The following is a 57,671-nucleotide window of genomic DNA, read 5'->3' on the forward strand; positions in this document are numbered from 1 at the left end:
TTCGGCCAGCCGTTTTTCGACGAGTTCAAGCGCACCCGCGGCGTCGACGTCGCGTTTCATCTTTCGGCGGGCAGCGACTTCAAGCTGTTCGGCGGCACACTGGACGGCCGGAGCTTCTTCTATCCGGCCGACTATGGCGGCGCCCGCGACGGCGGCTTCATTATCCATCAGGGCAAGCTCGGCACCATGCCGGTTGCAGCGTTGCTCGGTCCGATCAAGGATTTTTCCGGCAACTCGATCGGCGCCGTCGAAATCGTGATGGACAACAGCGAGTATGTGACCTCGCTCGATCGCGCGCGCCAGCTCGCCATCGGCATGGCGCTGCTCGGCATCGCCATCGCGGCGGCCGCCGGATTGCTGATCGCCCGCGGCATCTCCCGCCCCATTCTGGCGATCACGGCGGCGATGCGCGATCTCGCGCATGGCAAGCTGGAATTCGAATTGCCGGTCCATCAGCGCCAGGACGAAGTCGGCGAAATGGCGCGGGCCGTGGCGGTGTTCAAGGACAATGCCGTCCGCATGCAACGGATGCAGGCGGATCAGGCGGAAGCCAAGGCCCAATCCGAGCAGGAAAAACGCCGCGCCTTCGCGGCACTGGCCGACAGTTTCGAGGCCAGCGTCCGCGGCGTGGTCGAGCGCGTGTCCGCGGCCGCAACCGAGATGCAGGCGACGGCGCAGTCGATGTCCTCCATCGTCGAGCAATCGCGGCAGCAGACGCTCACGGTTTCCACCGCATCCGCACAGGCTTCCGACAACGTCCAGACCGTTGCTGCGGCGGCCGAAGAATTGTCGTCGTCGATGGGCGAAATCGGCCGGCGGCTGACGCATGCCTCCACTGTCGTCGGCAAGGCCGCGAACGACGGCCAGCAGTCGAACAGCCGCGTCCAGAGCCTCGCCGCCGCTGCGCAAAAAATCGGCGAGGTGGTGTCGCTGATCAACCAGATCGCCAGCCAGACCAACCTGCTCGCGCTGAATGCGACCATCGAGGCTGCGCGCGCCGGCGAGTCCGGCCGCGGCTTTGCGGTCGTCGCCAGCGAAGTGAAGACGCTGGCGACGCAGACGGCCAAGGCGACCGAAGAAATCCGCGCCCAGATCGCGGCGGTTCAAAGCGAAACCACCGCCGCCGTCGAGGGCATCCAGTCGATCTGCACGACGATCCAGGAGGTCGACGAAATTTCCGCGGCGATTGCCGCAGCCGTAGGCCAGCAGGACTCGGCGACGCAGGAAATCGCGCGCAATGTGCAGCAGGCGGCCTCGCGAACCGGCGAGGTTTCGCGCAATATTTCCGGCGTGACGACAGGCATTGGCGCCACCGGCGATGCCGCGCAGGAAGTGCTCTCATCGGCGGGCGAACTGGCCCAGCAATCGAGCAAGCTACGCAGCGAGGTCGACCGCTTCCTCGCCCATATCAGGGCGGCGTGAGGCGAGCACTGATCGGCAATAGACGTGCTCTATCGTCGTCCCTGCGAACGCAGGAACCCATAACCACCAGCGTTTGTCGCGTGGGAAGTCCCGACCGCCGCGTCCTACCGATGGATCACGCGGTATGGGTCCCTGCGTTCGCAGGGACGACGTGAGAGCTAGGCCCGCAGCATCACGCCGATCGCGCCATTGACGATCGCCTCCAGTTCCGCGCGCGGCGTCTGGGCGCGGGCGCGGATGGCGATGGAGTGGATGGTGGCGGAGGCGAGCTGCGCCAGCACGGCGGGATCCGCGCTTTCAGGCAATTCACCTTTCTCCTTGGCGAGGCGGAAGCAGGCGGCAAAGGCCTTGTCCATTTCGGCGAAGCCTTCCAGGACTATGGTGCGGATATCGGGATCGGCGACCGCCTCGGAGGCCGCCGTCATCACCGTGAAGCACCCGCGCGGGCCGGATTCGCCGGACAGGTAGATGTCGAGCGCCACCGCATAGATGCGTTCCAGACGCTTTCGGATCGGCAGTTCGCCGCGGAAAATATCAGCCATCGCGGCGCGCGCGTCCTCGCGATAGCGCCGGTAGCTCTTGATATAGAGCTCGCGCTTGTCGCCGAACGCGCCATAGAGGCTCGGCCGGTTCATGCCGGTGGCGACGGAGAGATCGTCCAGCGACGTCGCCGCGAATCCGTCCTTGCGAAACAGATCAAGCGCCTTGCCGAGCGCGACGTCGGGCTGATAGGCGCGCGGCCGGCCGCGACGCTTGGGCGGCGCGGGGGCGTCGATCTTTGCCGCGGGCGGCCTTTTACTTTTTTGTACCATTTCGCAAGAAATTCCTTGACCCGGTTTATATTATGCGGAACAGTATAAAAATCAATCCCGCCCCGCCTGAGCGCCGGCCTGATTGATCAACCGCCAAGGAGGCAACCCATGGATCTCTATTTCTCACCGCTCGCCTGCTCGCTGGCGACCAGAATCGCGCTGTACGAAGCCGGCGCGGACGCCAACTATCTCGAGGTCGATCCCAAGACCAAGGTGGTGCAGAAGGACGGCTCCGATTTCCGCGCCATCAACCCGCTCGGGCTGGTGCCGACGCTGCGCACCGACGACGGGACGGTGCTGACCGAGAACGCGGCGATCCTGCAATATGTCGCCGACCGCTTTCCAAACGCCGGCATCTCGGCCAACTCGACTGAGGAGCGCAGCCGCCTGCATCAATGGCTCTGCTTCATCGGCACCGAACTGCACAAGGCTCTGTTCGTGCCGCTGCTCGACAAGACGGCGCCGCAGGACGCGAAGACCTATGCACTAACCAAGAACCTGTCGCGGCTCGACTATCTCGAAAACTACCTGAAGGGCCGTGAATTCCTGCTCGATCACTTCAGCGTGGCCGATGCCTATCTCGTCACCATCGTCAACTGGACGATGGCGACGCCGCCGGTCGAACTGGCGAAATGGCCCAACGTGAAGGCCTATTATGAGCGCCTGCGCGCCCGCCCCAGCATCGCGAAGGCGGTCGCCGAGGAGTTCGAGCTGTACAAGGCCGAACTCGCCCGCCACAAGGCGGCGGCGTAAGGCGTTATCTCTCAGCACGTCGTCCCCGCGAACGCGGGGACCCATACCGCGTGATTTCTCTATTTGGCAAAATGGCGGACACCTTCCGTAGCAACAACGGCCGGTGGTTATGGGTCCCTGCTTTCGCATGCTTTCGCAGGGACGACGTCGTTCTAACAGCAACCTCACTCTGACGGCGCCAGCAATCGCGCCGTCAGATCGTTCAGCGCGCGGCGAAAGATTCCGGCATCGTTGCGCGCCCGCGCCAGCACCAGCGCGCCCTGAATGGTCAGTAGCGCGTCCTCGGCACGCCGCTGCGCCTGGCCCTTGCTCAATCCGGATCGCCGCAAAAGCTGCGCCAGCGCAACCTGCCAGCGCGCAAAATAATTATCGACGCTGGCGGCAAACGTGTCGCGCGCCGCCCCGAGCGCGACCAGACCGACCAGGCAGACGCGATCGCCGGAATGAAAATACTGGTCGATGCCCGCGATCATCGCAGCGATCGCGCGCGCGGGATCGGTAGCCTCGCGCAACGGCGCATAGATATTGAGTTCGAACCAGCCGTCGATATCCGCCAGCACCTCGGCGGCCATCTGTTCTTTCCCGCCGGGGAACAAATGATAGAGGCTACCCTTGCCGAGCCCGGTGGCCTCCGTGATCAGCGTCAGCGAGGCCCCCTCATAGCCATGCGCGCGAAACACCTCGCCGAGCGCCCGCAACACGTCCTTGCGCTCGACACCTTTCTTCAACATCGCGTCACAGCGGGTTCTCGCTTAAGCCCGCAACATCGGCCGGGCGCGGTCCCGGGGCCGGCCAGTGAAAGCGCCGTTCGCTCTCCTTGATGGCGATATCGTTGATGCTGGCCTCGCGCCGCCGCATCAGGCCATGCTCGTCGAACTCCCATTGCTCGTTGCCGTAGGAGCGATGCCACTGCCCGGCATCGTCGTGCCATTCATACTGGAAGCGCACGGCGATGCGGTTTTGATCGAACGCCCAGAGATCCTTGATCAGGCGATAGTCGTACTCGCTAGCCCATTTGCGGGTGAGGAAGGCTACGATCGCATCGCGTCCTTGGAAGAATTCGGAGCGATTGCGCCAGCGGCTGTCCTCGGTATAGGCGAGCGACACCCGCACCGGATCGCGCGAGTTCCAGGCGTCTTCCGCCATGCGCGCCTTCTGGGCGGCGGTTTCGCGGGTGAAGGGCGGCAGCGGCGGACGCGACATGAGATTTCTCCGGATGGGCGATCTCCGAAGATTGTACCGATCGGTACAGAGAGTCAATCCGCAAGATTTAGTCGGGGGCCAGATCGGCCTTCATCAACAGCCGCAGCGATTTCGGGATCGGCTTCGCCCGCCCCTCGCTGATAAAGGCGACGCGGACCTCGGCCTTGACCAGCACCTCGTCGGCGCGCCGCACCTCCTGCGCCAGCGTGATGGAAGCGCCCTTCACCGCGACCGGCCACGTCACCACGTCGAGCACGTCGTCCATCCGCGCCGGCCGAAAAAAATCGAGCTGCATCGAGCGCACCACGAAGGCAAAGCCCGGCGTCTCCTCCTGCGCCTGTTCGAACAGTGCCTGCTGCGATGCGCCCATCAGCCGCAAATGATTGGTGCGCCCACGCTCCATGAAGCGCAGGTAGTTGGCGTGATAGACGATGCCGGAAAAATCGGTGTCCTCGTAATAAACGCGGACCTGCATGTGATGGCGACCGTCGCGGATCTCGCCGTCGAGGGAGAAGGTCATTCGAACTGTCAATCCTTGTGAGCGACTAGAAACGGCGGCGCGGCGGGGCTTGTGCGCCTGGATCCGTGCCTCCCATTTCCGCAAGTCTACGACCGGCTTCGCGCTCAACGAAGGCCGTCAATGCCGCCCGCACGACAGCGGATTCGTCCGTAACGCCGGCGAAACGCTGCGCATTTGCAAACAATTGATCGTCGATTGAAACTGTGATTCTCATCTCGGCCACCGCGGTCGTCGAGGAATATAGCTCGACATCATGCGGACGGCTACGCCATTGCCGGCCGGTTTGCCCCCAGCGTCACCAGTACGATTTCCGGTGGCACCCCAAGCCGGAACGGCATGATGCTGCAGCCCAGGCCGCCGGAGACCACGACGTCGCAGTTCATTTTGATATGGCCATAGGCGAGCTGCTGCCCGGACGGCGAGATCGGCGACCAGCCCAGCATCCGCACCTGGCCGCCATGGGTATGCCCGGAGAGCTGCAGCGCGACGCGCGAGGGTACGCGCCTCGCTATGTCGGGTTCATGCGCCATCAGAACGACGGGGGCATCGTCGGTGATCTTCGCCAGCGTCGCGCCGAGATCGTCGACGCCGATCCGCCTGAGCGGCCTGAAACGGCGCGCCGGCATATAGGCGAGCTGGTCGCCGAGACCGGCCAGCCAGAACGAATGGCCGTCCTTATGGAGCTTCTTCGCGTCGTTTTCGTAAACCGGGATGCCGACAGCCTCCAGTGCGCGGCCTGCGCTCGGCAATCCCAGCCCTTCGCGCTGCACGGTCTTGTCTTCCCACCAGTCGTGATTGCCGAGCACCGCGTGCACGCCGAGCGGCGCCTTCAGGCCGGCGAGCACCTGCGCCCAATCGGCATCGGGAATGAAGCGGGTCACCTTGCGATGACCGGCCACGTAGTCTCCGAGCATGACGACGATGTCGGGCTTGAGCGCATTGGTGCGTTCGACAATCTCCTGGATATGATCGAGCGACATCCAGGGATCGCAGGCGTGGAGGTCGGCGATGGCCGCGATCCTGAGCTTGAGACCTGTCGGCCATTGCGGCGGAGAAAGGTTGTACCGCACGACGCGAAGCCGGACGACCGGCGCACCGAACCCGTAAGCGGTGGTCGAGACGCCCAGCGCGCCCAGACCACCCATGCTTTTCAGAAAATGACGGCGTGTTAACATCTGTTCCAATCGTGATGCATCGCAAACATGGTGGCGGATTGAGCCTGAATTGCGGTGCGTTTGTGCAGAACGTCAGCATACCTCCAGCAGCTTCTTACCAGCGGTTCTGCCCGTCGAGCCCATGTTCGATTACGCCGCGGCAAGCAGGCCCCGACGCTCACGCGCGGCAGGCATTTTGCCCTTAGTGCATCGCCGCAATGATCGGGTTCGAAGCGATCAATCGTCGCTGTCGCCGTTGCCGAACAATCCGAACTGCGCGGGATCGCGCGCCGGTTCGGCGAGGCCGAGATGGCGAAAGGCGTGCGAGGTCAGGAGCCTGCCCCGTGGGGTGCGCTGCAAATAGCCGCACTGGATCAGGAACGGCTCGATGATGTCCTCGATGGCGTCGCGCGGCTCCGACAGCGCCGCCGCCATGGTCTCGACGCCGACCGGGCCGCCGCCGTAGTTCAGCGCGATGGTCGTGAGATAGCGCCGGTCCATGGCGTCCAGGCCGGCGGCATCGACCTCCAGCGCGCTCAGCGCGTGGTCGGCGATGGCGCGGTCGACGGAGCTTGCATCCGCCGCCGAAGCAAAATCCCGCACGCGGCGCAACAGGCGGCCGGCGATACGCGGCGTGCCGCGAGCGCGGCGCGCGATCTCGTTGGCGCCATCGGGCGTCATGCCGATATTGAGCACGCGGGCGCCACGGGTGACGATCCTCTCCAGCTCTTCCTCGGTGTAGAAATTCAGCCGCACCGGAATGCCAAAACGATCGCGCAGCGGATTGGTCAGGAGGCCCGCGCGCGTGGTGGCGCCGACGAGCGTGAACTTTGCGAGGTCGATCTTGACCGAGCGCGCCGCAGGGCCCTCGCCGATGATCAGGTCGAGCTGAAAATCCTCCATCGCGGGATAGAGCACTTCCTCCACCGCCGGGCTGAGACGATGGATTTCGTCGATGAACAGGACATCGCGCTCTTCGAGATTGGTGAGCAGCGCGGCGAGATCGCCGGCTTTCGCGATGACGGGGCCTGAGGTGGCGCGAAAGCCGACGCCGAGTTCGCGCGCGACGATCTGCGCCAGCGTGGTCTTGCCAAGACCGGGGGGACCGACGAACAGCACGTGATCCAGCGCCTCGCCCCGCTTGCGCGCGGCCTCGATGAAGATCGAGAGATTCTTGCGCGCCTGCGCCTGCCCGACGAACTCGGACAGCAATTGCGGACGCAGCGCGGTGTCGCCGACATCGTCGGAGCGGCGCTCGGGCGTGACGATGCGGGAGGGCGTGTTCACTCGCTGCCCCGCTTGTACTTGTTGGGCAGCAGTTCGCCGATGGTCACGACTTTCGGCCCACGGCCGCTGTCGGGGACGATGACCCGCGCGTTGGCGTCGTAGTCGTGGATCAGTTCGCGACAGATGCCGCAGGGCGAGACCACCGCGATCTTGCCGGGCTCACCGGGCTTGGGGTGACGCACGGCGACGATGGTTTCGATGCCGTGGTCGCCGTTTTCGGTGATGGCGCGGCCGATGGCGATCGCTTCGGCGCAGACCGCGATCCGGCCGATATAGGCGTCGATATTCACCCCGGTGACGATACGACCGTCGCGGGTGCGCATGGCGGCGCCGACCTCCTGCCAGTCGTCGCGATAGCGCTGGCTGATGGCTTCGGTGGCGACGGCGATCAGCTCTTCGTCCTTGTTGCTCAGCATGGTGGAGAATGCGTTCCTTGGTCAGTCGGTGGCCGGCCGATACCAGTCTATTTCGACAACTCCTTCAGGCCTAGCCGGATCAGTTGCGCGGTCTCGGTATTCTCGCCGGCTCAGCGCTGTGTCGCCGACATCGTCGAAACGGCGCTCGGGGCCAACGATGCGGGAGGGCGGGTTCATGACGTCCTCGCGAGCTGCCGCGTTAAACGCCAGCAAATGATCGATGCAATCAGCGACGCGAAAAGCAGGAGTTCAAGACTGCTCATGGTCTTATCTGCGAGCTCCCGCAAGTAGAAAGGATTCACAATGACCATTTCGATCAGGACTGCAGCAAGCGCAGCTGCCGCTATTGGCACCAATATTGAATAGTGACGAAAGCTCAGGGCTGCGACTGCATGCATAATTCCCGCCAGCAGTGCTGACGGCACGCACAACAAATAAGCGTAAATCACCGCCGCGGCGAGCCAGCCAAGCATCGCCGGTCCGCTGTCAAACTTGACCCACCACACTACGATGCCACAAATCGGCGGCCAAATGAGCACGAAGATCGCAACAATAAAAATAAAGCGCCAAAGCGCTGACAGCGAGCCATCTTTGCCGAGAAAGAACGCCGTTCCGCTCACTTCGCGAGTTCCTTCAGCCCTAACCGAATAAGCTGCGCCGTCTCCGCATTCTCACCCGCGCTGCGCGAGGCGGCGGCGATGGCGGCAGCGGCCTGCGGCTGGCCGTAACCGAGATTGACCAGCGCGGAGATCGCATCGGTAACCGGGCGCGGCGCGCGGTGATCGTCCACTGCCCCGGCAAGATGCACCACCGCCGGATCGACGTTGGCGAACGCCGGCGCCTTGTCTTTCAATTCAGAGACGATGCGTTCGGCGACTTTCGGGCCGACGCCGGGCGTGCGCGATACCGCCGACTTGTCGCGCAGCGCAATCGCATTGGCGAGTTCGGCGGGCGGCAGCGTCGAGAGCACGGCGAGCGCGACCTTGGCGCCGACGCCCTGCACGGTCTGCAGCAGGCGAAACCATTCGCGCTCGGTATCGGTGCGGAAGCCGAACAGCTTTATTTGATCCTCGCGCACGTAAGTCTCGATCGAGAGCACGGCGGCCTCGCCCCGCGACGGCAGCGCCTGCAGCGTACGCGAGGAGCAATGCACCTGATAGCCGACGCCGCCGACGTCGAGGATCACGTAGTCCTCGCCGTAGGAATCGATCAGACCTTTGAGCTTGCCGATCATAGGCTCGCCACTTTCAGCCGCAGCGCTGCGCCCTGGCGGTGATGGGCGTGGGTAATCGCAATCGCCAGCGCGTCGGCAGCGTCGGCGGATTTCGGCTCGGCTTTCGGCAGCAATATTTTCAGCATCACCGCGATCTGGTTCTTGTCGGCGTGGCCGGCGCCGACCACCGTCTTCTTGACCTGGTTGGGCGCGTATTCCGCAACCGAAATGCCGAACATCGCCGGCGCGAGCATGGCGACGCCGCGGGCCTGGCCGAGCTTCAGCGTGGCGACGCCGTCCTTGTTCACAAAGGTCTGTTCGACCGCGGCCTCCACCGGCCTGAAACCGCCGAGGACTGCGGCGAGTCCTTCATGGATCGCCAGGAGGCGGTTGGCCAGCGGCAGACCGTCCGGCGGTTCCACCGAGCCGCAGCCGATGAAGACGAGCCGGTTGCCCTCGGTCTCGATCACGCCCCAGCCGGTGCGGCGCAGGCCGGGGTCGATGCCGATGATCCGGACGGGTTGGCGAATCGGTGGGGATGTCATGCCGTAGTGATAACGCCAGAGCCGGATGAACGAAACATAAAGAGAACGGAAATCCCCTGCCGAGGTGGTCGTATCCGCAGCCGGCGGCGCATCCCGCTGGCTTGTCGTCGTCCCTGCGGAAAGCAGGGACGACGAATTACCCGCCCATCTTCGCCATCAGCGCGTCGGAAATCTCGAAATTGGCGTAGACGTTCTGGACGTCGTCGTGCTCGTTGAGGAGGTCCATCAGCTTCAGCAGCTTCTCGCCGGTCTCGTCATCGACCGCGATGGTGTTCTGCGGCTTCCAGGTCAGCGCCGCCTTGCGGGCTTCGCCGAACTTCGATTCCAGCGCTTTCGCGACCTCGCGAAAGGTTTCCTGCGATGCGTAGATCTCGTGGCCGGTCTCGCTGGACACGACGTCGTCGGCGCCGGCTTCGATCGCGGCTTCCAGCATGGCGTCGTCGGAGGCTTTGCCGGCGTCATATTCGATGATGCCGGTGCGGTCGAACATGAAAGCGACCGAGCCGGTTTCGCCGAGATTGCCGCCGGACTTGGCGAAGAAGGAACGGATGTCGGAGGCGGCGCGGTTGCGGTTGTCGGTCAGCGCCTCGACGATCACGGCGACGCCGCCGGGGCCGTAGCCCTCGTAGCGGATTTCGTCATAGCTCTCACTTTCACCGCCGGTCGCCTTCTTGATGGCGCGCTCGATATTGTCCTTCGGCATGTTCTCCTGGCGCGCCGCGATCACGGCCGCGCGCAACCGCGGATTCATGGCCGGGTCCGGGGTTCCGAGCTTGGCCGCGACCGTGATTTCACGCGCCAGCTTGCCGAACAGCTTGGACTTCTGGGCATCCTGCTTGCCCTTGCGGTGCATGATGTTCTTGAATTGGGAATGGCCGGCCATGCGAGGTCTCTTGGGATTCGTCCGCGGGGAATGGGATGAAAGCGCGGCCTTATAGGCCGGCAATCGGCTGAAATCAAAGATTTGCAGGCCCTTCAGGTACGCGAATACTGCCGCATGCCGGAATATGAGGCAGTTGTTAACCACGACTTCATGCTCGGATGAGAGGATTTCGCACCCGTCCTCAACTTTTAAGAGACCCCATGGCGTTCGGTTTGTTTGCAAAGCGCGTGGCGGAGCCGGCTGCAGCGGTCGCGGAACCCAAGGTTCCGGCCGCTACCCCCATGGCCGCTAGCACCGAGGACGATTCGGCCAAGGCCATCCTTGAACTGCTCGAACTCGAGCTTGGCGCGATGATCCGCCAGCTCGAGCGTGCGGCCAATTCGGTCGCCGGGGGAGCCGACGCGACCGCCGCGACGCTCTCCACCATCCGCCAGCGCACCAATGCCCTGACCGGCCGCACCAGCGAAGCCCAGGGCACGGCGACGACCTTTTCGTTAGCTGCCGACAAGTTCACCCAGTCGGCGCAGGGCATCGGTTCCCAGGTGCGCGATGCCGGCAAGCTCGCCGATCAGGCCAGCGACGCCGCCCGCGAAGCCAGCACCAATGTCGACCGCCTGCGGGAATCATCGGCGGCGATCGGCAACGTCGTCAACCTGATCGCGCAGATTGCGCGGCAGACCACGCTGCTGGCGCTCAACTCCACCATCGAGGCCGCGCGCGCCGGCGAGGCCGGGCGCGGCTTTGCCGTGGTCGCCACCGAGGTGAAGGCGCTCGCGGTGCAGACCCAGAACGCGACTGAAGAGATCACCAGGAAGATCGAGGCGCTGCAGCGTGACGCCGCGGGCTCGGTCGACGCCGTTCACCGCATCACGCAGGCGATCGAGGCGATCCGCCCGGTGTTTGACAACGTCAACGGCGCGGTTGCCGAACAGAACGCGACCACCGGCGAGATGGCCGACAATGCCGCTTCCGCGTCCAGATTCATCGCCTCGGTCGGCGACAGCGCCACCGAAATCGATCATGCGACCAAGGAAGCCGAGGCCCATGGCGAAAGCGTCGCCAAGGCCGGACGGGCCGTCACCGCGTTCGCGCAGAAGCTCAAGGCGCGTTGCGCGGTGCTGCTGCGGCAAGGAGAAAAAGAAGGCGGGAGCACCGAGCGGCGCGAGCAACAAAAGCTGCCCTGCAGCCTCAAGATCGACATCACGACGCCGCGCGGGGTGATATCGGCGCCGGTCTACGAGATTGCGATGGACGGCATCCTGATCAGCGGGGCTGACGCCGAAAGGCTGGCACAAGGCCAGAGTTTTGATGCGACGCTGCAGGACGTCGGCACCTGCCGCATTCGCATCGGCGAGCGCTCGAAGGCCGGCACGCAGGCCCGGTTCGAGCGGGCGAATGCCGCGCTGACCGAGAAGATCGAAGACAAGATGTGGTCGATCCAGGACGACAATACCGAGGCAGTCACCCGTGCGATGGAAGCCGGCGCGGCGCTAAAGAAGATTTTCGAGAACGGCATCGACAGCGGCGCGATCTCGATCGAGGACATGTTCGACACCAATTATGTCGAGATACCGGGCAGCAATCCGGTCCAGTACCGCACCAAAATCCTGGACTGGGCCGACCGCGCCTTGCCGCCGTTCCAGGAAGCGTTCCTCGCCAAGGACAAGCGGATGGCGTTCTGCGCCATGATCGACACCAACGGCTATTTGCCTGTTCATAACAAGATCTATTCGCATCCGCAGCGGCCGGGCGACGTCACCTGGAACACCGCCAACAGCCGCAACCGCCGCATCTTCAACGATCCGGCCGGGCTTGCCGCCGGGCGCAATCAGCGCGCCTATCTGATCCAGAGCTACGCCCGCGACATGGGCAACGGCAACACCGTGATGATGCGCGAGATCGACGTGCCGATCCGCGTCAAAGGCCGCCACTGGGGCGGCTTCCGCACCGCCTACCGGCTGTAGCCGCGATCACCTGGCGGACACATATCGGCAATCGGTTGCGGGCAACGACGCCGAAGGCTGCCCAGAAAGTGCGCCGTGAAGCGGATGAGCCTATCGCGCTTTCGCTCTGAACCTTCCTTGTTCGAACACGTTATAGGTAGGCTTGAAATCGCGGCTGACGGGGTCCCTCAGCGCGAAAGGTCAAGCAGGCTGGATCATCCTGCGCCCATCATCTCGCGCACCAGCAAAGGCAGGTGGAGATCAACATGGCGCACTCTGGCACAGCAAGGCGGGTAACGCGGACTGCCACGGTGCCGGAGAAGATTCCGATCCGGCTGACCGTCAATGGCAGTCAGATGGAACTCTCGGTCGCGCCGTGGACGACGCTATTGGATGCGTTGCGCGACCATCTCGACGTGACCGGCACCAAGAAGGGCTGCGACCACGGACAATGCGGCGCGTGCACCGTTCTCGTTGACGGACGGCGGATCAATTCCTGCCTGACGCTGGCGGTGATGAAGGAAGGCGCCGAAATAACCACCATCGAGGGCCTTGCGCGCAACGGTGAGCTACATCCGCTGCAGCAAGCCTTCATCGACCACGATGCGTTTCAGTGCGGCTACTGCACTTCGGGACAGATCTGTTCGGCCGCCGGGCTGATCGCCGAAGGCAGGGCAAAAACGGCCGACGAGATTCGCGAACTGATGAGCGGCAACATCTGCCGTTGCGGCGCCTATCCGAACATCGTGGCGGCGATCCTGCAGGCGATGGAGCGATCATGACCCCATTTCAATACGCGCGCGCCAACGACGTCGGCGATGCCATCAAGCAGATCGCCACTGATCCTTCCGCGAGATTCATTGCGGGCGGCACCAATCTGATCGACCTGATCAAATACGACATCGAGGGCCCGACCCGGCTGATCGACATCTCGCATCTCCCGCTCAGGAGCATCGAGCAAACTTCCGCCGGCGGCCTTCTTATCGGGGCAATGGTGCCGAACACCGACCTCGCCTACCATCCGATGATCGAACAGCGTTATCCGCTGCTCGCGCGCGCGATACTATCAGGCGCGTCGCAGCAGTTGCGCAACATGGCCTCGACCGGCGGCAACCTGCTGCAGCGGACGCGCTGCTTCTATTTCTACGACGCGGCGACCCCGTGCAACAAACGCGTGCCGGGCAGCGGCTGCTCGGCGATCGACGGAGTCAACCGCATCAATGCGATCCTCGGCACCAGCGAAGCCTGCATCGCTACCCATCCTTCCGACATGTGCGTGGCGCTCGCAGCGCTCGAAGCCACGGTGCATGTCGCAGGCCCGGCCGGGGCGCGCACCATCGCGTTTGCAGATTTCCATCGGTTGCCCGGCAACACGCCGCAGCGTGACACCAATCTGGAGCCCGATGAGATCATCACCGCCATCGAGCTTCCGCCAAAGGGTTTTAGCGCGAACTATTCCTACCTGAAGATCCGCGATCGTCTGTCCTATGCGTTCGCACTGGTATCGGTCGCAGCCGCGCTCGAACTCGACGGCGACACGATCAAGGAGGCCCGCGTGGCGCTCGGCGGCGTTGCGCACAAGCCATGGCGCAGTTCCGCCGCCGAAGCGGCCCTGCTCGGACAACGCGCCGGCGCGGCCGCATTTGCCCAAGCCGCGGATTGGCTGCTGCACGGCGCCAAAGGCTACGGACACAACAACTTCAAGATTGGCCTTGCGCGGCGCGCCATCATGCGGACGCTCGGTCAGGCCGCGCGCGGCACGCCGCAGTCGTTATCCGACAAGAAAATACGGTGAGCGCCATGGCATCCTATATCGGATCAGCGACATCCCGTGTCGACGGCAGGGCCAAAGTCACCGGCGAAGCCAGATATGCCGGTGAGTTCAACGTCCCTGGCCTCGTCCATGGCTATGTCGTCGAGTCGACCATTGCGAAGGGGCGGATCCTGCGCATCGACACCAGCGCGGCGCTGGGCGTTGACGGCGTGATCGACGTGCTCACCCACCAGAACCGTCCGCCGATGGCCGACAGGGACGACGCCTACAAGGACGAAGTGGCGCCGGAAAAAGGTTCGCCCTATCGTCCCCTCTATGACGACAGGATCCATTTCAGCGGACAGCCGCTCGCGCTGGTGCTGGCCGAGGATTGGGAAACCGCGCGTGTCGCCGCTTCGCTGGTGCGGGTCGAATACCGCAAAGAGTCCCACGTGACCGATTTGCATGCGGACCGCGGCAATGCCTTTGCCATCGACAAGCCGGAGAAGCCGCGCGGCGATGCCGAAAAAGCATTTGCGTCCGCCGCCGTGCGCCACGTGGCCGAATATTTCATTCCGACCGAGCACCACAATCCCATGGAATTGTTCGCCTCGACCGCGATGTGGGACGATGGCCAGCTCACAGTGTACGACAAGACGCAGGGCGTGCAGAACGTGCAGCAATATCTCTGCGGCGTGTTCAAGATGAAGCCTGACGAGGTTCGCGTCATGTCGCCCTATATGGGCGGCGGCTTCGGCGCCGGCCTGCGCCCACAATATCAGGTCGTGCTGGCGGTATTGGGGGCGCGCGCGCTCAAGCGCCCGGTGCGCGTCATGCTGACCCGCGCGCAGATGTATGCGCTCGGCCACCGGCCGGCGACCATCGAACGCCTTGCGCTCGGCGCCAATGGCGGCGGCACGCTCGACGCGATGAGCCATGAGGCCATCGCCGTGACCTCGCAGTTCGAGGAATTCGCGCGCAACGATACCGGCTGGGGCAATCTGCTTTACAAAAGTCCCAATGCGAAGTTCGAGCACAAGCTTATCAAGCTCGACGTGCCGACTTCCTGCGACATGCGGGCGCCTGGGGCTGCGACCGGCGTCTATGCGCTGGAATGCGCCATGGATGAACTCGCCGTCGCGCTCAAGACCGATCCGGTGCAGTTGCGGCTGCAATGTTATTCCGACCGTGACCAGGGCGGGGATATTCCCTATACCAGCAAGCAATTGCGCGAATGCTACCTGCAGGGCGCGGCGGCATTCGGCTGGGACCAGCGCAAAGCTGAACCGCGCTCAATGCGGGACGGCAGCGAACTGGTCGGTTGGGGCATGGCGTCAGGCGTATGGGAAGCGCTGCAGATGCCGGCCACGGTCCGCATCGTGTTGACAGCCAACGGGCACGCGGAAGTGGCGACCGCGGCATCCGATATCGGCACCGGGACTTACACGATCATGGCGCAGGTCGCGGCCGACATGCTCGGCCTGCCGATCGACAATATCAGCGTCAAACTCGGTGATTCGACGCTGCCGCAATGTCCGCTGGAGGGCGGTTCATGGATCGCGTCCTCGGTGTGCAATGCCATCGCAAATACCGCGCATGCGATTCGCGGCGACCTGCTGAAGTTTGCCAAGGCGATGAAGGATTCGCCGCTGGCGGGCGCCGGCGTGGACGACGTCGCGCTGGTGGACGGCAAGATCGTCAGCAAGCGTGATGCGAGCCGCGCGGTCTCGATCGCAAGCGCCATGCAGTCCGACAATGCCGATCGCATCACGCGCGAGGAAACCAACAAGGTGGCCGAAGACAAGTCTCACGCGCGCAACGTCCACTCCGCGATCTTCGCGGAGGTCAAGGTGGACGAAGAACTCGGCGTTATCCGCGTGACCCGCGTGGTCAATGCGGTGGCTGCCGGCCGCATCCTCAACCTCAAGACCGCCCACAGCCAGGTCATGGGCGGCGTGGTCTGGGGCATCGGCATGGCGCTGCACGAGGAAACGCTGTTCGACCATCGCTTCGGGCGCGTCATGAACGCCAATATTGCCGAATACCACGTGCCCGTGAATGCCGACATACACGACATCAACGTCATCTTCGTCGAGGAGCCGGACGAGATCGTCAACCCGCTCGGCATCAAGGGCCTCGGCGAAATCGGCATTGTCGGTGTAGCGGCGGCGATCGCCAACGCGGTCTATCACGCGACGGGAAAGCGCGTGCGCGACCTGCCGATTACGCTGGACAAGGTGGTTCAGTTTAATTGAGAGACCTTCTCAGACCCAAAACCTCGGTACGGCCGGCTCCAGCCTTCCACCAATCCGTACCGGCGCGACGCGCAGCGCGAGACCGGTGGCGTCATCGGTCTCGACCGCAACGCCGCTGAGCGTCGCAATGCCAGCCGCCGGTTCGAAGCGGCCCGACGGAATGCCGGTCGTGAAGCGGCGCAGCGGCTCTTCCTTTTGCATGCCGATGATGGAATCATAGTCGCCGGTCATGCCGGCATCGGTCATGTAGGCGGTGCCGCCGATGAGGATCTGATGATCGGCGGTCGGCACATGGGTGTGGGTCCCGACGACGAGGCTGGCGCGGCCGTCGCAGAAGAAGCCGATGCCTTGTTTCTCGCTCGACGCCTCGCCGTGGAAATCGACCACGATCGCATCCGCCGCCTCGCGCAGCGGACAGGCATCGAGTTCGCGGTTGAGCACGGCGAAGGGGTCGTCGAACGGCGTCATGAAGACGCGGCCGATGGCGTTGACGACAAGCGCGCGCTTGCCGTTCTTGGTATCGACCAGCGCAGCGCCTCGGCCCGGCGTACCCTTCGGAAAATTGGCGGGGCGGACCAGCTTCGGCGCGCGCTCGATGAACACCAGCGCCTCGCGCTGGTCCCAGGCGTGATTGCCGAGCGTGATGGCATCTGCACCCGCATCGAGGAATTCCTGATAGATCACCTCGGTGATGCCAAAACCGCCGGCGGAATTCTCGCCATTGACGACGACGAGATCGAGAGCCCAGTCACGGACCATGCCGGGCAGATATTCCGCGATCGCGGTGCGGCCTGCCCGGCCGACCACGTCGCCCACGAAAAGAATACGCAAAGTTCAGCTCCGGAAATCGAACACTTTCTTTTCCGTTAGCACATAATCCAGCGCCACGTCGTGCGGCAGCGCGGGAACGGCTTTTATTTCCTGCAGCGAGAAGGCGCTGCCGACGGCCGTGATGGCCTTCACTTTACGCAAATGGGCGAGCGTGAAGTCGTAATGGCCGGCGCCATAACCGATGCGGTGGCCCTCGCGGTCGAACGCCGCCAGCGGGATCAACATGACATCGGGAATGAGTTCTTCCGCCGCCGGCGACGGCTCGAGGATACCTAGCGGCCCCATCATCAGCCGGTCGTCGGGCGACCAGGCGCGGAACGCCAGCGATTTTCCGCGCGACAGAACCGCCGGCAGTGCCAGCTTCGCACCCTGCTCGGCGAGCTTGCGCATCAACGGCGCCGGATCGATCTCGCTGCGGATCGGCGAATAGCCTGACACCACCATGCCCGGCGGAATCGAAAACGGCAGGCCGCGCTGTGCCATGGCCTGCGCCGCGGCGGCGCGCTGTTCGTCGCTCAACGCGTCGCGCCTGGCCAGCGCGGCGGTGCGGAGGTCGGCTTTCGACAGGGTTGCGGTCATGCGGGATCTTGTTCTGCCGTCGTCAGCAAGCACAGGATTTGGACGCAATCGTAGCCCCGGATGGAGCGCAGCGAAATCCGGGGCCGTGTCGCAATCGAACAGCTTGTCCCGGATTGCTCTTCGCTCCATCCGGCTACGCTGGGCACGCCGCGCAGGCGGCAATGCACCGAAGAACTTTGGAAACACCCCACCAACGAATCAAAGTGCGAAGCCGCGAACGCCGTTGAAGCACTCGATCCCGGAGTTCCCTACGAAAGTAGGTGGGCACCATATGTCCGGATCCACGGACCCGGCCAGGGACAGTTCCCTAAAGGATCGATAAGGCCCCGGGGATATATGGCTCCTGACGCACGACGCAGCTTCGCAAGGCACAATGTAGGGGCTACGAACCGAATCCGCCAGCGCTAACGTTCGCCTCTTCACCCGATCGCGACGCCGCTGCCGATGGTGCGGTTCAGCATCTGCGTGGTCTTTTCGATGCGGTCGGCCGCGGCGTTGAGTGCGTTGGCGACCGCGACCTGGGTGGCCTTGGCGCGGTCGGCGGCGGCGACGCGAACGTTGCGCAGGGTTTCGAGTTCGCCCTCCAGCGCGCGGATGCGCGCGTTGGAGTCGAGCAATTCATCGCACACGGTGAGCGCGGCCATCACCGTCAGCCGCGCATCGCCGATTTCGCCGAACTTGCCGCGCAATTCTCCGACCCGCGTTTCAAGGCTCTCGGCGAGCTTTAAGAGCCGCACTTCCTGCCCTTCCTCGCAGGCCATGCGGTACTGCCGGCCATTGATGGTGACGTTGATGTGGCTCATTCATCCTCTCCGGCATCGAGCACCGCGCGGATGGTGCCGATCGCGACATCCAGTTTTTCAGCGATCTCGCGGTTGGTGCGCTCCAGCCGCCGCGTCTTCACCAGCGAGCCGTCGAGCTCGTCGGCGAGCCGCGAGCGATCGGCGCCGAGCGCCTGGATCCGGCTCGCCAGTTCGTTCTCGTCGCGGTCGGCGTCGCGCCGCCGCTCGGCCGCGGCCTCGAGCGCATCGAGCGCCATCATCAGGCGCCGCGTCGCGACCTCGATATCGGCATAGACCGGCTCGGCATTGCCGGCCCCGTTAGCGTTACGATCGCCCATGAGAGACAGCGCGCACCTTCGCGTAGGCCCGCCGCACGGCAGCAAAATCCGCGGTTCGGCAAGCGGTTAGAGCACGAAATTTACGTGGCAAGCGAGGGAAGCGCAACGCCGACGCGAAGCTATGCACTGCTAAGCAACTTTTCGGACCGGAAGCGCGTTTCCCCGCCTTGGACTCCCGGGGATTGTGGTGCTATCCAGCCCCGACTTTCCCTTAAGCCACGCCCGTATTGCGGCCTCGCCCGGTACGTACCCACAACGAAGCACCTCATTTCAGGCGGATTTTCATCATGACGCAAGTCGATCATACCCGTATGGCCAATGCGATTCGCGGGCTTGCCATGGATGCCGTCGAAAAGGCGAAATCCGGCCATCCCGGCTTGCCGATGGGCACCGCCGACATCGCGACCGTGCTGTTCACACAGTTCCTCAAATTCGACGCGACAGCTCCGGCCTGGCCGGACCGCGACCGTTTCGTGCTCTCGGCCGGCCACGGCTCGATGCTGCTCTATGCCTTGCTGTACCTCACCGGCAACAAGGACATGACGCTCGACCAGATCAAGAATTTCCGTCAGCTCGGCTCCAAGACGCCGGGCCATCCGGAGAACTTCGAGACCAGCGGCGTCGAGACTACCACCGGCCCGCTCGGCCAGGGCATCGCCGCATCGGTCGGCATGGCGCTGGCGGAGAAGATGCTGGCCGCCGAGTTCGGCAAGAAGGTGGTCGGGCATCACACGTACGTGCTCGCCTCCGACGGCGACCTGATGGAAGGCGTATCGCAGGAAGCGATCGCGATGGCCGGCCACTGGAAGCTGAACAAGCTGATCGTGCTGTATGACGACAACGGCATTTCGATCGATGGCCCGACCTCGCTCGCCGATTCGGTCGACCAGGTGAAGCGATTCAAGTCCGCGGGCTGGGCGGCCGAGCTGATCGACGGCCAGGATCCGAAGGCGATTGCAGCCGCGATTGCCCGCGCGCAAAAATCCAACAAGCCCTCGCTGATCGCCTGCAAGACCACCATCGGCTACGGCGCGCCGACGCGGGCCGGCACGGCGAAGGCCCATGGCGAGGCGCTCGGCGCCGACGAACTCAAGGGCGCCAAGGAAAAGCTCGGCATCTCGCTCGAAGCCTTCTCGGTGCCTGACGATGTGCTGAAGGCGTGGCGTGCCGCAGGCAGCCGTGGCGCTGCCGCGCGCCAGGAGTGGGAAAGCCTTTTCGCCGAACTCGGCCCCCGCAAGCGCGCCGAGTTCGAGCGGCGGATGCGGCACGAACGGCCCGCCGCGCTTTCGAAGGCGCTGCGCGCCCACAAGAAGGCGCTGCTGGAATCGCCGCAGAATGTGGCCACGCGGAAATCGTCCGAATCCGCCATCGAGGCGATCGCGGCAGCGATGCCGATGGAATTCCTCGCCGGCTCCGCCGACCTCACCGGCTCCAACAACAACAAGGCCAAATCAGCAGTGGCGTTCTCGGCCAAGACGCCGAAGGGCCGCTTCATCCATTACGGCATCCGCGAGCACGGCATGGCGGCGGCCATGAACGGCATCTTCCTGCATGGCGGTTTTGCGCCGAACGGCGCGACGTTCCTGGTGTTCACCGACTACGCGCGGCCGGCGATGCGGCTCGCCGCGCTGATGGGCGCCGGCGTCGTCTATGTGATGACCCATGATTCGATCGGGCTTGGCGAAGACGGCCCGACACACCAGCCGGTCGAACATCTCGCGGCGCTGCGCGCGATTCCCAACATGCGCGTGTTTCGGCCCTGCGACGCCGTCGAGGTAGCCGAATGCTGGGAACTGGCGCTCAATCGGATCGACGGTCCGACGGTGCTGGCACTGACCCGCCAGAACCTGCCGCAACTCCGCACCTCAGCCCCGAACGACAATCCGTGCGCGCATGGCGCCTATGAGCTGGTCGCGGCACAGGGCGACGCCAAAGTATCGCTGTTCGCCTCGGGCTCGGAGGTCGAGGTCGCGGTGGCGGCCCAGAAGCAACTGGCGGAACGCGGCATCGCGTCGCGGGTGGTCTCGGTGCCCTCGCTCGAACTGCTGCTGGACCAACCGGCGGACCGGCAGAAGGCGATCATCGGCAATGCGCCGATCAGACTGGCCATCGAGGCCGGGGTACGCTGGGGCTGGGACGCCGTGATCGGCCAGGACGGTGAATTCATCGGGATGCACGGTTTCGGTGCCAGCGCGCCGGCCAAGGACCTTTTCAAGCACTTCGGAATTACCGCCGAGGCTGCGGTTAACGCTGTGCTGAAGCGGTTGGGGTGACGGTTGAGGTTCGGGGAAAAAAGGACTACCTAGACCCCATCTTGACCGTTCCCGCCCGGCCGAACCGGGCGTTCCGCCGTAAGCACCTCCGTGGAACGTCTCCGCGGGGCCGGCACCGGCTATTAGAGGAGAAACGAGCATGGCAATCCGCGTCGGGATCAACGGATTTGGCCGCATCGGCCGCAATATCTTGCGCGCCATCGCCGAATCCGGCCGCAACGATATCGAGGTGGTCGGGATCAACGATCTCGGCCCGGTCGAGACCAATGCCCACCTGCTGCGCTTCGATTCCGTGCATGGCCGCTTCCCCGGCACGGTGACCGTCGATGGCGACTCACTCAGCCTCGGCAATGGCAAGATCAAGGTCTCCGCCGAGCGCGATCCCTCCAAGCTGCCCTGGAAGGCCCTCGGCGTCGATATCGCGCTGGAATGCACCGGCATCTTCACCGCCAAGGACAAGGCTTCCGCGCATCTGACCGCCGGCGCCAAGCGCGTGCTGGTCTCGGCGCCCGCCGACAACGCCGACGCCACCATCGTGTTCGGCGTCAACCATGACACCCTGACCAAGGATCACCTGATCGTTTCCAACGGCTCCTGCACCACCAACTGCCTCGCGCCCGTTGCCAAGGTGCTGAATGACACGGTGGGCATCGAGACCGGCTTCATGACCACGATCCACGCCTATACCGGCGACCAGCCCACCCTCGACACGCTGCACAAGGATCTCTACCGCGGCCGCGCGGCGGCGATGTCGATGATCCCGACCTCCACGGGTGCTGCCAAGGCGATCGGCCTCGTGCTGCCGGAACTAAAGGGCAAGCTCGACGGCGTCGCGATCCGCGTGCCGACCCCGAACGTCTCGGTCGTCGATCTCAAGATCGTCGCCAAGCGCGAGACCGACGTCAAGGAAATCAACGCGGCGATGAAGCGCGCCTCCGAGCAGCAGCTCAAGGGCATCCTCGGCTACACCACAGCGCCCAACGTCTCGATCGACTTCAACCACGATCCGCACTCGTCGACGTTCCACGAGGACCAGACCAAGGTGCAGAACGGCACGCTGGTGCGCGTGATGTCCTGGTACGACAATGAATGGGGTTTCTCCAACCGCATGGCCGACACCGCCGTCGCGATGGGGAAGCTGCTGTAAGTCATTTTTCGGAATGCCGTGCCGGGCATTCTTGTCTTGTTGAACCGTCATTCCGGGATGGTCCGAAGGACCAGACCCGGAATCTCGAGATTCCCCGATGTGCAATCGCACATCGTAGTTCGATGCTTCGCATCGCCCCGGAATGACCGCCGAGAGTCCGAGTCCGCCAATGCCGAAAACATTCCGCACCCTCGATGACGTCGACGTAAAGGGCAAGCGCGTGCTGCTGCGCGTTGACCTCAACGTGCCGATGGAGAACGGCCGCGTTTCCGACGCGACACGGCTCGAGCGTGTCGTACCGACCATCAGCGAAATTTCCGACAAGGGCGGCAAGGTCGTCCTGCTCGCCCATTTCGGAAGGCCGAAGGGACGCGACGACAAGGATTCGCTCAAACCCGTCGCGGCGGCGCTCGGGCGGGTCATCAAGAAACCGGTCGCCTTCGCCGAGGACTGCATCGGGGAAGCCGCGGCCAAGGCCGTGGCTGCGATGAAGGACGGCGACATTCTCTGCCTGGAGAACACCCGCTTCCATAAAGAGGAAGAGAAGAACGATCCGGCGTTTGTAGCCGAACTGGCCAAGCTCGGCGACATCTGGGTCAACGACGCCTTCTCGGCCGCGCACCGCGCGCATGCCTCGACCGAAGGCCTCGGCCACAAGCTGCCCGCCTATGCCGGCCGCACCATGCAGGCCGAGCTCGACGCGCTTGGCAAGGCGCTGGAAGCACCGACCAAGCCTGTGATCGCGATCATCGGTGGTGCCAAGGTATCGACCAAGATCGATCTTTTGGAAAACCTCGTGACAAAAGTCGACGCGCTGGTCATCGGCGGCGGCATGGCCAACACCTTCCTGCAGGCGCAGGGCGTCGGCGTCGGCAAGTCGCTGGCGGAGAAGGATCTCGCGGCGACCGCGCTGCGCATCATCGAAAAGGCCAGTGCCGCGAACTGCGCCATCATCCTGCCGGTCGACGCCGTGGTCGCCTATCACTTTGCCGCCAACTCGCCGTCGCATGCCTATGGGCTCGACGCCATTCCACCCGACGGCATGATCCTCGACGTCGGGCCGCAATCGACCGCGCGGATTCACGCCGCGATCGACGACGCCAAGACGCTGGTCTGGAACGGCCCGCTCGGCGCGTTCGAATTGACGCCGTTCGACCGTGGCACCATGGTGGCGGCGAGGCATGCGGCAGAGCGGACCAAGGCGAAGAAACTGATCTCTGTCGCCGGCGGCGGCGACACCGTCGCCGCGCTGAACCAAGCCGGCGTATCAGGCGATTTTTCCTATGTGTCGACTGCGGGCGGCGCGTTTCTCGAATGGATGGAAGGCAAACCGCTGCCCGGCGTGGAAGTTCTGAAACTGCGTTAGACGACGACTTAATGGAGCGCCAAAGGCGCGCGGCAAATACAGGAGAATTTGAATGGCTCGCATTACCTTGCGCCAACTGCTCGATCATGCGGCAGAGCACGATTACGGGGTGCCGGCGTTCAACATCAACAACATGGAGCAGGCGCTGGCCATCATGGAGGCCGCCTCCTCGCTCGACGCCCCCGTCATCATCCAGGCCTCTCGCGGCGCGCGCTCCTATGCCAATGACGTCATGCTCAGGCACATGATGGACGCCGTCACCGAAATCTATCCCCAGATCCCGGTCTGCGTGCATCTCGACCACGGCAACGAACCTGCCACCTGCATGACCGCGATCCAGGCCGGCTTCACCTCCGTGATGATGGACGGCTCGCTGAAGGCCGACGGCAAGACCCCCGGCGACTGGGATTACAATGTCGGCGTGACCAAGACCGTCACCGACATGGCCCATCTCGGCGGCATCTCCGTGGAAGGCGAGCTCGGCGTGCTCGGTTCGCTCGAGACCGGCATGGGCGACAAGGAAGACGGGCATGGCGCCGAAGGAAAACTCTCTCACGACCAACTGCTGACCAATCCTGACGAAGCCGTGAAGTTCGTGAAAGAGACAAAAGTCGACGCGCTGGCGATCGCAATGGGCACCTCGCACGGCGCCTACAAGTTCACGCGCAAGCCGGACGGCGACATCCTCGCCATGAACGTGATCGAGGAGATCCACCGCAAGCTGCCGAACACGCATCTGGTGATGCACGGCTCGTCCTCGGTGCCGCAGGACCTGCAGGAGATCATCAACGCCAATGGCGGCAAGATGAAGCCGACCTGGGGCGTGCCGGTGTCCGAAATTCAGCGCGGCATCAAGAACGGCGTGCGCAAGATCAACATCGACACCGACAACCGCATGGCGATGACCGGGCAGATCCGCAAAGTCTTCAAAGACAATCCGGAAGAGTTCGATCCGCGCAAATACCTCAAGCCCGCGATGGAAGCGATGGCCAAGCTGTGCAAGCAGCGGCTGCAGGAATTCAATACCGCAGGCCAGGCCAGCAAGATCAAGAAGGTGCTGACGACGGCCGAAATGGCCAGGCGCTATACCAGGGGTGAACTGGACCCCAAGGTCGCCTGACAAGGTCGCCTGACAAAGATCGCCTGAGCAGGCCGCCGCCTCGCAAACACCCCCGGTGCGACGAACGTTTTCTAGGCAATTGCCCGAGAACCGCCTATTTTGGTGCGCAAGGGCATGATGTTTTCGGAGAACGTTCCCATGAATCTTGCTGACCTCAATAAGGTTGCCCTCGCCATGGTCACCCCGGGCAAGGGCATTCTCGCCGCCGACGAATCCTCGGGCACGATCAAGAAGCGTTTTGACGCCATCAAGGTCGAATCGACCGAGGAGAACCGCCGCGACTATCGCGAGATGCTGTTCCGTTCCACCGAGGCGATGAGCAAGTACGTCTCGGGGGTGATCCTTTACGACGAGACGATCTGGCAGAACGCCAAGGACGGCACGCCGCTGGTCAAGCTGATCGAGCAGTCCGGCGCGATCCCCGGCATCAAGGTCGATGAGGGGACGCAGGCGCTGCCGCAGTGTCCGGGCGAACTGGTCACCATCGGCCTCGACAAGCTCGCCGAGCGCCTGAAGAAATATTACGAACGCGGCGCGCGCTTTGCGAAGTGGCGCGCGGTGATCGACATTGGCGCGGGAATTCCATCGATGACCGCGATCAACGTCAACGCGCATGCGTTGGCGCGCTATGCGGCGTTGTGCCAGGCCGCGCAGATCGTTCCCATTGTGGAGCCGGAAGTGCTGATGGACGGCGATCACGACATCGACCGCTGCTATGACGTGACCCAGCGTGTGCTGAACAAGACGTTCCAGGAATTGCGGGTCCAGCGCGTCGAACTCGAAGGCATGGTACTGAAACCCAATATGGCTATTTCAGGCAAGAAGTGCGCGAAGCAGGCTCCCATCGAGGAAGTCGCCGAAAAAACCGTGCGGCTGTTGAAGGCGTGTGTTCCCGCCGCTGTCCCCGGCATCGCCTTCCTTTCCGGCGGGCAATCCGACGAGGAGGCGACCGCGCATCTGAACGCCATGAACCGGATCAGCGGCCTGCCCTGGAAGCTGACATTCTCTTATGGCCGCGCGCTGCAGGCGGCGCCGCAAAAGGCATGGTCGGGTAAGGCCGAGAATATCGCTGCGGGCCAGCGCGCCTTCACGCACCGTGCGCGGATGAACGCGCTGGCAAGCAAGGGCGAGTGGGACACCGGCCTGGAAAAGAAGGTCGCCTAGACTTGGCCAATAAACACTTGGCCAATAAACCCGTTCCGCCGCGCCCGGCGCCGCGCCTCTATCTTGCGACGCCCGAGGTGGACGATCCGTCGCAGCTCGCAAGCCAGCTTCCGGAGCTATTGGCCGCGGCCGATGTCGCGGCGGTGCTGCTGCGGCTGAAGCCGACCGACCAGCGCACCATGATTTCGCGCGTGAAAGCGCTGGCGCCCGCAATCCAGAACGCCGGCGCGGCGCTGCTGCTCGACGGCCACGTCGAACTGGTGGCGCGCGCGGGCGCCGATGGCGCGCATCTGAACGGCCTCGCCGCGCTGGAAGATGCCGTGCCGTCGTTGAAGCCGGACCGCATTGCCGGCGTCGGCGGCCTTGCCACGCGGCACGATTCGATGGCCGCGGGTGAGCTCGGCGCCGATTACGTGCTGTTCGGCGAACCCGACGCCAACGGCCAACGGCCCTCGGTTGAAGCGATTGCCGAGCGCCTGCAGTGGTGGGATGAACTGTTCGAACCGCCTTGCATCGGCTTTGCCGCCTCGCGCGAGGAGGCTGCCGAATTCGCGGCCGCCGGCGCAGATTTCGTTCTGGTCGGCGATTTCATCTGGACTGATCCGCGCGGCGCAAAGGCGGCGCTGATCGATGCCGGACAGGCGCTCGCGCAAGCGCACCAGGCAGCGTTCGGAAAAGCCAAGGCTGGTACTGATAAGGCTGGCACGGATAAGGCGGGGCACGGATAACGCCGGACAATGAAACTCCTGCGTCCCATATCGCTGCTTGCGAGCCTCCTGATGACGATGACCGGCGCCACCGCGCAGATCTCGCTGACGCCGCCGGCCGCGCAGCCGCCGGCCGCGAGTCCTCCGGCCGCGAAAAAGGAGGCGCCCAAACCAAAGGCGCCGACGGCAGCGAAAAAGTCCGCTGCGACACCGACACCGACGCCGGCCCCGTCGGCGCCGCCCAAGCCGGTGGTAACGACCAAGCCCGCGGCAACGCCGACACCCTCCCCTTCGCCGACGCCCGCTTTCGAGGATCCGAACGTCGACCTCGTCTACGGCGCCTATCAGCGCGGCCTCTACAAGACGGCCTTCGACCTAGCGACCACGCGCGCGCAATATAACGGCGACGCCAAGGCGATGACGATGCTGGGCGAGCTCTATGCCAACGGGCTCGGCATCAAGCGCAACTATGCGAAGGCCGCCGAGTGGTACCAGCGCGCGGCGGACGCCGGCGACCGCGAGGGCATGTTCGCGCTTGCCATGATGCGGCTGGCGGGCCGCGGCGGCCCCACCAATCGCGAGCAGGCGGTCAAGCTGCTGGCCTCTGCGGCCAAGCTCGGTAACCCCAAGGCGGCCTACAATCTGGCGCTGCTCTATCTCGACGGCAACACGCTGCCGCAGGACGTCCGGCGCGCCGCCGAGCTGCTGCGCGCCGCGGCCGACGCCGGCAACCCGGAAGCGCAATACGCGCTCGCGACCTTCTACAAGGAAGGCACCGGCGTGCCGAAGGACGTCGACAAGGCGGTGCGGCTGCTGCAGGCGGCTTCGCTGGCCGACAATGTCGATGCCGAGGTCGAGTATGCGATTGCGCTGTTCAACGGCACCGGAACGCCGAAGAACCAGGCCGCGGCGGTCGCGCTGTTGCGCAAGGCGGCGAGGCAGAACTCGCCGATCGCGCAGAACCGCCTCGCCCGCGTGCTCGTGAGCGGACTGGGGGTGCCGGTGGACAAGATCGAAGGCCTGAAGTGGCACCTTGTCGCCAAGACCGCCGGCAAGGGCGACCCCGAGCTGGACGAGCGGCTTTCGGAGCTCAGCCCCGAGGATCGCGCCAAGGTTCAGGAGGCGGCGCAGAAATGGACCGGTACCGCCGGCAAATCACGCCTTGACGGCGGCACATCAGCAGGGCACCCAGTCCCTAAGCCCTGACGGCACTGGGCCGTTCCCTCTCACGTCATAAGCTCACATCATGCTCTATTCCGCTCTTATCAACGTCATGGTGAAAGCCGCGCGCCGTGCCGGCCGCAGCCTCAAGCGCGACCTCGGCGAGATCGAGCATCTGCAGGTGTCGCTGAAGGGGCCGGCGAACTTCGTCACCAAGGCCGACAAGCGCGCCGAGGAAATGCTGTACGAGGACCTCGCCAAGGCGCGGCCGGGCTACGGCTTCATCGGCGAGGAAGGCGGCAGCCGCGAAGGCGCCGACAAGACCCACACCTGGGTCGTCGATCCCTTGGACGGCACCACCAACTTCCTGCACGGCATCCCGCAATTTGCGATATCGATCGGCCTGCGGCGCGAAGACACCATCATTGCCGGCGTGATCTACAATCCCGCCAATGACGAGCTCTACATCGCCGAACGCGGCAAGGGCGCGTTCCTCAACGACCAGCGGCTGCGCGTCGCCGGCCGCCGCAGGCTCGATGAGTGCGTGGTCGCCTGCGGCCTGCCGCATATCGGCCGCGGCGACCACCAACTGGCACTGAACGAAATGGCCGCGCTGCAGAACAAGGTGGCCGGCTTCCGCCGCTTCGGCGCCGCCTCGCTCGACCTCGCTTTTGTCGCCGCCGGCCGCCTCGACGGCTACTGGGAACGCAATCTCTCGCCTTGGGACATCGCGGCCGGGCAGATCATGGTGCGGGAAGCCGGCGGGACGGTGACGGGCATCGAGGGCAAGGATGATGCGCTGAAGACCGGGCACGTGGTGTGCGGGAATGAGTTCGTGCACGGGGAACTGGTGAAGATGCTGGGGCCGCTGGGGAAGTAGCGCGACGGTTCCAAGCCACGCGCCATCGCCTCATCCGCGATCGGGTGATGCCGCCCTCCGGAGGCGGCGGAAGGACACGCAGGAGCCTCGGCGCTCCCAGCCAAAATATTGAAAACAACCCCATGCACAGTAGCCGGCACTCGTCGAGTGCTGAAGTCGACATTTGACACGTCGCGCAAATCAGCGAGACAAGACCATCATCCACCGAACGTAGCGATTGTAACAAGTCGTGCGGGGACCATCGGTCGCCGGCAGGTCGCGCCATGGCGCACCTGAACGCAGGACCCAAACGATGCCATCGAGCACGCGGCGGTCATCTACCCGCCGAACGCCGCGCGGCTTGTTCGGCAACATCGGCTTAATGGCGGCCACTCATGTTCGCTGAATTCGCAGCGCATGATTCAAGGCTCCGGTTTCGAAGCTTGAATGACGTCCAGGGGAGCGCCATCAATCCGCACCGGGACGTCTTTCCATGACGCACGAGATCGTGTACTCTTTGAATAGCTGTCGTCGCAGGCGGGAAATGCCGAATTCCTCGCGAGACTGAACGGACAGCAGTCGTGCCATCGGCCAGCATTGCACTCGAATAACCGACTTCCTTTTTCGCCGGTCCTTCAGCATTCGCATTCTGACGCGGGTGCGCGTAAGCGCGCCCGGATGCCATTTGAATCCTGAAAAGGGGAAAAACGCAGGCCCCAGAGCGTGCCTGCGAGGGAGGAGAATCTCCATGGCTGACCACCCCACCATTTCGATTGAATCTGACCTGGCATCGCCGACCCTGCCGACCACCGCGGTCACTCGCCGCTCGCTGCTCGGCGGGGCCGGCATCGCGGTTGGCGCTGCTGTGCTTGCGTCTCCACCGAGCATGCCCGGAATCGCCCCGGCCGCGGCGCAGCCTGTGAGCGCGGATCTGAGACCGCACGACGCGGCGTTCAAGCGCCGCGCCTTCGAAGTCCGACAAGTCTGCGCGAGCAATAACGAGAAAATCCCCATCGCGCCCCACCCGACGAATGGCGATGAGGCGCGCTACACCAACAAGATCGGTTCCGATTCACGGGGCCTGCCGCACGACAAACGCGGCGAAGTGGAACAAGCGGCATGGCAGGCGCTCTATACCGCTTGCCAGTCGGGCGATCCCGCTGATTTCGAGAAAATCCCGCTCGGCGGCATTCGCAAACTGGTCAATCCCGTAGGCACACAAGCCGTCAGTCTCAGCGGCATGAACCCTACTCAGATTGCGATACCTGCGGCACCGGCCCTTGCAAGTGCGGAGCGGGGCGGCGAGGCGGTCGAGGTATATTGGCAATCGCTGCTTCGTGATGTTCCGCTTACCGAGTTGCGCGACGACACCTCCAATCGCGACGTGCTTGCAGCAACGGAGGAACTCAACAAGCTTGCCGATTTCCGGGGGCCGAAGTCTGGCGGGCGGGTCACGCCCGGTACGCTGTTCCGTGCCAATGCGCTTTATTTCGACCCAACTGACCCGAAGGGCCGCTCCGTCACGCCTCCAGGCGTTTTGGACGGCCCGCTGATCTCGCAATTCCTGCTCCGGGACGTGCCCTATGCCGCACAGTGGATCAGTGCTCAAATTCGCACGACGTTGCCCGCCAACGAATTCCTGACCGAATACGAGGAGTGGCTGGCGATCCAGAACGGTGCCGCCCCGAAACGCCGGTTGCAGTTCGACGCGACACCGCGATACATAACGACAGGAAGAGATCTCGCGGAGTATATCCACGCTGGTCCTGCACTTGGGTGGGCGGCGGCACTGATCCTTGCAACCCCCGGCGGTGGAGCGGATCAACGGTACTCCGGGATGTATCCACCGGCTGAGCCTGTGTCCTATCCATCGAACCCGTATCGGAAATCGAAAACCCAAAGCCCTGCCGGTGCCACCTTCGGGTTGCCCTATGTGCAGGCATTGCTCGCCACGGGGATCAGTAACTCCGTCCGCGCGGCCTACTGGCAGAAGTATATGGTGCACCGGACCGTACGACCGGAAGCCTACGGCGCTCTGGCGCACCATCGCCTCGCCAATGGCGTGAGCGACTACCCGTTGCATGATAACTTCCTGACATCGGAAGCCCTCGATCGCAGTAAAGCCAAATATGGCACCTATCTTTTGTCACAAACCTATCCGGAGGCCGCGCCCCTTCACTCCACCTATCCCGGCGGTGCCACGAGCGTTGGCGCCGTCACGGCTACCATATTGAAGGCGTTTTTCGACGAGAGCCGCGTCATCGCCAATCCGGTACAGCCCGATCCGGCTGACCCGACGAGGCTCGTGCCCTATAGCGGCCCGCCGCTCACGGTTGGTGGAGAGTTGAACAAGCTCGCGGTGAATTTCGGTTTCGGACGGAATTGGGCGGGCATCCACTGGCGTTCCGACGCTTCCGCGTCAATGGCGATCGGCGAGGAAGTTGCTATCGGCATGCTGCGGGACGAGCGCACCACCCTTCGCGAACCCTTCGACGGCTTCTCCCTCACGCGCTTCGACGGCAGCCGCGTGACAATCTGACAGCGGCCGGGGCGACGCCCCTGCCGTGGGGCGCCGGCCCGGTCCTGCGCAGAGGGTTGCGAACCCCTCATCTAAAGACAGGACGCCCCGTTGCGCTACCGTGTTGGCTGTGCCGGCCGCCGCAGCGAGCTACCGCGCGAGCGGTTTAGTCCCGTGACCCAACTCGAACATTGGCCCTAGCCCAAGGGCAACGCCCTATGCTTTGATACGTCCGACGGGTCTACCGATCTCGGGAGGCCGTTTTGACCGACAATCGCGTTGAACGACGGCTTGCAGCTATCCTTGCGGCTGATGTGGCTGGATATAGTCGCCTGACCGGCTTGGACGAGGAAGGGACACACGTCCGGCTGAGGGAGCGTTTGCGTGGGCTCGCTGATCCCAAGGTCAGCGAGCATCGTGGCAAGGTCGTCAAGCATACGGGCGATGGCGTGCTCGCTGAGTTCGGCAGTGTCGTAGATGCGGTGCGTTGCGCCATCGAGATCCAGCGCGGTATGGCTGAGCAAAATGCTACGATGCCGCAGGTCAAGCAGATCGAATTTCGCATCGGCATCCACGTCGGTGACATCATCGTCGACGACAACGATATCTTTGGCGACGGCGTCAACATCGCCGCTCGCCTTGAGGGGATTGCGGAGCCGGGTGGCGTTTGCATCTCCGACGACGCACAACGTCAGGTCCGCGGGAAGGTCGATTTCGCCTTTGAGGACATGGGTCCGCAGAACCTGAAGAATATTGTTGAACCGATGCGAGCATGGCGGTTGAGGATGAACGCGAGCGGTTCTGCCGCAGCGCCGATAGAGCCGCCTGTCGAGAGCACGCAAGCTCTGGCGCTCCCCGACAAGCCGTCTATCGCCGTGCTTCCGTTCGAGAACATGTCCGGCGATCCCGAGCAGGAGTATTTTGCGGACGGGATGGTTGAGGAAATCATTACGGCGCTCTCGCGGTTCAAATGGTTATTCGTGATCGCTCGCAATTCGAGCTTTACGTTCAAAGGCAAAGCCGTCGATATAAAGGAGGTCGGACGCAGGCTCGGCGTGCGCTACGTCCTTGAGGGGTCTGTGCGCAAGGCGGCGGGCAAAGTTCGCATCACGGGGCAGTTGATTGATGCGGTGACGGGCGCGCACATTTGGGCGGACAGGTTCGAGCGTGACCTGATGGACGTTTTCGCGCTCCAGGACGAAGTCACGGTCGCCGTTGTCTCAGCCATTCAGCCAAAATTGCTTCAAACAGAAATTGCAACGGCGACGCGGCGGCGACCGGAGAGCCTCACCGCCTATGATTTTTATCTCCGAGCTATGCCACAGTACTACCTGACGACCCGCGAAGGGGACGCCGAGGCGATCAGATTGGCGCATCGCGCTTTGGAGCTGGACCCTCGGTTCGGTTTTGTCGCGGCTCTAGCAGGTGTCTGTCACATGCAAAGGGTCCTTTGGGGCTATTCCACCGATCCTCAATTCGACAGGAAGGAAGCAGTTCGGCTTTCTCGCTTGGCGTTGAGCGTCGACGATGGTGATCCGGACACGCTAGCATGGGTTGGCCTAATCTCGGCGTTCATGGTTGGCGATAGCGAAAGTGAGATCGAAATGGCGGACCGGGCCGTCGCGCTCAACCCAAATTCATTTCGTGCATGGGCCTGCAGAGGCCAAGTCTATAGAATTGCGGGGCTGCCGGAGGAAGCGGTCCGGAGCTTTGAACGTGCCATTCGGATGAGCCCAATTGACCCGGCGCTAAACCGAGCTCTTGCTGGGATGGGGATGGCCCTTATCGAGCTTCGTCGCTTTGACGAGGCCATCGTCGCAGGGAAGAGAGCCCAGCGCCACAACCCCTCCTTTCCGGCAGCTTACAGCTGTCTCGCGTCCGCTTTCGCCCACCTCGGACGTGATGCGGAGGCACGTGAGGCGGCGGCGCGGGTGCTTGAGTTCGATCCCGCCTTTACGATATCGGTATGGATCGCCCGTGGTGGGCAATCAAACTCGAAGCTGATGATTGAGGGCCTTCGGAAAGCGAGGTTGCCCGAATGAACCCGGGTACGACGCCGAAGACGGGATAACCGGAATGACCGCTTCTTTGGGCACCTTTGAGACATGCCCGCCTATCCTGAGAATGTCCGTTCACCGGGGTACACCGGAAGTCGCCGTGGTGCGACCAAACCGCCGCGCTGGCACTTTTCTGACCTGCCGCTCATGCTCCGCGATGTCCGTTGATTGAGAGACAGATCGGACATCAGGCTGCGGCCTTCCACGAAAGTGCTGACCGACACCAATGAGCGTGGCACAACGCCATCGCGCACAGGGCGGCGGAACACGTGGAAAAGACGTTGCCGCCGCAATTCGGAATCCCTGCTCTGTGTTAACAGCCGGAACGGAGGACGGACCGATCGGATTCGTCTGGGGGCAGAAGCGATCTCGATGCTGATGATGAAGGAACGGCGCCCCGCAATCCGGACGCTGCGCGGGTGGGCCATCGCGGTGCTACGGGCCGGTGCCATCCGCGAGTGCGACGAGCACGGCTAGGATGTAGCACCGCGCCGATCCGCACGCCCGCGCGCATCACCGCCACTAACCGAGTTTGGGAGAGGAAGTCTACGGTCGATCCTAATGAGCCGGAATCGCACGTCATTCATTACGACTTGGTACTTCCTAGCCTCCGATTTCATCGCTGAGCACGGGGCCAAACAGCTCCCACCTTTCCCCCTTGAACCGTCTGAACTGCACTTGCTTGATCGGAGCGAAATCAGTCGGGCTGGTGTTGATCGTGATGCCCGGCAGCAGGTTATCGGTTCTGAAGTTCTTTAGATTCGCTGCCTGCTTCATCACGTTCTCGCGGGTGAGTTCGTCGCCGCACTGCTTCAATACCTGAACCAAAGTCTGGGCATTGTTATATCCCGTGACCACGAAGTTGTCGGCCCGATTGCCTTCGGGAAAATACTTCGCCAAGAATTCGTCAAAAGCCTTCATTCCCGGATGATCACTCCATTGCGGATCCATCGGATCCATCAAGTAAGCCACCGAAATGATATCCTGCGCGTTCTCTAATCCGGCCGGCCTGATTACGGCGCCAATCGAGGTGGCGACGATATTGAGAAAGTGCATCGGCTTCCAGCCGATCTCGCCCGCCTTCTTGATGGCCTGCGCCGCGAACTTCGGCGTGGTGATGTTAACGAACACGTCGGCATTGATAGATTTCATCTTGACGACATGCGTATCGATGGTCGGCTCGGCGACCTCGTAAGCGTCCTCCGCTATGATCATCGACGCGGCCTTGTCGCCCAGCCCGTCCTTTAGGCCTTTGAGGTAGTCCTTTCCGTAATCGTCGTTCTGATAAAGAATACCGATTCTGGCGTTCGGTTTTTCCTTGAGGATGTACTTCGCGTAGATCCGCGCCTCGTTCTGATAATTGGGCTGCCAGCCCATGGTCCACGGATAGGTTTTCGGATCATTCCATTTGGTCGCACCCGTCGCGACGAACAACTGTGGCACCTTCTTGGTGTTCATGTATCTCTGAATGGCGGTGTTAGACGGCGTGCCGAGCGGGCCGAAGACCAGAAGCACCTCGTCGCTCTCGACCAGCTTGCGCGCCTGCTCAACCGTTTTCGGCGGGCTGTAGGCGTCGTCATAGGAGATGAAGTTGATCTTCCGCCCATTGATACCGCCCCCGGCATTGATTTTGCGGAAGTAGGCCGCTTCGGTTCTGCCGATTACCCCATAGGCCGACGCGGGTCCGCTGTACGGCATGATGTTGCCGATCTTTATTTCGGTGTCGGTTGCGCCGACATCATATTTCTTCTGAGACAGCGCACCACCTCCACTGGCAGCGAGCATAATGACGGCGGCAGAAAACGCCGCCAATCGTCGTGCGACGAAGGACATGTTCGTTTCTCCCGAACGATATCAATGAATGGATCTGGTTGTTAGGTGACCTCTTCGGGCCTCACTTCAGATAGTGAACACCTTGCATTCAGTTTTGTCGATTCACCTCACTGGAGTCGCTTCATTCGTCAGTGCGGTTGACCCATTCTCTCCAGGGGGCAGCGCCGCTCGGCAAACCCGTGATCCAAGAATAAGGTCCGACCGGGGAAGAGCGAAAATGATCGGACTCGGTTCGAAACGTCGCAGATGACCCAACTCGGACTTGACAGGCTTCCTTACACATCTGCGCCGTCGATCTCAGATATTTGCATCCGCCCATGTGAGCCGGTTCACATCCACCGCGCACGTTTGGTCCCACCGTCAGTTGGGGCACTTTCAACGTGTGCCTCGGGGGGAAATTGCACACACTAGGAGGGAATGCCATGAGATCAAATTACAAAATCGCAGTGGCAGTGACCGCAGGTGTCGCGATTGGCGCTCTCGCGGTTCAAGGTCTTCACGCTCAAGCAAAGCCACCGGTCTATTTCGTGGCAGAAATCGACGTGACCAACCCGGACGCGTATGCAAAGGAGTACGCTCCGAAGGCTCAGGCCATCATCAAGGCATCCGGCGGTCGCTTCTTGGCTATCGGCGGATCCGCCGCAACTACAGGAACAGTGACAGCATTTGATGGGGACGCGCCGAAGCGCGTGGTCGTTCAGGTCTGGGATAGTATGGAGAAAATTCGGGCCTGGCGGGCCAATCCAGAATATGTCGAGCTTCGCAAGGTTGGCGAAAAATACGCGAGGTTCCGCTCGTTTGCTGTTGATGGTCTGCAATAGTAGCTTGAATACCTGAGTCAGAGGCCGCCTTTTGCTGGCGGCCTCTTCACGATCTTGTTTTAACCGATCGAGCCGGCGAACGATCCCCATCGTTCGCGGACGTTGGAAAGGGGCTCGGTTCGATCATCGACGGGCCGGGGAGCAGGTGATGCTTCGTCTCACAGTGGGGCAACGGGGCATCGGTTTGACGCAGTGCATGAGTCCTAGTCTGGCACATAGCGTCGTTTCGCTGCGCGGATTCTGGCGCGGCGTCAGCCCGGCAAATTTATGGACTGGATGGATCGGCCGCCGCCCGCGCCAAGGCTTCTCGACGGCCCGAGACCGCAAGTCCCGGCGAAGCCCTGGCGTCGCGGGATCACGGAGCGTGACGGGGTCACGGAGCATGACAACGCCTACTACTTCACTGGCGCCGGCGGGCCGACCACCTCGGCTCCCGCGGTCGCCTCCACCTTCTCCCGGTCCCCCGCCAGCACGCGCTGCACTGAGACGAAGAACACCGGCACCATCAACAGCGCCAGGATCACCACCGCGATCATGCCGCCCATGACGCTGGTGCCGAGCGCCTGCTGGCTCGCGCCGCCGGCGCCCTTCGCGATAACCATCGGCAGCACGCCGCAGACGAAGGCTAGGCCCGTCATCAGGATCGGGCGGAAGCGAAGCGAGCAGGCTTCGATCGTTGCCTCGACCAGCGGCTTGCCTTGCGCGCGCAGATCCTTGGCGAACTCGATGATGAGGATGGCGTCCTTTGCCGCAAGGCCAATGATAGTGATCAAGCCGACGGTGAAATAGACGTCGTTCGGCAGGCCGCGCGTGGTCGCTGCGATCACTGCGCCGCAGATGCCGAGCGGCACCGTCAGCAGCACCGCCAGCGGAATGGTCCAGCTCTCATAGAGCGCAGCGAGCAGGAGGAACACCACCAGCACCGAGAGGCCGAGCAGGAACGGCGCCTGCGAACCCGACAGCTTCTCCTGTAGCGACTGCCCGGTCCATTCGAAACCGAAGCCGCGCGGCAGCTTGTTCGCCAGTCGCTCCATCTCGGCGATGGCGTCGCCGGAGGTGAAGCCGGGCTTTGCTTCGCCGGAGATACGCACGGCGGGATAGTAGTTGAAGCCCGCAATCTGGGTCGGCCCCCTCGACCACTGCACCGTGGCGAAAGCAGAGAACGGCACGAGCTGCCCGCGGCTATTCTTGACGTTGTAATTGAGAATGTCGTCGGCGTTCATGCGGCTGGTGCGATCAGCCTGCACGATCACGCGCTGCATCCGCCCGCGGTTCGGGAAGTCGTTGATGTAGTTCGAGCCAAGGTTGGTCGAGATCGTCTGGTTGATGTCCTCGAAGGTGACGCCGAACGCGCCGGCCTTTTCGCGGTCGATCATCAGATTGACCTGCGGCGCCGGCGGCAGGCCCTCGACATAGACCTTTTGCAGCACTGGGCTGGCATTGGCTTCCGCGATCAGGCGATCGGACGCAGCGACCAGCGCCGGATAACCCTTCTGGCCGCGGTCCTGCAGGCGGAACGAGAAGCCCGAGGAGTTGCCGAGATTGTCGATCGGCGGCGGCTGCAGCGCCGAAATTCTGGCATCGCGGATCGACGACAGCTCGCGATTGACGTCGGCGACGATCGCCGCGGCCGAATCCTTAGGGCCCCGCTCCGACCAGTCCTTCAGCGTGATGAAGGCCTGCGCGGTGTTCATGCCCTGGCCGAGGAAGCTGAAGCCGGTCAGGAACGTCACGTCCTCGACGCCGGCGCGGTCGCGGAGATATTTTTCGACCTGCTCGACCGCGGCCTCGGTGCGGGCATAGGAGGAGTCGGACGGCGTCTGCACGTCGGTCGTGATGAAGCCCTGGTCGTCGACCGGCAGGAAGCCGCCGGGCAGCCGGACAAAGGCCCAGCCGAGGCCAATGAACAGCACGGCATAGATCAGCATCAGCCGCCCGGTGCGCTTCAGCAAACCGCTCACGGTGCGTGAATAGCCGTTGCGGCTCGACTCGAGCACGCGGTTGAACCAGCCAAACACGCCCTTCTTCGCATGACCATGGCCGGCGGTAACCGGCTTCAGCAACGTCGCGCACAACGCCGGCGTCAGCGACAGCGCCAGCAGCGCGGAGAAGGCGATCGCGGAAACCATGGTGACGGAGAACTGCCGGTAGATGATACCGACCGATCCCGGGAAGAACGCCATCGGCACGAACACCGCCATCAGCACCAGCGTGATGCCGATGATGGCGCCCGTAATCTGCGACATCGCCTTGCGGGTGGCTTCCTTCGGCGGCAGGCCCTCCTCCGTCATGATGCGCTCGACGTTCTCGACCACGACGATGGCGTCATCGACGAGAATGCCGACCGCCAGCACCATGCCGAACATCGTCAGCATGTTGATGGAATAGCCGGCCGCCATCAGCATCGCGCAGGTGCCGAGCAGCGCCACCGGCACCACGATGGTCGGGATGATGGTGTAGCGGATGTTCTGCAGGAACAGGAACATCACGATGAAGACCAGCACCACCGCCTCGACCAGCGTCATCAGCACCTTGTTGATCGAGGCCTTGACGACGGGGGTGATGTTGTAGGGGATTTCGTAGCCGATATTGGCCGGGAAGAACTTCGACAGTTCCTTCATCTTGGCTTCGACGGCGCTGGCGGTCGCGAGCGCGTTGCCGGTCGGTGACATCAGCACCGAAAGGCCGGCTGTCGACTTGCCGTTGAGCCGCGTGTTGAACTGGTAGCTCAAACCACCGATCTCGATGCGCGCGACATCGCGCAGCCGCACCGTCGACCCGTCAGGATTGGCGCGCAGCGTGATCGCGCCGAATTCCTCGGGCGAGGCGAGTTGGCCCTTGACCAGCACCAGCGCGGAAATCTTCTGCGTCGGCGTGCTCGGCTCGGCGCCGACGCTGCCGGAGGCGACCTGCGCGTTCTGCGCCGATATCGCCTTGTTGACGTCATCGGCGGTGAGGCCGTAGCCGACCAGCTTTGCGGGATCGACCCAGATCCGCAGCGAACGTTCCGTCGAATAGAGCGTGGCGCGGCCGACGCCGGGAATGCGCCTGATTTCGCCGAGCACGTTGCGGATCATGAAATCGCCGAGGCCGATTTCGTCGAGCGAGCCGTCGGTCGAGTTCAGCGTGATGATCTGCAGCACGGCGGAGGAAGCTTCCTCGACCAGGATGCCCTGCTGGATCACCGCGCGCGGCAGCCGCGCCTCGATGCGTTTGAGGCGGTTTTGCACCTCGACCGAGGCCGCGCTCGTCTCGGTGCCGGGCACGAAGTTGGCGATGATTTCGACCTGCCCCAGCGAGTCAGAGGTGGATTCGAAATTGAGGATACCGGAGGCGCCGTTGAGCTCCTCCTCGATCAGCCGCGTAACGCTGTTATAGAGGTTTTCCGGCGACGCGCCCGGATAGCTAGTCGAGATCGAGATCGAGGGCGGCGCGATGATCGGATATTGCGCGACCGCCAGCAGCGGAATCGAGATCGCGCCGACCAGGCAGATGAAAAGCGCAACCACCCAGGCGAAGATCGGCCTGTCGATGAAGAAACTGGGCATATCCCGATCTCAGCGGGACGCTTGCGCCGCCGGCGCATTCGGTATTGTACCAACCGAGGCATCCGCATCGATCCACGATTTCGGATTCACCTTGTCGCCGGGCACGAATTTCTGGAAGCCGTCGACGATAATTCGGTCGCCATCCTTCAGGCCCTCGCTAACCAGCCAGAGACCGTCCTGCACCGCCCCGGTGCGGACCGGCTGCGTCGCCACGCGGCCATCGTCCTTGACCACGAAAACCTCGCTGCCGCCGCCGGCATCGCGCTGGATCGCCTGCTGCGGCACGGCGATGGCGTCGGAATCGATGCCCTGTTCGATCAGGACGCGGACATACATGCCCGGCAGCAATTCGCGATTCGGGTTCGGAAACTGTCCGCGCAGCGTGACCTGCCCGGTATGGGCGTCCACCTTGGCTTCGGAGAACAGCAGTTTGCCGGAAATCGGATAGAGGGTTCCGTCGTCGAGCACGAGGCGCACCTTGGCCGCATCGGGCGCGATCCGTTCGAGATCGCCGCTATCAAACGCGCGGCGCAGCTTGTGCATATCGGAGACCGATTGGGTGAAGTCGGCGTAGATCGGGTCGAGTTGCTGGATCGTGGCGAGACTGGTGCTGTCGTTCTGGATCACCAGCGCGCCTTCGCTCACCAGCGCGGCGCCGACGGCGCCGCTGATCGGCGCACGGATCGTCGCGTAATCGAGATTGAGCCTCGCACGCGCAACTTCGGCCTTGCGGCTGCCGACCTCGGCCTCGGCCTGACGGTGGGCCGCGATGGCCTTTTCGTTCTCGACCTCAGGCGCCGCGCGCTGGCTGGTCAGCGTCGCGATGCGCCGCGCATGCTGTGCGGCGAGATCGAGCGCAGCGGTGGCCTTGTCCAGCGCGGCTTCGCTCGCCTGCAACTCCACCTGGAACGGCTTGGGGTCGATCCGGTACAAGGGATCGCCGGCTTTCACCTCGGTGCCCTGCTGGAACAGGCGCTCGACGACGATGCCCGAGACCTGGGCGCGAACTTCCGAAACCCGGGTGGGCGCGATCCGGCCGGGCAATTCACGAACGATGGCGCGGGCCTGAGACCGCACGGTGAACGTGCCTACTTCAGGTTCGGGGGGTTTTGCCGCTGCGGTAGCGGCGATCGGTTCATTGCAGCCAGCCAAAAGCGGCGCCATCGCAGTCAACATCAAAACGATGCATGCCGATTGCGTTCGAAGTCCGGACATTGAAAGCATTGCCCCAGTTCAGGTTGGAAAGCGCGAATTGAGCATTCGCGACGTTGTCGTAAGAGGACGTCGTTATGCGGTCTCGTAACTCACGGTTGATGGCATATAGGATAGGGGGAGCCTGCTGCGACGCAATACGGTTTCGCGGCGGCCCAATGTCACACAACGCTATCGCGCTGAATTAACGCCTATTTTCCTGGACTCACTCGATTGTGAGCCGGTTCCATCGCAGCCTTTTACGGCTGGATCGAAGACAAATGACAGGGAACCTGTCGTTTGGCGGCACGAGATGCAGCAGTCGGCGGAGCGCGCGGCAATCCGGCACGAATCAGTCAAGGCAGGTCTGACCGGCCGCCTTCAGCCGGTAATGGCTGACGCCCCACTCGCTGCCGCCAGCGTAACCGAACAAGCCGGCGGTGGCGAGAAGGAACCAGCGCCAGCGCCGCATCCACAACGCGGTCTCGCCGCCATGGACCTTGCGAAGCACGCGCTCGATTTCGTCGCGGTTGGAATCGAAATTGTCCAGCCAGTCCTGCGCGGTACGCTGATAGTGCACGCCGCTCCAGCGCCATTCCTTTTCGACCTCGAACAGATCGGCATATTGCCGGATCAGATGATGGCTCGGCATCACGCCGCCGGTAAAGAAGCGTTGCGCGATCCAGTTCTCGCCATCGGCGCGATTGAACAGATAGGCGCCGGAGCGATGGGTGAAGATGTGCAGGAACAGGCGGCCGTCGGGCTCCAGCCAGGTGCGCAGGCGCGTCATCAGCTCGCGCCAATTCACCATGTGCTCGAACATCTCGATGGAGACGATGCGGTCGAACCGCGCTTTCGGTGCGAGCCGGTTGATGTCTGATGTGATGACGCGCAGATTGGTAAGGTCGCGCTTTGCGGCTTCGCCCGCGACATACTCGCGCTGCGCGTCCAAGTTTGAAATCGCCGTGACCTGCGAATCCGGGAATTGCCGCGCCATCCACAGCGACAGTGCCCCCCAGCCGCAACCGAGTTCGAGGATCGATTGTCCGCCGGCCAGATCGGCGTGCTCGACGGTCTGGCGGAGCGCTTCCTCCTCGGCTTCCTGCAGCGTCGAGGACGCCTCCTTGTAGAAACAACAGGAATATTTGCGGTTGGGACCAAGCAGGCAGGCAAAAAACTCGGCCGGCACCTCGTGGTGCCGAACATCGGGCTCGTCGGAATATTCGGCGATGGCGCGCGCTGCCATTTCGTCGGCGAGCCAGGCATCGCTTTCGGCATTCCCGGTGGCGAGCCGCATGGCGGTGCGCGAGCAGAGTTGATGGATGGCGGCCCGGATAATGACGTCGGGCAGCGGCACGCGCTCGGCAGTGCCCATGATCGTGGAGACGAAGCTCATGTGGCCACTCCCTTCGGTGGAGAACGGGCTACTGTGGCTGGTCTATCTCGCAACAGGCGCTTCCTTCGAATAGAAGCTGGACTGCGCGATCGCCCCACCGGGGCCCCGTCGCGACCGAAAGCGATACGGGAGCGGCGCGCCGGTCTCTCATGGTATAAGGCCGTCATCAAAAATCCCGGTTGGACATCGAAACGTTCCAAAATACGCTGATGTCAAAGCCGGGTTTCGGGAAGAGGTTCCACCATCGTCTACCCGAAATCGCGCTTCCCAGCTTTTTTCTCCAGCCCGCTGTGCCATATTGGTTCCCAGCGCGGCTTTTCGTAACGGATGACACCCGCAAATGCCCTCAGGCCACCACTCCTCCCGCTCCGAAATGGAGATCGAACTGAGCAAACTGTCCTCGCCCCGGATTTTCCTGGTGCGGATGCTGGTGTTCCTGGTGCTGTGCACGCTGATCACGGTCGTGCTCTACAAGCAGATCATCGCAGCCTTCTTTGCCAATCCCGGCCTCAACGCGCTGATCGGCGGGGTGCTGCTGATCGGCATCATCCTGTCGTTCCGGCAGGTGATCCGGCTCTACCCGGAAGTGGCCTGGGTCAACAATTTCCGTATCGCCGATCCCGGGCTGGCGATCGAGCGGCGCCCGGCCCTGCTGGCGCCAATGGCGGCTATTCTCGGCGGCGAGCGCTCCGGGCGGATGACGATCTCGCAGCAGACCATGCGGCATCTGCTGGATTCGATCGCGACACGGCTGGATGAAGCGCGCGATATTTCCCGCTACATGACGGGCTTGCTGGTGTTTCTCGGCCTGCTCGGCACCTTCTGGGGCCTGATCGAAACCGTCGGCTCCGTCGGCAAGGTGATCGACGGCTTGAAGGTCGGCGGCGATGCCGGCTCCCTGTTCGACACCCTGAAAGAGGGGCTGGCCGCACCGCTCGGCGGCATGGGCATTTCGTTCTCGTCCTCGCTGTTCGGGCTCGCCGGCTCCCTGATCCTGGGCTTTCTCGACCTGCAGTCGAGCCAGGCGCAAAACCGCTTCTACACCGACCTCGAGGACTGGCTCGCCTCCACCGTGCGCGAATATGGCGATGGCGGGTCCGGCATCGGCGGCGAATTGCAACATGCGATGGAACGGATACGCGCGGTGGTTGAAGAGAGCGGCGGCAGCCGCAGCACCACGGCGGCGATGGCCAACCTCGCCGAGGCCATCCAGGGCCTGGTCGCGCATATGCGCACCGAGCAGCAGATGATCCGCGAATGGGCCGACGGCCAGGGCGAGCAGAACCGCGAGATCAAGAAGCTCCTGGAGCGGATCGCCAAGCAGCCCGAAAAGAGCTAGCGGCAAGAGTTGTGATATGCTCGATCACGTAACCATCGGTGTCAGCAACATCGAGCGATCGAGAAACTTCTATGATTTGGCGCTGCGTCCGCTGGGGATCACGCGCCTGTATGCGGAAGGCGAAACGGCCTCGGGCTACGGAATCTCTCCCAAGGCCTTCTTCTGGATCAGTTGGCGAAGCTCCCCGCAGACGGGCGCCCATATCGCCTTCACGGCGCAGGACCGTGCCGTAGTGGACTGGTTTCATGCGGAAGCCATTGCGGCCGGCGGCCGGGACAATGGAGCGCCTGGAATACGCCCGAATTACCATCCCAGTTACTACGGAGCATTTGTCCTCGATCCCGACGGCCACAATATCGAGGCGGTCTGCCACGCGCGGCAGGGATAACGTGCCGCCAATGCGTCAACCCAAGAGATAGAGAATTCGAACAATGGCCCTCGCCCGTGCACGCCGCAGCGAATCCGGTTTCAACTACTGGCCGGGATTCGTCGACGCACTGTCGACACTGGTACTGTCGATCGTGTTCCTGCTGTCGGTGTTTTTGGTGGTGCAGTTCTTCCTGTCGCAGGAAGTCACCGGCAAGGACAAGGCGCTGGAACAGCTCAACGCCAAGATCGCGCAGCTCAACGACCTGCTGTCGCTGGAAAAGCTCGGCAAGATCGCGCTCGACGACCAGGTCGGGCAATTGCGCGCCGGCCTCGCCGCCGCGGAAAGCGAGCGCGACCGCATCAAGGGACTTTACGACGGGCTGGCCGGCGCCGGCGGCGACGCCCAGGGCCGTGCCGCCGAGCTCAACAAGGCGCTCGAATCCGAAAAGACGGTGAGTTCGCGCGCGCTCGCCCAGATCGAGGTGCTGAACCAGCAGATCAGCGCGCTGCGCCGCCAGCTCGCGGCGCTCGAGGAAGCGCTGGAGGCTTCCGAAAAGCGCGACAAGGAATCGCAGGGGCGGATTGCCGATCTCGGCCAGCGCCTGAACGTCGCGCTGGCGCAGCGCGTGCAGGAATTGTCGCGCTACCGTTCGGAATTCTTCGGCCGGCTGCGCGCCATTCTGGGCAACCGCCCCGATATCCGGATCGTCGGCGACCGTTTTGTCTTCCAATCGGAAGTATTTTTTGACACCGGTCAGGCATTGCTGCTGCCCGAGGGCCGCGCCGAGCTGGATAAACTCGCAACTGCGCTGATCGATCTGGACAAGCAGATTCCGAGCGAGATCGCCTGGGTGCTACGGGTCGACGGCCACACCGACATGCGGCCGATCAACTCGCCGCTGTTCAAGTCGAACTGGGAATTGTCGTCGGCGCGCGCCATCTCCGTGGTGCAATATCTGGTTTTCCTCGGCGTCCCCGCGCAGCGGCTGGTCGCCGCCGGCTTTGCCGAATTCCAGCCGCTCGACACCGCCACCACCGAGGACGCCTACAAGCGCAACCGCCGCATCGAATTGAAGCTGACGGAGCGGTAGTGGTGACTTGCAAATGCAATTTTGCCATTGCCGGGCTTGACCCGGCAATCCATCACAAAGAGATTCTTTCGAAGTGGATGGATGCCCGGATCAAGTCCGGGCATGACGAGTGTGCTTGAATGAGCACCTCCTTCCACCTCCGTCCCTACCGCGCCGAGGACGAAGACGCGGCGATCGAGTTGTGGCGGCTGACCTGGCAGCAGGCCTATCCCTCGATCGATTTCAGTGCGCGGGTGGCGTGGTGGCGTGAGCGGTGGCGGAACGAGCTGGTGCCGCATGCGGCGATCACCGTCGCCCATCAGGCGGACGCGTTAGTTGGGTTCGTGACCATTGACGGCTCGGGCTATCTCGACCAGCTCGTGGTCAGCCCCGATCACTGGGGCTCGGAACTCGCCACCGCGCTGGTCGATGAGGCAAAACGGCTGTCGCCTGCCGGCGTCACGCTAAAGGTCAACAAGGACAATGCGCGCGCCATCCGCTTCTACGAACGCAACGGCTTTGAACATGCCGGCGAGGATGTGAATCCGGCCTCAGGACGGCCGGTCTTGAAGATGGAATGGAAAGCGTAAGCCCCCGCTCGAAGCTGTCATCCCCGCGCATGCCGGGCAAGAAGCCCAGCGCTGCACAGCAAGACGACACCTTAGGCTCCCACCAATTGGCTACACGCCCTCGAACTGCAGCCGCGCCAGCCGCGCATACAGTCCGTTCGCCGCGACCAGTTCGGCATGCGTGCCCTGTTCGACGATCCGGCCCTGGTCCATCACCATGATGCGGTCGCAGGACAGCACGGTGGCGAGGCGATGGGCGATCACCAGCGTGGTGCGGTGGCGCATCAATTCCTCGAGCGCGGTCTGCACCAGCGTCTCGCTTTCGGCATCGAGCGCGGAGGTTGCCTCGTCGAGCAACAATAGCGGCGCGTCGCGCAGGATGGCGCGCGCGATCGCGATGCGCTGGCGCTGGCCGCCGGACAGCGTCACGCCGCGCTCGCCGAGCTGCGCCTCGAAACCGCCCGGCAGGCGGCGCAGGAATTCGGTGGCATGGGCGAGATCGGCGGCGCGCTCGACTTCGGCATCGGTCGCATCCGGCCGGCCGAAGCGGATGTTTTCGCGGGCGGAAGCCGCGAACACGACCGAGTCCTGCGGCACCAGCGCGATGCGCGAGCGGACATCGACCGGATCGGCGGATTTGATCGGCACGCCATCGAGCGAGATCGTCCCGCGCGCGGGATCGTAGAAGCGCAGCAACAGATGAAACAGCGTGCTCTTGCCCGCCCCCGAGGGGCCGACGATTGCGACCTTTTCGCCGGCCTTGACGGCGAGCGAAACATCGTCGATCGCGAGCACGGCCGGCCGCGCCGGATAGGCGAAGCTGACATGATCGAAACCGACGTCGCCGCGCGCCGGCTGCGGGAGTGCTGCCGGCTGTGCCGGCGCCGTGATTTGCGATTTGACGCGCAGGATCTCGAACAGCCGCTCGGCAGCGCCTGACGCGGCCGAGACTTCGCCCCAGACCTCGCTGAGCTGGCCGAGGCCGGTCGCGGCAAATGCCGCATACAGCACGAACTGGCCGAGCCGGCCCGGCGTGATCTGGCCGGTCAGCACGTCGTGCGAGCCGACCCAGAGGATCGCCACAACGCTGGAGAACACGATGAAGATGATGATCAGCGTCAGCACCGCGCGCGCCCGCGTCGAACTGCGTGCCGCCTCATAGGCCTGCTCGACCTCGCCGCCGAAGCGGTTGGTCGCCAGCCGCTCGCTGGTATAGGCCTGCACGGTGCGGATCGCGCCGACCAGTTCGGAAGCGTAGGCACTGGCGTCCGCCAGCGTGTCCTGGGCGTTGCGCGACAGCCGCCGCACCCAGCGTCCGAACGCGACAAGCGGAATCACGATCAGCGGGATCGCCAGCAGCACGAAACCCGACAGCTTTGGGCTCGTGATCACCATCATGGTGGCGGCGCCGATAAACAGCATCATGTTGCGCAGCGCGATCGATACCGAGGCACCGACGGCCGATTTGATCTGGGTGGTATCGGCGGTCAGCCGCGACACCAGTTCGCCTGAGCGCGCCGAATCGAAGAACGCGGGCGACAGCGAGATCAGATGCGCGAACACGTCGCGCCTGAGATCGGCGACGATACGCTCGCCGATCGTCATGACGAGGTAGTAGCGCGACGCGCTGGCAGCGGCCAGCACCGCGACGACCGCGATCATGACGCTGAAATAGCTGTTGATCAGGGCGATGCCTTCGGGGGTGAAGCCGAAATCGATCATGCGCCTGACCGCGACCGGCACGACCAGCGTGGTGATCGCCGCAATCGTCAGCGAGATGAAGGCGAGCAGCGCGCGTCCGCGGTAGCGGGCGACATAAGGCGCCAGCGCCAGCAGCGGGCGCAGTCTGGCCCCGCTTTTGGCCGGCGACTCCGTCAACTGGGCCTCGATGAAGGCCTCTTCCTCGAGCAGGGCGTCGCGCCGTGGGGGCGCGCTGTGAGGGGCTTCGAGGTGTTCCGCTGCGCTCATGAAATCCGACCGGTTTTGCCGTTCCCAGATAGGCCCCAAGGTGCTCTCTGGCAAATCCGGGAGATTCCCCATCAGGGCTTATACGTAGCTTGTTTTGGCAGCCGCCTTACGTTATAGAGCCGCCAAATCCCGTATCCACTGACATTTGAGACGGGCGCCGGCGCGCCGAAGGATATGCCATGAAAGCCGAAATTCACCCGAATTATCATACGATTACGGTCGTAATGACCGACGGGACCGAGTATCAGACCCGCTCCACCTGGGGCAAGGAAGGCGACAAGCTGAACCTCGATATCGACCCCAAGTCGCATCCGGCCTGGACCGGCGGCTCGCAGCAGCTCCTCGACCGCGGCGGCCGCGTGTCGCGCTTCCAGAAGAAGTTTTCGGGCTTCCTCAAGAAGGACTGAGGGTTTTCGAACCCTCTCCTCCTATCCAGAAATACAAACGCCCCGGTCAAGCCGGGGCGTTTTTTGTTGCGTGCTTTCGCCGTGGTCATTCCGGGGCGATGCGAAGCATCGAACCCGGAATCTCGAGATTCCGGGTTCGCTTCGCGCCCCGGAATGACGGCTGTGATCTTTTCGGAACTACTGCTCGAACGCCGCCTTCAGGCGGTTGAGCTGCGGCACGAGCGGATTTCCGATCGGGGCACGTTCAGCGACGGGCGAATGGATCGTGGTGTCGAGCCGGCGGACCCGCGTCTGCAGGCTCATCGAGCGCGCAATCAGGTCCTGCAACTGCTGCGGCAGTTTTGCGATCATATCGTCGGGACCGGGATCGGCGGCGCTGAGCTTAACCTTGGTCTTTTCCCGGTTGGCCTGGGTCAGCGTCATCTCGCCTTCCTTGACCGCGCGATGCAGCAACAGCCAGGACGCGAGTTGCATCAGCCGGGTGGTCAGGCGCATGCTTTCGGTTGCGTAAGTGAGGCTGACGGAACGTTCGAGCGCCTTGGCGTCAGAGCGACCGTCGCCGTCAAGATAGGCGGCGGTTTCCTCGACCAGATCCATGCCTTCCCGGAACAGAACCCCGAATGCCGCGGAATTGGTGAGCCGCTCGCTGAACAGAACGAGCGCGGATTCGCTTTGCGAACGGTCCGCCATGGTTAACGCCCTCACGCCACTACTTGCCCCACCGGCTGTGAACCACCGGCTTATGATGAACAAATCATTGCTCGGGCGAAGTCGAGAGTCCAGCGGCAACCGGATTTATGGTTTCCAGCGTATGGGGGCACAAAATAGCCGCGGTGCGCACAAAAAAGAGCCGCCGTTTCCGGCGGCTTTTGAAGTTGATAACAGGGAGGCGTCAAACAGAGTGGACAGGAGCCACTCGGTGTCCAAACGAGGACGATGCCAGTCATAATCGAGAAAGCTTAACGGGTCGTAAACGAGCGATTTTCTTTAGGGATTATTTGCCATGTCGGCCATTGGCCGAGTTTTGAGATTGACCTCCCCCACGGGTCGTCCCTGCCTAGTGCGCGATTGCGCGCAATTGCGCACTAGGCAGGGACGACGTGATGAGAGATCGCGTTCGAAGACCTTACGTCTTGAAGAAGCTGTTCGCAGCATCCTTCGACGCGCGCTTCTTCGTAACGGCCTGTTGCAGCCGTTCGATTTCCGAAGTCATCAGCGCGATGCGCTCGGTCAATTCCTCGACCGACAATAGCGACAGGTCCTGGCCGATTTCGTGGGTGATCTTCTTCCGCGGCTTGTCGTCATCCTCGTTGGCCATGCGTTTCTCCTTGTGCTCGGCGGCCGCCGGAGCGGTTGCCAGCCGGGGCCGGGCTGGCTAATCAGGGGCCGCCTCAATTCTCCGCATTTCGCAAGGACAAATCATGGAAAAGCTGCCCGCGCAAATGACCGTCGTCGGTATCAGCAAGCCCGGCGGCCCCGAGGTGCTGTTGCCGGAAACCCGCAGCGTTCCGACGCCCGGTCCGGGGGAAATCCTGGTCAAGGTGATGGCCGCCGGCGTCAACCGTCCCGACGTTGCGCAGCGCTCCGGCGCCTATCCGCCGCCGCCCGGCGCCAGCGACCTGCCTGGCCTGGAAATCGCGGGCGAAGTGGTCGCGCTCGGCGAAGGCGCTACCAAGCACAAGCTGGGCGACAAGGTGATGTCGCTGGTGGCGGGCGGCGGCTACGCCCAATATTGCATTGCGCAAGACGCGCAGGCGATGGCGGTGCCGCCGTCGCTCTCGATCCAGGAAGCCGGCGCGATCCCGGAAACGCTGATGACGGTCTGGCACAATGTGTTCGAGCGCGGCGCGCTGAAGCCGGGCGAAACCTTGCTGATCCATGGCGGCTCGTCCGGCATCGGCACCATGGCGATCCAGCTTGCGAAAGCGTTCGGCTCGAAGGTGATCGTGACCGTCGGCTCGCAGGACAAGATCGACGCCTGCCTCAAGCTCGGCGCCGACCGCGCCATCAACTACAAGACCGAAGACTTCGTCGCCGTGGTCAAGGCTGAGACCAACAATGTGGGCGCGAACCTGATCCTCGACATGGTTGCCGGCGACTATGTCGATCGCAACTATGACGCCGCGGCGGTCGACGGCCGTATTGTGCAGATCGCAACCCTCAACAGCCCCAAGGTCACCGTCAACATCGCCAAGGTGATGGTGAAGCGGCTGACCCACACCGGCTCCACGCTGCGCCCCCGTACTAATGCGGATAAGGCGGCGATGGTGGCAGCAATTGAGGCCAAGGTGATGCCGCTCTTGCGCGACGGACGCGTAAAACCGCTGATGGACAGCTCATTCCCGCTGGAAAAGGCTGCTGACGCGCATCGGCGGATGGAGACCAGCGCACATATTGGCAAAATTGTGTTGGAGGTTTAACGATCACCAGCGAAGCACAGGGTGGAAACCCTTTGATTTACTTCGCTTTCATGTCATTTATCGCGGAAACGCGGGACCATTCGCCAGGTCCCGAAGGGTCGTTGCTCGCGGAGTACTGACATTGCGTCTGATCAGGTGCCTTGCGCTGTTGGCGCTGGGCCTCATGATTGTTGCGGCCGCGCCGGCGGCGCACGCCATTGACGCGGTCAGCGTCCGCAGTGACGCGCCTGCCATCGACCTCACCGCCGTGCTTGACCACCAGCGCAGCGAAACCGACCGCATCCAGGTTTCGACCGCGCCGGGAACCGACGGCATCGTCCGCCGCATCGAGGTCCGCGCCCGCGAGGGCGGGCAGAACTGGGTGGTGTTCGCGCTTGCCAACAACACCGACGACCAACTCGACCGCCTGATCGTCGCGCCGCATTATCGCATCGTGTCGTCCGGCCTGTTGTGGCCCGACCTCGGCCTGTCGCGCATCGCCACCATCACGCCGTCGACCGGCGACCGTCCTGAGCGGCAGGAAAGCGCGACTGCCGACATCTTCCGCATCACGCTCGATCCCGGCGCCGTCATCACCTTCGTGGCGGAACTGCGCACCGACAAGCTGCCGCAGCTCTATCTGTGGGAGCCCGACGCCTACAAGGACAAGGTGAACTCGTTCACGCTCTACCAGGGCATCGTGATCGGCATCTCCGGACTCCTGGCCCTCGTGCTGACCATTCTGTTCGTGGTGAAGGGCAGCATCATGTTCCCCGCCGCCGCCGCGCTGGCCTGGGCGGTGCTGGTCTATATCGGCGTCGATTTCGGCTTCTGGGGCAAGGTGCTCGACATGTCGAACAACGCCGAGCGCGTCTGGCGCGCGGCGGGCGAGGCGATCCTGGCGGCGACGCTGCTCGTGTTCCTGTTTGCCTATCTCAATCTCAGCCGCTGGCATGTGCGCTATTCCCACATCACCGTCGGCTGGCTGGCCTTCCTCGGCTCGCTGGTGGCGCTGGCGCTGTTCGATCCCGCGGTCGCCTCCGGCATTGCACGCATCTCACTGGTGCTGATCGCCTTCGCGGGCTTTGCGCTGATCGTCTATCTCTCGACGCATGGTTTCGATCGCGCGGTGCTGTTGATTCCGACCTGGTTCCTGCTGGTGGTCTGGGTGATCGCGGCCGGCATGACGGTGGCGGGCTCCGTGACCAACGACATCGTCGGTCCCGCGCTGCTCGGCGGCCTCGTGCTGATCGTGATGCTGATCGGATTTACGGTGATGCAGCACGCCTTTGCCGGCGGCGGCGCGACCACCGGCATCGTCTCCGACATCGAGCGTCGCGCGCTGGCGCTGACCGGTTCCGGCGACCTGATCTGGGACTGGGACGTCTCCGCCGACAAGGTATTCACCAGCCCGGAGACCGAAAGCCTGCTCGGCCTGAAGCGCGGCACGCTGGAAGGCCCCGCCGCGAAATGGCTGGAGGTGCTGCACCCGCTCGACCAGGATCGTTTCCGCGCAGCCCTCGACAGCGTGCTCGACCAGCGCCGCGGCCGCCTGGTGCAGGATTTCCGCCTGCGCACGCCCGACGGCCATTTCATGTGGTTCGCGCTGAAGGCGCGTCCGGTGGTCGGCTCCGACGGCGAGGTCTCGCGCGTGGTCGGAACCCTCACCGACGTCACCGAGATCAAGAACGCCGAAGAGCGCATGCTCCACGACTCCGTGCATGACAACCTCACCGGTCTTCCGAACCGCAAATTGTTCATGGACCGCCTTGGCGCGGTCGCCAATTTCGCCAAGAGCATGCCGACGCTGCGGCCGACGCTGATGGTGATCGACCTCGACCGTTTCAAGCAGGTCAATGATTCCGTCGGCATCGCGGTCGGCGATTCCATCCTGCTGACGCTGGCGCGGCGGCTGACGCGCATCCTGAAACCGCAGGATACGCTGGCGCGACTGGCCGGCGACCAGTTCGGCCTGATCCTGTTGTCGGAGCAGGACCCGGCGCGCATCACCGCGTTTGCCGAAACCATCCGCAAGACCATCCGCGCGCCGATCGCCTTCAACGACCGCGAGATCTTCCTGACCGCTTCCATCGGGCTCGCGCTGTCCGATCCGCAGACGCAACTGTCCGACGAGATCATCAAGGACGCCGAGCTTGCGATGTATCACTCCAAGCGCATCGGCGGCGACCGCATCGACGTCTACAAGCCCGCCATGCGCGCCCGCAAGACCGACCGCCTGACGCTGGAAAGCGAACTCCGCCGCGCCATCGAGCGGCAGGAAATCACCATCCTGTACCAGCCGATCGTGCGGCTGGAAGACCGCTCGATCGCCGGCTTCGAGGCCCTGGCGCGCTGGGACCATCCCAAGCTCGGCCGGATGTCGCCGTCGGAATTCATCACGATCGCCGAGGAAATCGGCCTGATCGTCGATCTCGGCATGTTCGTGCTCGACCAGACCGCGCGGCAGCTTTCGGTGTGGCAGCGCGCGATGCGCTCGCGCGAACCGATCTTTGCCTCCGTCAACGTCTCCTCGCGGCAGTTGCTGCGCCACGATCTGATCCATGACATCCGCACCGTGCTGTCACGATCGTCGGTGGCGCGCGGCACGCTGAAACTGGAGCTGACGGAATCGCTGGTCATGGAAAACCCTGAACATGCCGCGCAGATGCTGACGCGTATTCGCGAACTCGGCACCGGGCTGTCGCTGGACGATTTCGGCACCGGCCATTCCTCGCTGGCCTATCTGCAGCGCTTTCCGTTCGATACCATCAAGATCGACCAGTCCTTCGTGCGCACCACCAGCCGCGGCACGCGACCCGTGATCCTGAAATCGATCATCGCCCTCGCCCACGACCTCGGCATGGACGTGGTCGCGGAGGGCGCCGAGACGGATTCGGATGCGGTCGAGCTCTATCAGCTCGGCTGCGAATACGCCCAGGGCTTTGCGTTCGGTGAGCCGATGGATGCCGACGCCGCGATGCGGCTGCTCACGGAGGAGCGGCTGGAAGCGGCGAGCTAGTCTCTTCGTCGCCCCTGCGAAAGCAGGGGCCCATACGCCGCGGCCCGTCCGTGAAGTGATGGGGCCGGTTGCCTTCGCTACAACAGCAGCCTGTGATTATGGGTCGCCGTCTTCCCTGCGCGCGGCGTGCCTTGGTCTTACCACCAGCCCGGTTGCATCGGACGATAGTACTGGCCGCCGCGGCGGCGCGTGTTGCCGGTTTGGGGGGCCGGATCGCGCGGAAAATTGAAGAAGCCGAAACCGTTGTCGCCCTGGACGTCGTCGCTCGCAACAAGGACATCGGCCGTAGGCTGGCGCGTTATAAAGCCGCCCTGGGGCTGGTTGTTCAGCACCGCGACGAACTCGGTGCGATAGTTGGTTTCGCTGCTCAGCGGCTCGTCCGAGACGACGATCGAGGATCGCGGCAATGCGGTCGGCGCGATGCGATCGAGCACCTCCTGCGGCATGGTGATGCGCTCCAGCGCGGCCTTGGCGTTGTCGCCGTTGTCGATCGTGACCGCGGTCCAGCGCAGGCTCGCCTCATTGCGCGCCACCGCCGTGAACACATGCGTGCCGATCGGCCTTTCGGGATTGCGGATCGTGACCGGAACCTCAATCGTCGCATCGAACACGATGCCGCCGCCGTCAGGTGCCGGCTTATGCGTGGGGCGGCGCACGTAAAGCTTCTGCGTCGCGCGGCTGATGTAGATCGAGACCGGCTCGAGCGCGAGCTTCGCCTCGCTCGCCGCTTTGGCGGTGTCGACCTTCCTGGTCTCGGCCGCCTTGGCAGCGTCTTTTGCGGCGGCGGCGGCGCCGGGCTTCGACTTCGCGTCATCCCTGGCAGTGTCGAGCTGCGTCCCCAGTTCCGCGGCCTTGGCGTCGGCCGTTTGCTTGAGGTGCTCGGCCCGCGCCTTGGCCTCGTCGGTCTTTGCGGCAGCGAGCGCCTTGTCGGCGTAAGCGAGCCCAGCGTCGGCGCGGGTCTTGAGCCCCTCCAGCTTGCGCAGCGACACCTTGAGCGACGCCACCTCGCGCGCCGCGGTCGCGGCGGCTTTCTTCGCCTCCCCGGCCGTCGTTGCGGCCTCCGCGGCCTCGCGGGCAAGCGTCTCGGCGCGCGCCGGTGCAGCCGCAATGGCCTCCGGGCTCGGCACGAATAGCGCCGGGTGGGAGAACTCGACCGGCTCGGCGTTATCAGGCGAGACGATTACCCGCATCCCGATCCGCGTCCTGTCGAACAATTTCTCGGCGAAGCCAAAGGGCATCCGCACGCAGCCGTGCGAGGCCGCGTATCCGGGCAGCGGGCCGCCGTGCAGCGCGATGCCGTTCCAGGTGATGCGCTGCATGTTCGGCATCTCGGCATCGTCATAGAGGCTCGAATGGTGATCCTTGTTCTTCTCGAGGATGGCGAACACGCCGGCAGGCGTCTCGCGTCCAGTGGTGCCGGTTGAAACCGGCGCGCGCAGGATCCAGCCGTCGGCGTCGTAGATGGTGACCTGCTGGGTCTTGATCGAAACGATCGCCATGATCGGCTCGCCTGCGTCGCGCGGCGCCGTCGCCTCGGCGGGGGGCTTGGGGCGCACTTGTGTCGCCGCGGCGTCAGCGGCCAGCGCGGCCATCACCGCGAGCGTCACAATGGCGGGGGGACCCCAACGCCGCATCGCCACGGTGGATCGCGCCATCGTAACTCGATTCACCATGCCATGCCCCGGTTGAAATGCCTGTCCGCGCTTGCATCGATCAAGTGTCAGATCGCGACTTTGGACTAACTAACCGCCGCCACCATCTACGCCGCCAATTCGCGCCTTAAGACTATCGGCACGCTCCATTGGCAGTTCTCTCATATACGACGGCCGGCGTAGCAGGAAGGGTGGCTCGCGGCTGAATTGGCACTTTTTGGACGTGCAGCACGTAGCGCGACATTTACTTTGGAGGTAGACCAACTCAGGCAGCCAGCACCACGGCAATGCCCTAATCCTTCGCCCGCAGTATGCTGATCCGCGTTTCATCGACGAAACTCTTGATGTCCTGATCGGGGCGGCGGAACAGATTACGTTCGACAATGAGTGAGCGGCCGCTGATTGTCTTGGTGCAGCGCTCCTTGAGGTAGATGCCTCCCACTGGCTGATCTCCTGCACCCGGCTGGCCCTCGGTGCATGCCCAGCCGTCCGAGCCGTAGCGCGATTTGGCCTGCAGCCCCAGGAGAAACGCCTTCTTCCGGATATAGAGACGCGCCTTCGGATCGGTCTCGATCTGCAGACCGGCAACATGGCCGGTATCGTCGATCAGCAAGGTCAGGATCGCGGGATGGCCCGCCACCATCGTGCCGTCGCGGCTGGTCGATGGATCGTAACCAAATCGGATCGCCCGTGTTCCATTCTTCTCGGCAGGACAGTCGCGCCAATCCTTCCAGCCAGAAAGTGTTCGCTTCGAATCCGCCGCGCAAGAGAAGTCGACGTAACCTGACTCCGCCAGCTCGGCCGCGGCCATTCCGAGGCGAATGTCGCGCAGATCGTTGCCGCCGAACTCTTCCGTCCGTGCCGGAGAGTACGCAAGTGCGACGGCCTGCCAGACAAGCAGGCCCGCGGCAAGAACTCCCGATAGCGTCAGTCTGTCCATCACTTGCCCTTCCCCATGCTGGCGGTCGCATCATCCGGCTTCTGCGCCTTGTAGACGTCGCATACCCGCGACGTGCTTGAGAAGAAGGCGACGCATTCCGCGTAAGTGGGTTCACCCGCTCCCTTGATATGGGCGATCACGTAATCGGCGACGGCTTCGATATCCTTCGGCCGCAGAAATGTTCCGCCCTCGGGCGGCATCTGTGCCCCCGCGTCCTGGCGGTTCATGCCATGGCATTTCACCTCATCGTAGGCGCCGCGCATGAAGAACGGCATCCCCGTGCCTGGCCGCCCGCAGCCGACGGTTTCAATGATCTGATCCCGCGTCAGCTCGGTCTTGCGCAGCGACAGCGCATCGCCGCCATAGCCACCGCCGCCATTGCCGTGCCATTTGTGGCAACCCACGCAATTCGCGCGACTGAACACCGCCTTGCCGGTATTGGTCGGATCCGAGGCCGGCGCCTGCGCCGACTGACCGTAGGTCGCGGCCGGCATCGAAAAATTCAGGGCGACGACGCTGGCAAGCAGCAGCTCGTCTGCCGCCGGGAATCTGTTGAAGATCATCATTGCATCTCTTGTCGAAGAAGCGGGAGGGCCCGCCGTTGGCGGACCCTCCATTTTTGGATGTCAGAGTGCGAATACGTAGAGCATCGATCCCGGCTGTATCTTCTTCAATTCGGGCGTCGAATCGATGAACCACTTGTCCCAGGCGCCGCCCAGGCCGACCAGAATGGCGACGTACTGTTTGCCGTCGACCGTAAAGGTCATCGGCGGTGCGTTGACGCCGCCGCCCGTGTTGAACTCCCAGAGCTTCTGCAATGACTTGGCGTCAAGCGCCATCACTTCGCCGGACGGCTGGCCGGTGAAGACGAGGTCAGGAGTCGCAAGCATGCCGCCCAAATTGGGGAACGGCGTTTCCATTTTGCCGGCGATCTTGCCGGTCGTCACGTCGATCGCAGTCACGCTGCCGGTGATCGTGAACGGCTGGCTCGGGCCGCCGCCGGTCCAGAACTCACGAGGTTTCAGTTTTTCCGGCGTCATCACCTCAACTTTGATGCGATTGCAGCTCTCGATCACCGGGATGTACCAGAGCTTCAGATCCGGATTATAGGCCGTCGGCGGCCAGTTCTTACCGCCCATATTGCCGGGGCAGATGTCGGTTTCCATGTTGGTGCGGCTTGGCGTCACCGACGCGATATAGGTCTGCACCTGCTTGTTCGAGTCATACTCGATCGGCTTGCCGGTCTCCGCGTCGAGCCCTTTGGTCCATGTGACTTTCTTGACGAATGGGAGGCCCCAGACGAACTTGCCGTTGGTGCGATCGATCGCATAGGCGAAGCCGTTGCGGTCCGCTTCGAGCGCGAGCTTCCGCGGACCGCTGGGCCCGGGGATATCGACCAGCACGTTTTCGGCCACGCTGTCATAGTCGTAGGGGTCGTTCGGCGTGTGCTGATAGTGCCACTTGATCTTGCCGGTTGTGGCGTCAAGGGCCAGCGAGCTGTCGGTGTAAAGGTTGTCGCCCGGCCGATAGGCGTTATCCCAGTCCGGTCCGGGATTGCCGATGCCCCAGATGAGGGTGTCGGTTGCGGGATCGTAGGTGCCGGTTACCCAGGTCGAACCGCCGCCGGCGGCAGCCGCGTTGTTGCTGTCCTTCCAGGTTTCGCTGCCGGGCTCGCCCTTGCCCGGGATCGTGTGGGTGCGCCAGACCTCCTTCTGGGTCGCAAGGTCGGTGGCGGCGATCCAGCCACGGATGCCGTACTCCGCGCCGGCCACGCCGGTGATCGCCATGTTCTTGACGATCAACGGCGCGCCGGTGATCACCTCGCCCTTGTCCGGATCGGCGACAGTCCGCTGCCAGGCGACCTGGCCGGTATCCTTGTTGGTCGCGATCAGCCGGCCATCAAGCGTGTGGGAAATGACGAGATCACCCCACAGTGCGACGCCGCGGTTGTCGACGCCGCAGCACGCCACAGCACCAGCCCAGTCACGGTCCGTCTTGGGATCCATCTTCCAGACCAGCACGCCGCGGCCACCATGCGCATCGATCTTGTAAACGGAACCCCATCCATCGGTAACGTAGAGAAAGCCGT

Annotated in this window: 50 protein-coding genes, 1 other RNA gene and 2 pseudogenes (2 of these 53 cut by a window edge); 24 read left to right on the forward strand and 29 right to left on the reverse strand. The window is 63.5% G+C overall.

Translation table 11 applies throughout. From position 1 onward, the window contains the following. On the forward strand, positions 1-1,422 hold the 3' portion of the coding sequence (locus tag V1288_RS06440; RefSeq protein ID WP_334356271.1) for a methyl-accepting chemotaxis protein. Its footprint begins 576 nt before the window's first position; 1,422 of the gene's 1,998 nt are visible here — the last part of the coding sequence; its start codon lies off the left edge, out of view; the stop codon is at positions 1,420-1,422. 158 nt (positions 1,423-1,580) lie between these two features. Here V1288_RS06440 and V1288_RS06445 read toward each other — a convergent pair whose 3' ends face one another. Further along, on the reverse strand, positions 1,581-2,234 hold the full coding sequence (locus V1288_RS06445; RefSeq protein ID WP_334356272.1) for a TetR/AcrR family transcriptional regulator: 654 nt from the start codon (positions 2,232-2,234) through the stop codon (positions 1,581-1,583). Positions 2,235-2,342: 108 nt separating this feature from the next. On the opposite strand from V1288_RS06445, the gene V1288_RS06450 reads away from it, so the two are divergent. Further along, the gene (locus tag V1288_RS06450; RefSeq protein WP_334356273.1) at positions 2,343-2,987 is read left to right on the forward strand and encodes a glutathione binding-like protein; all 645 of its coding nucleotides are present in this window, start codon (positions 2,343-2,345) and stop codon (positions 2,985-2,987) included. 164 nt (positions 2,988-3,151) lie between these two features. Here the strand turns inward: V1288_RS06450 and V1288_RS06455 are convergent, their stop codons facing one another. The 11 genes from V1288_RS06455 to V1288_RS06505 form a co-directional block, all read right to left on the reverse strand. After that, on the reverse strand, positions 3,152-3,718 hold the full coding sequence (locus V1288_RS06455) for a TetR/AcrR family transcriptional regulator (RefSeq protein ID WP_334356274.1): 567 nt from the start codon (positions 3,716-3,718) through the stop codon (positions 3,152-3,154). 4 nt (positions 3,719-3,722) lie between these two features. Then, positions 3,723-4,190, reverse strand: coding sequence for a nuclear transport factor 2 family protein (locus tag V1288_RS06460; protein ID WP_334356275.1), 468 nt, complete (start codon positions 4,188-4,190; stop codon positions 3,723-3,725). Between the two features lie 67 nt (positions 4,191-4,257). Further along, positions 4,258-4,710, reverse strand: a complete 453-nt coding sequence (ybgC, locus tag V1288_RS06465) for a tol-pal system-associated acyl-CoA thioesterase (RefSeq protein WP_334356276.1) — start codon at positions 4,708-4,710, stop codon at positions 4,258-4,260. Positions 4,711-4,735: 25 nt separating this feature from the next. After that, positions 4,736-4,924: a type II toxin-antitoxin system VapB family antitoxin gene (locus tag V1288_RS06470; protein WP_334361211.1), complete on the reverse strand. Its 189-nt coding sequence runs from the start codon at positions 4,922-4,924 to the stop codon at positions 4,736-4,738. 49 nt (positions 4,925-4,973) lie between these two features. After that, a complete protein-coding gene (locus V1288_RS06475; RefSeq protein WP_334356277.1) occupies positions 4,974-5,885 on the reverse strand; it encodes a metallophosphoesterase in 912 nt (303 codons plus the stop codon). 216 nt (positions 5,886-6,101) lie between these two features. Further along, positions 6,102-7,151 (reverse strand): Holliday junction branch migration DNA helicase RuvB, encoded by a 1,050-nt coding sequence (gene ruvB / locus V1288_RS06480; RefSeq protein WP_334356278.1) that lies wholly within the window; start codon positions 7,149-7,151, stop codon positions 6,102-6,104. Further along, entirely contained in the window at positions 7,148-7,567 is a 420-nt protein-coding gene (locus tag V1288_RS06485) for a cytidine deaminase (protein ID WP_334356279.1), read from the reverse strand. Before V1288_RS06485 ends, ruvB begins: the two co-directional genes overlap by 4 nt. Before the next feature lie 173 nt (positions 7,568-7,740). Further along, positions 7,741-8,187, reverse strand: a complete 447-nt coding sequence (locus tag V1288_RS06490; protein WP_334356280.1) for a hypothetical protein — start codon at positions 8,185-8,187, stop codon at positions 7,741-7,743. Next, positions 8,184-8,801: a Holliday junction branch migration protein RuvA gene (gene ruvA / locus V1288_RS06495; RefSeq protein ID WP_334356281.1), complete on the reverse strand. Its 618-nt coding sequence runs from the start codon at positions 8,799-8,801 to the stop codon at positions 8,184-8,186. The genes V1288_RS06490 and ruvA overlap by 4 nt, the downstream gene beginning before the upstream one ends. Then, positions 8,798-9,325, reverse strand: coding sequence for a crossover junction endodeoxyribonuclease RuvC (gene ruvC, locus V1288_RS06500; protein ID WP_334356282.1), 528 nt, complete (start codon positions 9,323-9,325; stop codon positions 8,798-8,800). The genes ruvA and ruvC overlap by 4 nt, the downstream gene beginning before the upstream one ends. 136 nt (positions 9,326-9,461) lie before the next feature. Then, positions 9,462-10,208, reverse strand: a complete 747-nt coding sequence (locus V1288_RS06505; RefSeq protein ID WP_334356283.1) for a YebC/PmpR family DNA-binding transcriptional regulator — start codon at positions 10,206-10,208, stop codon at positions 9,462-9,464. 200 nt (positions 10,209-10,408) lie between these two features. Between V1288_RS06505 and V1288_RS06510 the strand changes: the two genes are divergently transcribed. The 4 genes from V1288_RS06510 to V1288_RS06525 all read left to right on the forward strand — a co-directional run bounded on the left by V1288_RS06510 (position 10,409) and on the right by V1288_RS06525 (position 16,159). Next, positions 10,409-12,172: a methyl-accepting chemotaxis protein gene (locus V1288_RS06510; protein ID WP_334356284.1), complete on the forward strand. Its 1,764-nt coding sequence runs from the start codon at positions 10,409-10,411 to the stop codon at positions 12,170-12,172. Between the two features lie 245 nt (positions 12,173-12,417). Next, positions 12,418-12,933: a (2Fe-2S)-binding protein gene (locus V1288_RS06515; RefSeq protein WP_334356285.1), complete on the forward strand. Its 516-nt coding sequence runs from the start codon at positions 12,418-12,420 to the stop codon at positions 12,931-12,933. Then, complete coding sequence (locus V1288_RS06520; RefSeq protein WP_334356286.1) at positions 12,930-13,946, forward strand: FAD binding domain-containing protein; 1,017 nt, start codon at positions 12,930-12,932, stop codon at positions 13,944-13,946. Before V1288_RS06515 ends, V1288_RS06520 begins: the two co-directional genes overlap by 4 nt. A 5-nt stretch (positions 13,947-13,951) precedes the next feature. Further along, the gene (locus tag V1288_RS06525) at positions 13,952-16,159 is read left to right on the forward strand and encodes a xanthine dehydrogenase family protein molybdopterin-binding subunit (RefSeq protein ID WP_334356287.1); all 2,208 of its coding nucleotides are present in this window, start codon (positions 13,952-13,954) and stop codon (positions 16,157-16,159) included. Positions 16,160-16,168: 9 nt separating this feature from the next. Here the strand turns inward: V1288_RS06525 and V1288_RS06530 are convergent, their stop codons facing one another. The 5 genes and pseudogenes from V1288_RS06530 to V1288_RS06550 all read right to left on the reverse strand — a co-directional run bounded on the left by V1288_RS06530 (position 16,169) and on the right by V1288_RS06550 (position 18,689). After that, positions 16,169-16,990 (reverse strand): TIGR00282 family metallophosphoesterase, encoded by an 822-nt coding sequence (locus V1288_RS06530; protein WP_334356288.1) that lies wholly within the window; start codon positions 16,988-16,990, stop codon positions 16,169-16,171. Then, positions 16,971-17,569, reverse strand: a pseudogene (locus V1288_RS06535) (5-formyltetrahydrofolate cyclo-ligase); the annotation flags it as partial. The gene V1288_RS06530 and the pseudogene V1288_RS06535, both read right to left, overlap by 20 nt. Positions 17,570-17,773: 204 nt before the next feature. Next, a non-coding RNA gene (gene ssrS, locus V1288_RS06540) (6S RNA) lies at positions 17,774-17,934 on the reverse strand. Positions 17,935-17,988: 54 nt separating this feature from the next. Then, positions 17,989-18,372: a cell division protein ZapA gene (locus tag V1288_RS06545; protein ID WP_334356290.1), complete on the reverse strand. Its 384-nt coding sequence runs from the start codon at positions 18,370-18,372 to the stop codon at positions 17,989-17,991. Next, positions 18,369-18,689, reverse strand: a complete 321-nt coding sequence (locus tag V1288_RS06550) for a DUF4164 domain-containing protein (RefSeq protein WP_334356291.1) — start codon at positions 18,687-18,689, stop codon at positions 18,369-18,371. The genes V1288_RS06545 and V1288_RS06550 overlap by 4 nt, the downstream gene beginning before the upstream one ends. Before the next feature lie 287 nt (positions 18,690-18,976). On the opposite strand from V1288_RS06550, the gene tkt reads away from it, so the two are divergent. The 8 genes from tkt to V1288_RS06590 all read left to right on the forward strand — a co-directional run bounded on the left by tkt (position 18,977) and on the right by V1288_RS06590 (position 28,507). Beyond that, positions 18,977-20,962 carry a transketolase gene (gene tkt / locus V1288_RS06555; RefSeq protein ID WP_334356292.1) on the forward strand — a complete coding sequence of 662 codons (1,986 nt, stop codon included), beginning with the start codon at positions 18,977-18,979 and terminating at the stop codon, positions 20,960-20,962. A gap of 139 nt (positions 20,963-21,101) precedes the next feature. Next, the gene (gene gap, locus V1288_RS06560) at positions 21,102-22,109 is read left to right on the forward strand and encodes a type I glyceraldehyde-3-phosphate dehydrogenase (RefSeq protein ID WP_334356293.1); all 1,008 of its coding nucleotides are present in this window, start codon (positions 21,102-21,104) and stop codon (positions 22,107-22,109) included. Between the two features lie 169 nt (positions 22,110-22,278). Continuing rightward, positions 22,279-23,475, forward strand: a complete 1,197-nt coding sequence (locus tag V1288_RS06565) for a phosphoglycerate kinase (protein WP_334356294.1) — start codon at positions 22,279-22,281, stop codon at positions 23,473-23,475. Positions 23,476-23,527: 52 nt separating this feature from the next. Continuing rightward, positions 23,528-24,595, forward strand: coding sequence for a class II fructose-bisphosphate aldolase (gene fba / locus V1288_RS06570; protein ID WP_334356295.1), 1,068 nt, complete (start codon positions 23,528-23,530; stop codon positions 24,593-24,595). Positions 24,596-24,733: 138 nt separating this feature from the next. Continuing rightward, positions 24,734-25,759, forward strand: a complete 1,026-nt coding sequence (locus V1288_RS06575; RefSeq protein ID WP_334356296.1) for a class I fructose-bisphosphate aldolase — start codon at positions 24,734-24,736, stop codon at positions 25,757-25,759. Positions 25,760-25,776: 17 nt separating this feature from the next. Next, the gene (locus tag V1288_RS06580; protein WP_334356297.1) at positions 25,777-26,487 is read left to right on the forward strand and encodes a thiamine phosphate synthase; all 711 of its coding nucleotides are present in this window, start codon (positions 25,777-25,779) and stop codon (positions 26,485-26,487) included. 9 nt (positions 26,488-26,496) lie between these two features. After that, positions 26,497-27,672, forward strand: coding sequence for a tetratricopeptide repeat protein (locus tag V1288_RS06585; RefSeq protein ID WP_334356298.1), 1,176 nt, complete (start codon positions 26,497-26,499; stop codon positions 27,670-27,672). A 40-nt stretch (positions 27,673-27,712) separates the two neighbouring features. Beyond that, positions 27,713-28,507, forward strand: coding sequence for an inositol monophosphatase family protein (locus tag V1288_RS06590; protein WP_334356299.1), 795 nt, complete (start codon positions 27,713-27,715; stop codon positions 28,505-28,507). Positions 28,508-28,708: 201 nt separating this feature from the next. Here the strand turns inward: V1288_RS06590 and V1288_RS06595 are convergent. Beyond that, a pseudogene (locus tag V1288_RS06595) lies at positions 28,709-28,905 on the reverse strand (transposase); the annotation flags it as partial. A gap of 329 nt (positions 28,906-29,234) precedes the next feature. On the opposite strand from V1288_RS06595, the gene V1288_RS06600 reads away from it, so the two are divergent. Beyond that, positions 29,235-31,025 carry a vanadium-dependent haloperoxidase gene (locus V1288_RS06600; protein ID WP_334356300.1) on the forward strand — a complete coding sequence of 597 codons (1,791 nt, stop codon included), beginning with the start codon at positions 29,235-29,237 and terminating at the stop codon, positions 31,023-31,025. Between the two features lie 242 nt (positions 31,026-31,267). Continuing rightward, positions 31,268-33,046, forward strand: a complete 1,779-nt coding sequence (locus V1288_RS06605) for an adenylate/guanylate cyclase domain-containing protein (protein WP_334356301.1) — start codon at positions 31,268-31,270, stop codon at positions 33,044-33,046. 618 nt (positions 33,047-33,664) lie between these two features. Here the strand turns inward: V1288_RS06605 and V1288_RS06610 are convergent. Then, positions 33,665-34,894: an ABC transporter substrate-binding protein gene (locus V1288_RS06610; protein ID WP_334356302.1), complete on the reverse strand. Its 1,230-nt coding sequence runs from the start codon at positions 34,892-34,894 to the stop codon at positions 33,665-33,667. Positions 34,895-35,316: 422 nt separating this feature from the next. On the opposite strand from V1288_RS06610, the gene V1288_RS06615 reads away from it, so the two are divergent. After that, entirely contained in the window at positions 35,317-35,715 is a 399-nt protein-coding gene (locus V1288_RS06615; protein WP_334356303.1) for a DUF1330 domain-containing protein, read from the forward strand. 395 nt (positions 35,716-36,110) lie between these two features. Here V1288_RS06615 and V1288_RS06620 read toward each other — a convergent pair whose 3' ends face one another. From V1288_RS06620 to V1288_RS06630, 3 genes are all read right to left on the reverse strand, one after another. Beyond that, positions 36,111-39,263, reverse strand: coding sequence for a multidrug efflux RND transporter permease subunit (locus V1288_RS06620; protein WP_334356304.1), 3,153 nt, complete (start codon positions 39,261-39,263; stop codon positions 36,111-36,113). Positions 39,264-39,272: 9 nt separating this feature from the next. Then, positions 39,273-40,478 (reverse strand): efflux RND transporter periplasmic adaptor subunit, encoded by a 1,206-nt coding sequence (locus V1288_RS06625; protein ID WP_334356305.1) that lies wholly within the window; start codon positions 40,476-40,478, stop codon positions 39,273-39,275. A gap of 328 nt (positions 40,479-40,806) precedes the next feature. Next, positions 40,807-41,850, reverse strand: a complete 1,044-nt coding sequence (locus V1288_RS06630) for an SAM-dependent methyltransferase (protein WP_334356306.1) — start codon at positions 41,848-41,850, stop codon at positions 40,807-40,809. 340 nt (positions 41,851-42,190) lie between these two features. On the opposite strand from V1288_RS06630, the gene V1288_RS06635 reads away from it, so the two are divergent. From V1288_RS06635 to V1288_RS06650, 4 genes are all read left to right on the forward strand, one after another. Further along, positions 42,191-43,189, forward strand: coding sequence for a flagellar motor protein MotA (locus V1288_RS06635; protein WP_334356307.1), 999 nt, complete (start codon positions 42,191-42,193; stop codon positions 43,187-43,189). A 16-nt stretch (positions 43,190-43,205) separates the two neighbouring features. After that, a complete protein-coding gene (locus V1288_RS06640; protein ID WP_334356308.1) occupies positions 43,206-43,577 on the forward strand; it encodes a VOC family protein in 372 nt (123 codons plus the stop codon). A gap of 43 nt (positions 43,578-43,620) precedes the next feature. Then, positions 43,621-44,649 carry a peptidoglycan -binding protein gene (locus V1288_RS06645; RefSeq protein WP_334356309.1) on the forward strand — a complete coding sequence of 343 codons (1,029 nt, stop codon included), beginning with the start codon at positions 43,621-43,623 and terminating at the stop codon, positions 44,647-44,649. A gap of 119 nt (positions 44,650-44,768) precedes the next feature. Continuing rightward, positions 44,769-45,218 carry a GNAT family N-acetyltransferase gene (locus V1288_RS06650; protein WP_334356310.1) on the forward strand — a complete coding sequence of 150 codons (450 nt, stop codon included), beginning with the start codon at positions 44,769-44,771 and terminating at the stop codon, positions 45,216-45,218. A gap of 90 nt (positions 45,219-45,308) precedes the next feature. On the opposite strand, the gene V1288_RS06655 is transcribed toward V1288_RS06650, so the two are convergent. After that, positions 45,309-47,165 (reverse strand): ABC transporter ATP-binding protein/permease, encoded by a 1,857-nt coding sequence (locus tag V1288_RS06655; protein WP_334356311.1) that lies wholly within the window; start codon positions 47,163-47,165, stop codon positions 45,309-45,311. Positions 47,166-47,344: 179 nt separating this feature from the next. Between V1288_RS06655 and rpmE the strand changes: the two genes are divergently transcribed. Next, positions 47,345-47,572 (forward strand): 50S ribosomal protein L31, encoded by a 228-nt coding sequence (gene rpmE, locus V1288_RS06660; protein WP_108514241.1) that lies wholly within the window; start codon positions 47,345-47,347, stop codon positions 47,570-47,572. Between the two features lie 177 nt (positions 47,573-47,749). Here the strand turns inward: rpmE and rcdA are convergent, their stop codons facing one another. After that, positions 47,750-48,262, reverse strand: coding sequence for a protease adaptor protein RcdA (rcdA, locus tag V1288_RS06665; protein WP_334356312.1), 513 nt, complete (start codon positions 48,260-48,262; stop codon positions 47,750-47,752). A 436-nt stretch (positions 48,263-48,698) separates the two neighbouring features. Beyond that, entirely contained in the window at positions 48,699-48,890 is a 192-nt protein-coding gene (locus V1288_RS06670) for a DUF1192 domain-containing protein (RefSeq protein WP_334356313.1), read from the reverse strand. A gap of 103 nt (positions 48,891-48,993) precedes the next feature. Between V1288_RS06670 and V1288_RS06675 the strand changes: the two genes are divergently transcribed. After that, a complete protein-coding gene (locus V1288_RS06675) occupies positions 48,994-49,992 on the forward strand; it encodes an NAD(P)H-quinone oxidoreductase (protein WP_334356314.1) in 999 nt (332 codons plus the stop codon). A 121-nt stretch (positions 49,993-50,113) separates the two neighbouring features. Next, entirely contained in the window at positions 50,114-52,990 is a 2,877-nt protein-coding gene (locus V1288_RS06680) for an EAL domain-containing protein (protein ID WP_334356315.1), read from the forward strand. A gap of 137 nt (positions 52,991-53,127) precedes the next feature. Here the strand turns inward: V1288_RS06680 and V1288_RS06685 are convergent, their stop codons facing one another. The 4 genes from V1288_RS06685 to V1288_RS06700 form a co-directional block, all read right to left on the reverse strand. Next, complete coding sequence (locus tag V1288_RS06685) at positions 53,128-54,663, reverse strand: L,D-transpeptidase (protein WP_334356316.1); 1,536 nt, start codon at positions 54,661-54,663, stop codon at positions 53,128-53,130. Between the two features lie 271 nt (positions 54,664-54,934). Then, a complete protein-coding gene (locus V1288_RS06690) occupies positions 54,935-55,582 on the reverse strand; it encodes a hypothetical protein (RefSeq protein ID WP_334361212.1) in 648 nt (215 codons plus the stop codon). After that, on the reverse strand, positions 55,582-56,076 hold the full coding sequence (locus V1288_RS06695; protein WP_334361213.1) for a c-type cytochrome: 495 nt from the start codon (positions 56,074-56,076) through the stop codon (positions 55,582-55,584). The genes V1288_RS06690 and V1288_RS06695 overlap by 1 nt, the downstream gene beginning before the upstream one ends. A 132-nt stretch (positions 56,077-56,208) precedes the next feature. Next, positions 56,209-57,671, reverse strand: partial view of a PQQ-dependent dehydrogenase, methanol/ethanol family gene (locus V1288_RS06700; RefSeq protein WP_442893916.1) — the 3' portion only. Its footprint extends 298 nt past the window's final position; the window shows 1,463 of its 1,761 coding nt (coding positions 299-1,761); its start codon lies beyond the right edge, outside the window; its stop codon occupies positions 56,209-56,211.

It is taken from the genome of Bradyrhizobium sp. AZCC 2176 (assembly GCF_036924645.1).
In the GTDB taxonomy this organism is placed as follows: Bacteria; Pseudomonadota; Alphaproteobacteria; order Rhizobiales; family Xanthobacteraceae; genus Bradyrhizobium.

Excerpts from the sequence above, each read along its gene's own strand:
- V1288_RS06515 (WP_334356285.1), top strand. The coding sequence starts at position 12,418 with ATGGCGCACTCTGGCACAGCAAGGCGGGTAACGCGGACTGCCACGGTG.
- gap (WP_334356293.1), top strand. The coding sequence starts at position 21,102 with ATGGCAATCCGCGTCGGGATCAACGGATTTGGCCGCATCGGCCGCAAT.
- V1288_RS06620 (WP_334356304.1), bottom strand. The coding sequence starts at position 39,263 with ATGCCCAGTTTCTTCATCGACAGGCCGATCTTCGCCTGGGTGGTTGCG.
- V1288_RS06470 (WP_334361211.1), bottom strand. The coding sequence starts at position 4,924 with ATGAGAATCACAGTTTCAATCGACGATCAATTGTTTGCAAATGCGCAG.
- V1288_RS06450 (WP_334356273.1), top strand. The coding sequence starts at position 2,343 with ATGGATCTCTATTTCTCACCGCTCGCCTGCTCGCTGGCGACCAGAATC.
- V1288_RS06520 (WP_334356286.1), top strand. The coding sequence starts at position 12,930 with ATGACCCCATTTCAATACGCGCGCGCCAACGACGTCGGCGATGCCATC.
- rcdA (WP_334356312.1), bottom strand. The coding sequence starts at position 48,262 with ATGGCGGACCGTTCGCAAAGCGAATCCGCGCTCGTTCTGTTCAGCGAG.
- V1288_RS06575 (WP_334356296.1), top strand. The coding sequence starts at position 24,734 with ATGAATCTTGCTGACCTCAATAAGGTTGCCCTCGCCATGGTCACCCCG.
- ruvC (WP_334356282.1), bottom strand. The coding sequence starts at position 9,325 with ATGACATCCCCACCGATTCGCCAACCCGTCCGGATCATCGGCATCGAC.
- V1288_RS06510 (WP_334356284.1), top strand. The coding sequence starts at position 10,409 with ATGGCGTTCGGTTTGTTTGCAAAGCGCGTGGCGGAGCCGGCTGCAGCG.
- V1288_RS06590 (WP_334356299.1), top strand. The coding sequence starts at position 27,713 with ATGCTCTATTCCGCTCTTATCAACGTCATGGTGAAAGCCGCGCGCCGT.
- V1288_RS06525 (WP_334356287.1), top strand. The coding sequence starts at position 13,952 with ATGGCATCCTATATCGGATCAGCGACATCCCGTGTCGACGGCAGGGCC.
- V1288_RS06630 (WP_334356306.1), bottom strand. The coding sequence starts at position 41,850 with ATGAGCTTCGTCTCCACGATCATGGGCACTGCCGAGCGCGTGCCGCTG.
- V1288_RS06675 (WP_334356314.1), top strand. The coding sequence starts at position 48,994 with ATGGAAAAGCTGCCCGCGCAAATGACCGTCGTCGGTATCAGCAAGCCC.
- V1288_RS06645 (WP_334356309.1), top strand. The coding sequence starts at position 43,621 with ATGGCCCTCGCCCGTGCACGCCGCAGCGAATCCGGTTTCAACTACTGG.
- V1288_RS06685 (WP_334356316.1), bottom strand. The coding sequence starts at position 54,663 with ATGGTGAATCGAGTTACGATGGCGCGATCCACCGTGGCGATGCGGCGT.
- V1288_RS06655 (WP_334356311.1), bottom strand. The coding sequence starts at position 47,165 with ATGAGCGCAGCGGAACACCTCGAAGCCCCTCACAGCGCGCCCCCACGG.
- V1288_RS06650 (WP_334356310.1), top strand. The coding sequence starts at position 44,769 with ATGAGCACCTCCTTCCACCTCCGTCCCTACCGCGCCGAGGACGAAGAC.
- V1288_RS06670 (WP_334356313.1), bottom strand. The coding sequence starts at position 48,890 with ATGGCCAACGAGGATGACGACAAGCCGCGGAAGAAGATCACCCACGAA.
- V1288_RS06550 (WP_334356291.1), bottom strand. The coding sequence starts at position 18,689 with ATGGGCGATCGTAACGCTAACGGGGCCGGCAATGCCGAGCCGGTCTAT.
- tkt (WP_334356292.1), top strand. The coding sequence starts at position 18,977 with ATGACGCAAGTCGATCATACCCGTATGGCCAATGCGATTCGCGGGCTT.
- V1288_RS06545 (WP_334356290.1), bottom strand. The coding sequence starts at position 18,372 with ATGAGCCACATCAACGTCACCATCAATGGCCGGCAGTACCGCATGGCC.
- V1288_RS06625 (WP_334356305.1), bottom strand. The coding sequence starts at position 40,478 with ATGTCCGGACTTCGAACGCAATCGGCATGCATCGTTTTGATGTTGACT.
- V1288_RS06475 (WP_334356277.1), bottom strand. The coding sequence starts at position 5,885 with ATGTTAACACGCCGTCATTTTCTGAAAAGCATGGGTGGTCTGGGCGCG.
- V1288_RS06615 (WP_334356303.1), top strand. The coding sequence starts at position 35,317 with ATGAGATCAAATTACAAAATCGCAGTGGCAGTGACCGCAGGTGTCGCG.
- V1288_RS06455 (WP_334356274.1), bottom strand. The coding sequence starts at position 3,718 with ATGTTGAAGAAAGGTGTCGAGCGCAAGGACGTGTTGCGGGCGCTCGGC.
- ruvA (WP_334356281.1), bottom strand. The coding sequence starts at position 8,801 with ATGATCGGCAAGCTCAAAGGTCTGATCGATTCCTACGGCGAGGACTAC.
- V1288_RS06585 (WP_334356298.1), top strand. The coding sequence starts at position 26,497 with ATGAAACTCCTGCGTCCCATATCGCTGCTTGCGAGCCTCCTGATGACG.
- rpmE (WP_108514241.1), top strand. The coding sequence starts at position 47,345 with ATGAAAGCCGAAATTCACCCGAATTATCATACGATTACGGTCGTAATG.
- V1288_RS06695 (WP_334361213.1), bottom strand. The coding sequence starts at position 56,076 with ATGCCGGCCGCGACCTACGGTCAGTCGGCGCAGGCGCCGGCCTCGGAT.
- ybgC (WP_334356276.1), bottom strand. The coding sequence starts at position 4,710 with ATGACCTTCTCCCTCGACGGCGAGATCCGCGACGGTCGCCATCACATG.
- V1288_RS06610 (WP_334356302.1), bottom strand. The coding sequence starts at position 34,894 with ATGTCCTTCGTCGCACGACGATTGGCGGCGTTTTCTGCCGCCGTCATT.
- V1288_RS06635 (WP_334356307.1), top strand. The coding sequence starts at position 42,191 with ATGCCCTCAGGCCACCACTCCTCCCGCTCCGAAATGGAGATCGAACTG.
- V1288_RS06600 (WP_334356300.1), top strand. The coding sequence starts at position 29,235 with ATGGCTGACCACCCCACCATTTCGATTGAATCTGACCTGGCATCGCCG.
- V1288_RS06485 (WP_334356279.1), bottom strand. The coding sequence starts at position 7,567 with ATGCTGAGCAACAAGGACGAAGAGCTGATCGCCGTCGCCACCGAAGCC.
- V1288_RS06640 (WP_334356308.1), top strand. The coding sequence starts at position 43,206 with ATGCTCGATCACGTAACCATCGGTGTCAGCAACATCGAGCGATCGAGA.
- V1288_RS06505 (WP_334356283.1), bottom strand. The coding sequence starts at position 10,208 with ATGGCCGGCCATTCCCAATTCAAGAACATCATGCACCGCAAGGGCAAG.
- V1288_RS06445 (WP_334356272.1), bottom strand. The coding sequence starts at position 2,234 with ATGGTACAAAAAAGTAAAAGGCCGCCCGCGGCAAAGATCGACGCCCCC.
- V1288_RS06565 (WP_334356294.1), top strand. The coding sequence starts at position 22,279 with ATGCCGAAAACATTCCGCACCCTCGATGACGTCGACGTAAAGGGCAAG.
- V1288_RS06460 (WP_334356275.1), bottom strand. The coding sequence starts at position 4,190 with ATGTCGCGTCCGCCGCTGCCGCCCTTCACCCGCGAAACCGCCGCCCAG.
- fba (WP_334356295.1), top strand. The coding sequence starts at position 23,528 with ATGGCTCGCATTACCTTGCGCCAACTGCTCGATCATGCGGCAGAGCAC.
- V1288_RS06690 (WP_334361212.1), bottom strand. The coding sequence starts at position 55,582 with ATGGACAGACTGACGCTATCGGGAGTTCTTGCCGCGGGCCTGCTTGTC.